Annotated in this window: 52 protein-coding genes (2 of these 52 running past the window's edge); 33 read left to right on the forward strand and 19 right to left on the reverse strand. The window is 72.3% G+C overall.

Annotated features, from left to right (window positions below; all coding sequences use genetic code 11):
• Nucleotides 1–18, reverse strand: partial view of an isocitrate lyase gene (gene aceA / locus QRN56_RS09375; protein WP_285102621.1) — the 5' end (the start) only. 1,341 nt of this gene lie to the left of the window's left edge; the window shows 18 of its 1,359 coding nt (coding positions 1–18); its start codon is at nucleotides 16–18; its stop codon lies beyond the left edge, outside the window.
• Between the two features lie 273 nt (nucleotides 19–291).
• Between aceA and QRN56_RS09380 the strand changes: the two genes are divergently transcribed.
• On the forward strand, nucleotides 292–1,785 hold the full coding sequence (locus tag QRN56_RS09380; protein WP_285102622.1) for a helix-turn-helix transcriptional regulator: 1,494 nt from the start codon (nucleotides 292–294) through the stop codon (nucleotides 1,783–1,785).
• 20 nt (nucleotides 1,786–1,805) lie between these two features.
• Here QRN56_RS09380 and QRN56_RS09385 read toward each other — a convergent pair whose 3' ends face one another.
• Nucleotides 1,806–3,101: an extracellular catalytic domain type 1 short-chain-length polyhydroxyalkanoate depolymerase gene (locus QRN56_RS09385; RefSeq protein WP_285102623.1), complete on the reverse strand. Its 1,296-nt coding sequence runs from the start codon at nucleotides 3,099–3,101 to the stop codon at nucleotides 1,806–1,808.
• 245 nt (nucleotides 3,102–3,346) lie between these two features.
• Between QRN56_RS09385 and QRN56_RS09390 the strand changes: the two genes are divergently transcribed.
• From QRN56_RS09390 to QRN56_RS09425, 8 genes are read left to right on the forward strand one after another with little or no spacing between them, the layout of a single operon-like run.
• Nucleotides 3,347–4,549 carry a substrate-binding domain-containing protein gene (locus QRN56_RS09390; protein ID WP_502928775.1) on the forward strand — a complete coding sequence of 401 codons (1,203 nt, stop codon included), beginning with the start codon at nucleotides 3,347–3,349 and terminating at the stop codon, nucleotides 4,547–4,549.
• The gene (locus tag QRN56_RS09395) at nucleotides 4,549–5,334 is read left to right on the forward strand and encodes an ABC transporter ATP-binding protein (RefSeq protein ID WP_285102625.1); all 786 of its coding nucleotides are present in this window, start codon (nucleotides 4,549–4,551) and stop codon (nucleotides 5,332–5,334) included. Before QRN56_RS09390 ends, QRN56_RS09395 begins: the two co-directional genes overlap by 1 nt.
• Complete coding sequence (locus QRN56_RS09400) at nucleotides 5,331–6,092, forward strand: ABC transporter ATP-binding protein (protein WP_285102626.1); 762 nt, start codon at nucleotides 5,331–5,333, stop codon at nucleotides 6,090–6,092. Before QRN56_RS09395 ends, QRN56_RS09400 begins: the two co-directional genes overlap by 4 nt.
• On the forward strand, nucleotides 6,089–6,964 hold the full coding sequence (locus QRN56_RS09405; RefSeq protein ID WP_285102627.1) for a branched-chain amino acid ABC transporter permease: 876 nt from the start codon (nucleotides 6,089–6,091) through the stop codon (nucleotides 6,962–6,964). The genes QRN56_RS09400 and QRN56_RS09405 overlap by 4 nt, the downstream gene beginning before the upstream one ends.
• A complete protein-coding gene (locus tag QRN56_RS09410; RefSeq protein WP_285102628.1) occupies nucleotides 6,961–8,052 on the forward strand; it encodes a branched-chain amino acid ABC transporter permease in 1,092 nt (363 codons plus the stop codon). Before QRN56_RS09405 ends, QRN56_RS09410 begins: the two co-directional genes overlap by 4 nt.
• Nucleotides 8,049–9,596: a class I adenylate-forming enzyme family protein gene (locus tag QRN56_RS09415; protein ID WP_285102629.1), complete on the forward strand. Its 1,548-nt coding sequence runs from the start codon at nucleotides 8,049–8,051 to the stop codon at nucleotides 9,594–9,596. The genes QRN56_RS09410 and QRN56_RS09415 overlap by 4 nt, the downstream gene beginning before the upstream one ends.
• 17 nt (nucleotides 9,597–9,613) lie before the next feature.
• On the forward strand, nucleotides 9,614–10,246 hold the full coding sequence (locus QRN56_RS09420; RefSeq protein ID WP_285103148.1) for a TetR/AcrR family transcriptional regulator: 633 nt from the start codon (nucleotides 9,614–9,616) through the stop codon (nucleotides 10,244–10,246).
• Nucleotides 10,243–11,235, forward strand: a complete 993-nt coding sequence (locus QRN56_RS09425; protein ID WP_285102630.1) for an alpha/beta fold hydrolase — start codon at nucleotides 10,243–10,245, stop codon at nucleotides 11,233–11,235. Before QRN56_RS09420 ends, QRN56_RS09425 begins: the two co-directional genes overlap by 4 nt.
• A gap of 276 nt (nucleotides 11,236–11,511) precedes the next feature.
• Here the strand turns inward: QRN56_RS09425 and QRN56_RS09430 are convergent, their stop codons facing one another.
• Nucleotides 11,512–12,441 (reverse strand): LysR family transcriptional regulator, encoded by a 930-nt coding sequence (locus QRN56_RS09430; protein WP_285102631.1) that lies wholly within the window; start codon nucleotides 12,439–12,441, stop codon nucleotides 11,512–11,514.
• A gap of 166 nt (nucleotides 12,442–12,607) precedes the next feature.
• Here QRN56_RS09430 and QRN56_RS09435 point away from each other — a divergent pair, with 166 nt between their 5' ends.
• From QRN56_RS09435 to QRN56_RS09455, 5 genes are all read left to right on the forward strand, one after another.
• On the forward strand, nucleotides 12,608–13,972 hold the full coding sequence (locus QRN56_RS09435) for an MFS transporter (protein WP_285102632.1): 1,365 nt from the start codon (nucleotides 12,608–12,610) through the stop codon (nucleotides 13,970–13,972).
• Nucleotides 13,969–14,718, forward strand: coding sequence for a 3-hydroxybutyrate dehydrogenase (locus tag QRN56_RS09440; protein ID WP_285102634.1), 750 nt, complete (start codon nucleotides 13,969–13,971; stop codon nucleotides 14,716–14,718). The genes QRN56_RS09435 and QRN56_RS09440 overlap by 4 nt, the downstream gene beginning before the upstream one ends.
• A 79-nt stretch (nucleotides 14,719–14,797) precedes the next feature.
• Complete coding sequence (locus tag QRN56_RS09445) at nucleotides 14,798–15,604, forward strand: CoA transferase subunit A (protein ID WP_285102636.1); 807 nt, start codon at nucleotides 14,798–14,800, stop codon at nucleotides 15,602–15,604.
• A gap of 3 nt (nucleotides 15,605–15,607) precedes the next feature.
• Complete coding sequence (locus QRN56_RS09450) at nucleotides 15,608–16,258, forward strand: CoA transferase subunit B (protein WP_285102638.1); 651 nt, start codon at nucleotides 15,608–15,610, stop codon at nucleotides 16,256–16,258.
• A gap of 72 nt (nucleotides 16,259–16,330) precedes the next feature.
• Nucleotides 16,331–17,590: an acetyl-CoA C-acyltransferase gene (locus QRN56_RS09455; protein WP_502928776.1), complete on the forward strand. Its 1,260-nt coding sequence runs from the start codon at nucleotides 16,331–16,333 to the stop codon at nucleotides 17,588–17,590.
• Between the two features lie 118 nt (nucleotides 17,591–17,708).
• Here QRN56_RS09455 and nhaA read toward each other — a convergent pair whose 3' ends face one another.
• Both nhaA and QRN56_RS09465 read right to left on the reverse strand, forming a co-directional pair.
• A complete protein-coding gene (gene nhaA / locus QRN56_RS09460) occupies nucleotides 17,709–19,001 on the reverse strand; it encodes a Na+/H+ antiporter NhaA (protein ID WP_285102640.1) in 1,293 nt (430 codons plus the stop codon).
• A 112-nt stretch (nucleotides 19,002–19,113) separates the two neighbouring features.
• Nucleotides 19,114–19,677, reverse strand: a complete 564-nt coding sequence (locus QRN56_RS09465; RefSeq protein ID WP_285102642.1) for a DUF1697 domain-containing protein — start codon at nucleotides 19,675–19,677, stop codon at nucleotides 19,114–19,116.
• A gap of 504 nt (nucleotides 19,678–20,181) precedes the next feature.
• Here QRN56_RS09465 and phoH2 point away from each other — a divergent pair.
• A complete protein-coding gene (phoH2, locus tag QRN56_RS09470) occupies nucleotides 20,182–21,441 on the forward strand; it encodes an RNA 5'-3' helicase PhoH2 (RefSeq protein WP_502928785.1) in 1,260 nt (419 codons plus the stop codon).
• A 272-nt stretch (nucleotides 21,442–21,713) separates the two neighbouring features.
• On the forward strand, nucleotides 21,714–22,481 hold the full coding sequence (locus tag QRN56_RS09475; protein ID WP_285102644.1) for a GOLPH3/VPS74 family protein: 768 nt from the start codon (nucleotides 21,714–21,716) through the stop codon (nucleotides 22,479–22,481).
• 74 nt (nucleotides 22,482–22,555) lie between these two features.
• On the opposite strand, the gene QRN56_RS09480 is transcribed toward QRN56_RS09475, so the two are convergent.
• The 4 genes from QRN56_RS09480 to QRN56_RS09495 all read right to left on the reverse strand — a co-directional run bounded on the left by QRN56_RS09480 (nucleotide 22,556) and on the right by QRN56_RS09495 (nucleotide 25,950).
• A complete protein-coding gene (locus tag QRN56_RS09480) occupies nucleotides 22,556–24,001 on the reverse strand; it encodes a class II fumarate hydratase (protein WP_285102646.1) in 1,446 nt (481 codons plus the stop codon).
• 94 nt (nucleotides 24,002–24,095) lie between these two features.
• Complete coding sequence (locus QRN56_RS09485; protein WP_285102647.1) at nucleotides 24,096–24,758, reverse strand: carbonic anhydrase; 663 nt, start codon at nucleotides 24,756–24,758, stop codon at nucleotides 24,096–24,098.
• Entirely contained in the window at nucleotides 24,755–25,681 is a 927-nt protein-coding gene (locus tag QRN56_RS09490; RefSeq protein WP_285102648.1) for a carbohydrate kinase family protein, read from the reverse strand. The genes QRN56_RS09485 and QRN56_RS09490 overlap by 4 nt, the downstream gene beginning before the upstream one ends.
• Entirely contained in the window at nucleotides 25,678–25,950 is a 273-nt protein-coding gene (locus tag QRN56_RS09495) for an exodeoxyribonuclease VII small subunit (protein ID WP_285102649.1), read from the reverse strand. The genes QRN56_RS09490 and QRN56_RS09495 overlap by 4 nt, the downstream gene beginning before the upstream one ends.
• A gap of 136 nt (nucleotides 25,951–26,086) precedes the next feature.
• Between QRN56_RS09495 and QRN56_RS09500 the strand changes: the two genes are divergently transcribed.
• Nucleotides 26,087–27,706 (forward strand): ABC-F family ATP-binding cassette domain-containing protein, encoded by a 1,620-nt coding sequence (locus QRN56_RS09500; RefSeq protein WP_285102650.1) that lies wholly within the window; start codon nucleotides 26,087–26,089, stop codon nucleotides 27,704–27,706.
• Here the strand turns inward: QRN56_RS09500 and QRN56_RS09505 are convergent.
• Entirely contained in the window at nucleotides 27,703–28,320 is a 618-nt protein-coding gene (locus QRN56_RS09505; protein ID WP_285102651.1) for an HAD family hydrolase, read from the reverse strand. The genes QRN56_RS09500 and QRN56_RS09505 overlap by 4 nt on opposite strands.
• Nucleotides 28,321–28,453: 133 nt before the next feature.
• Here QRN56_RS09505 and QRN56_RS09510 point away from each other — a divergent pair, with 133 nt between their 5' ends.
• Nucleotides 28,454–29,197 (forward strand): SDR family oxidoreductase, encoded by a 744-nt coding sequence (locus tag QRN56_RS09510; RefSeq protein WP_285102653.1) that lies wholly within the window; start codon nucleotides 28,454–28,456, stop codon nucleotides 29,195–29,197.
• On the opposite strand, the gene QRN56_RS09515 is transcribed toward QRN56_RS09510, so the two are convergent.
• A complete protein-coding gene (locus QRN56_RS09515) occupies nucleotides 29,163–30,119 on the reverse strand; it encodes an RNA polymerase sigma-70 factor (RefSeq protein ID WP_285102655.1) in 957 nt (318 codons plus the stop codon). The genes QRN56_RS09510 and QRN56_RS09515 overlap by 35 nt on opposite strands.
• 155 nt (nucleotides 30,120–30,274) lie before the next feature.
• Here QRN56_RS09515 and QRN56_RS09520 point away from each other — a divergent pair, with 155 nt between their 5' ends.
• Together QRN56_RS09520 and QRN56_RS09525 are read left to right on the forward strand one after the other, a co-directional pair.
• The gene (locus tag QRN56_RS09520; protein WP_285102657.1) at nucleotides 30,275–31,024 is read left to right on the forward strand and encodes a class I SAM-dependent methyltransferase; all 750 of its coding nucleotides are present in this window, start codon (nucleotides 30,275–30,277) and stop codon (nucleotides 31,022–31,024) included.
• Between the two features lie 47 nt (nucleotides 31,025–31,071).
• Nucleotides 31,072–31,725: a TetR/AcrR family transcriptional regulator gene (locus tag QRN56_RS09525; RefSeq protein WP_285102659.1), complete on the forward strand. Its 654-nt coding sequence runs from the start codon at nucleotides 31,072–31,074 to the stop codon at nucleotides 31,723–31,725.
• Here QRN56_RS09525 and QRN56_RS09530 read toward each other — a convergent pair.
• From QRN56_RS09530 to xseA, 3 genes are all read right to left on the reverse strand, one after another.
• The gene (locus tag QRN56_RS09530) at nucleotides 31,686–32,093 is read right to left on the reverse strand and encodes a RidA family protein (protein ID WP_285102661.1); all 408 of its coding nucleotides are present in this window, start codon (nucleotides 32,091–32,093) and stop codon (nucleotides 31,686–31,688) included. The genes QRN56_RS09525 and QRN56_RS09530 overlap by 40 nt on opposite strands.
• Nucleotides 32,094–32,227: 134 nt before the next feature.
• Nucleotides 32,228–33,370 carry an epoxide hydrolase family protein gene (locus QRN56_RS09535; protein WP_285102663.1) on the reverse strand — a complete coding sequence of 381 codons (1,143 nt, stop codon included), beginning with the start codon at nucleotides 33,368–33,370 and terminating at the stop codon, nucleotides 32,228–32,230.
• Between the two features lie 59 nt (nucleotides 33,371–33,429).
• Nucleotides 33,430–34,692: an exodeoxyribonuclease VII large subunit gene (gene xseA / locus QRN56_RS09540; protein WP_285102665.1), complete on the reverse strand. Its 1,263-nt coding sequence runs from the start codon at nucleotides 34,690–34,692 to the stop codon at nucleotides 33,430–33,432.
• A gap of 63 nt (nucleotides 34,693–34,755) precedes the next feature.
• Here xseA and QRN56_RS09545 point away from each other — a divergent pair, with 63 nt between their 5' ends.
• On the forward strand, nucleotides 34,756–35,793 hold the full coding sequence (locus QRN56_RS09545) for a 4-hydroxy-3-methylbut-2-enyl diphosphate reductase (protein ID WP_285102667.1): 1,038 nt from the start codon (nucleotides 34,756–34,758) through the stop codon (nucleotides 35,791–35,793).
• Nucleotides 35,794–35,821: 28 nt separating this feature from the next.
• Here the strand turns inward: QRN56_RS09545 and rmuC are convergent, their stop codons facing one another.
• Complete coding sequence (gene rmuC, locus QRN56_RS09550) at nucleotides 35,822–37,321, reverse strand: DNA recombination protein RmuC (protein WP_285102668.1); 1,500 nt, start codon at nucleotides 37,319–37,321, stop codon at nucleotides 35,822–35,824.
• 196 nt (nucleotides 37,322–37,517) lie between these two features.
• Here rmuC and QRN56_RS09555 point away from each other — a divergent pair, with 196 nt between their 5' ends.
• From QRN56_RS09555 to ychF, 4 genes are all read left to right on the forward strand, one after another.
• On the forward strand, nucleotides 37,518–38,348 hold the full coding sequence (locus QRN56_RS09555) for an ABC transporter ATP-binding protein (RefSeq protein WP_285102670.1): 831 nt from the start codon (nucleotides 37,518–37,520) through the stop codon (nucleotides 38,346–38,348).
• Nucleotides 38,330–39,943, forward strand: coding sequence for a hypothetical protein (locus QRN56_RS09560; protein WP_285102671.1), 1,614 nt, complete (start codon nucleotides 38,330–38,332; stop codon nucleotides 39,941–39,943). Before QRN56_RS09555 ends, QRN56_RS09560 begins: the two co-directional genes overlap by 19 nt.
• An 84-nt stretch (nucleotides 39,944–40,027) precedes the next feature.
• A complete protein-coding gene (locus QRN56_RS09565) occupies nucleotides 40,028–40,804 on the forward strand; it encodes a DinB family protein (protein WP_285102672.1) in 777 nt (258 codons plus the stop codon).
• A gap of 11 nt (nucleotides 40,805–40,815) precedes the next feature.
• A complete protein-coding gene (gene ychF / locus QRN56_RS09570; RefSeq protein ID WP_285102673.1) occupies nucleotides 40,816–41,901 on the forward strand; it encodes a redox-regulated ATPase YchF in 1,086 nt (361 codons plus the stop codon).
• A gap of 181 nt (nucleotides 41,902–42,082) precedes the next feature.
• Here ychF and QRN56_RS09575 read toward each other — a convergent pair whose 3' ends face one another.
• Nucleotides 42,083–42,448, reverse strand: a complete 366-nt coding sequence (locus tag QRN56_RS09575; RefSeq protein ID WP_285102674.1) for a nuclear transport factor 2 family protein — start codon at nucleotides 42,446–42,448, stop codon at nucleotides 42,083–42,085.
• A 59-nt stretch (nucleotides 42,449–42,507) separates the two neighbouring features.
• On the reverse strand, nucleotides 42,508–43,452 hold the full coding sequence (locus QRN56_RS09580; protein WP_285102675.1) for a helix-turn-helix domain-containing protein: 945 nt from the start codon (nucleotides 43,450–43,452) through the stop codon (nucleotides 42,508–42,510).
• Nucleotides 43,453–43,640: 188 nt separating this feature from the next.
• Between QRN56_RS09580 and QRN56_RS09585 the strand changes: the two genes are divergently transcribed.
• The 3 genes from QRN56_RS09585 to QRN56_RS09595 all read left to right on the forward strand — a co-directional run bounded on the left by QRN56_RS09585 (nucleotide 43,641) and on the right by QRN56_RS09595 (nucleotide 48,077).
• Nucleotides 43,641–46,379, forward strand: a complete 2,739-nt coding sequence (locus tag QRN56_RS09585; protein ID WP_285102676.1) for a helix-turn-helix transcriptional regulator — start codon at nucleotides 43,641–43,643, stop codon at nucleotides 46,377–46,379.
• 85 nt (nucleotides 46,380–46,464) lie between these two features.
• Nucleotides 46,465–47,286 carry an alpha/beta hydrolase gene (locus QRN56_RS09590; RefSeq protein WP_285102677.1) on the forward strand — a complete coding sequence of 274 codons (822 nt, stop codon included), beginning with the start codon at nucleotides 46,465–46,467 and terminating at the stop codon, nucleotides 47,284–47,286.
• A 2-nt stretch (nucleotides 47,287–47,288) separates the two neighbouring features.
• Complete coding sequence (locus tag QRN56_RS09595) at nucleotides 47,289–48,077, forward strand: MBL fold metallo-hydrolase (RefSeq protein WP_285102678.1); 789 nt, start codon at nucleotides 47,289–47,291, stop codon at nucleotides 48,075–48,077.
• A 36-nt stretch (nucleotides 48,078–48,113) separates the two neighbouring features.
• On the opposite strand, the gene QRN56_RS09600 is transcribed toward QRN56_RS09595, so the two are convergent.
• Nucleotides 48,114–49,403, reverse strand: a complete 1,290-nt coding sequence (locus tag QRN56_RS09600) for an endo-1,4-beta-xylanase (protein WP_285102679.1) — start codon at nucleotides 49,401–49,403, stop codon at nucleotides 48,114–48,116.
• Between the two features lie 51 nt (nucleotides 49,404–49,454).
• Nucleotides 49,455–50,570, reverse strand: coding sequence for a LacI family DNA-binding transcriptional regulator (locus QRN56_RS09605; protein ID WP_285102680.1), 1,116 nt, complete (start codon nucleotides 50,568–50,570; stop codon nucleotides 49,455–49,457).
• A gap of 93 nt (nucleotides 50,571–50,663) precedes the next feature.
• Here QRN56_RS09605 and QRN56_RS09610 point away from each other — a divergent pair, with 93 nt between their 5' ends.
• From QRN56_RS09610 to QRN56_RS09630, 5 genes are all read left to right on the forward strand, one after another.
• On the forward strand, nucleotides 50,664–52,055 hold the full coding sequence (locus tag QRN56_RS09610; protein ID WP_285102681.1) for an ABC transporter substrate-binding protein: 1,392 nt from the start codon (nucleotides 50,664–50,666) through the stop codon (nucleotides 52,053–52,055).
• 109 nt (nucleotides 52,056–52,164) lie between these two features.
• Nucleotides 52,165–53,112, forward strand: a complete 948-nt coding sequence (locus QRN56_RS09615; RefSeq protein WP_285102682.1) for a carbohydrate ABC transporter permease — start codon at nucleotides 52,165–52,167, stop codon at nucleotides 53,110–53,112.
• A 2-nt stretch (nucleotides 53,113–53,114) separates the two neighbouring features.
• Complete coding sequence (locus tag QRN56_RS09620) at nucleotides 53,115–53,903, forward strand: carbohydrate ABC transporter permease (protein WP_285102683.1); 789 nt, start codon at nucleotides 53,115–53,117, stop codon at nucleotides 53,901–53,903.
• A 32-nt stretch (nucleotides 53,904–53,935) separates the two neighbouring features.
• Entirely contained in the window at nucleotides 53,936–54,679 is a 744-nt protein-coding gene (locus tag QRN56_RS09625; RefSeq protein ID WP_285102684.1) for an SDR family oxidoreductase, read from the forward strand.
• A gap of 54 nt (nucleotides 54,680–54,733) precedes the next feature.
• Nucleotides 54,734–55,350: the 5' portion of a Gfo/Idh/MocA family protein gene (locus QRN56_RS09630; protein WP_285102685.1), read on the forward strand. 457 nt of this gene lie beyond the right edge of the window; only the first 617 of its 1,074 coding nucleotides appear in the window; the start codon lies at nucleotides 54,734–54,736; the stop codon falls past the right edge of the window.

Here is a 55,350-nt window from a genome sequence, read left to right on the forward strand (position 1 = left end):
GATCGTGGGTGCGCTCATGGCGGGTCTCCTTCTCGGGACGGAACGTTGTCACCGCGTCTGCCGGTGACGTGTTACGACCATCTGCCCTCCGCGACCCCCTGCTCAAGCAGATCCGCGCAGAAGTTTTCGTGTTCTTCTGTTGATCGGAAGCCTTTGCCTATGTCACCCTCTGGCATGGCAGGAAGCACCGAGAATCGCGGAACCGCCCGAAACGCGGCATCCTCGCGTTCCCCGCAGAGCGGGCAGAGCGGTCAGCCGCGCCGGCAGGCGGCGGGCGCCACGCGCCGTCCGGTGGCGCGCCCCGCGCCTGGCGCGGCGGCGGGTGCCGCAGGCGGCCCGACGGCGGACGGCGAGCCGGACGCGCTCACGATCGGCCGGCGCATCCGCTACCTGCGGACGAGCAAGGGCATGACGCTCGAAGACCTCGCCGGCGCGATCGACCGCGCCCCGTCGCAGGTCAGCACGCTGGAGAACGGGAAGCGGGAGCCCAAGTTCTCCCAGCTCCAGGCCATCGCCCGGGCGCTCGGCGCCGGGGTGGACGACCTCCTGTCGGCCGAGCCGCCGTCGGAGCGGGACGCGCTGGAGATCGAGCTGGAGCGGGTGCAGCGCGGCCCGCTGTTCGCGTCGCTCGGGATCGACGGTGTGCGGATCGGCAAGTCGCTGCCCACCGACGCGCTCGGCACCATCCTGGCGCTGCACCGGGAGCTGGAGCGCCTGCACACCGAGCGTGCGGCCACCCCCGAGGAGGCGCGCCGGGCCAACGGCGAGCTCCGCGACGACATGCGCGCCAAGGACAACTACCTGCCCGAGCTGGAGCAGGTCGCCAAGGAGCTGCTCGCCGACGTGGGGCACACCTCCGGGCCGCTGCCGCAGCGGATGGCCGCGGAGATCGCCGCGCACCTGGGCTTCACCCTGCACTACGTGAGCGACCTGCCGCACTCGACGCGGTCGGTGATCGACACCCGCAACCGCCGCGTCTACCTGCCGTCCAAGGGGTTCCGTGGCCGCTCGAACACCCGATCGGCGCTGCTCCAGGCGCTCGCCTCGCACGTGCTCGACCACACCGAGCCGGGCCACTACGGCGAGTTCCTGCGCCAGCGGGTCGAGGCCAACTACCTCGCGGCGGCCCTGATGGTGCCGGAGAAGCCGGGCGTGAAGTTCCTGCGCGACGCCAAGGACGAGCGCTCCATCGCGATCGAGGACCTGCGCGACGCGTTCGGGGTGTCGTTCGAGACCGCCGCGCACCGGTTCACGAACCTCGCCACGCGGCACCTCGGCATCCCGGTGCACTTCATGAAGGTCCACGAGTCGGGGATCCTGCACAAGGCGTACGAGAACGACGGCGTGCGGTTCCCCTCGGACGCCCTGGGCGCCGTCGAGGGCCAGCACGTGTGCAAGCAGTGGACGGCGCGCCAGGTGTTCGACGTCGAGGACCGGTTCAACCCGTACGCGCAGTACACGGACACGCCGTCGGGCACGTACTGGTGCACCTCGCGCGTGGAGAACACGTCGGACGGCGCCTTCTCGGTGTCGGTCGGCGTGCCGTTCGCGCACGTCAAGTGGTTCTCCGGCCGCGAGACGACGGTCCGGTCGGCCTCGCGGTGCCCCGACGAGTCGTGCTGCCGGCGTCCGCCCGCGGACCTGACCGAGAAGTGGGGCGACTTCGCCTGGCCCTCCGCCCGGCCGCACGCGTCGATGCTCGCCGCGATGCCCTCGGGCGCGTACCCGGGCGTGGAGACCACGGAGGTCTACACGTTCCTGGAAAGGCACGCCCCCGAGGGCTGAGCGGATTCGGCAGCGCTGCGTCAGCAGCCCGTGACCAGGTCGTACACCCCCTCCGACGTCTCCCGCAGGGTCGTCACGGTCGCGTTCCCCTGGCCGAGATAGTCCAGGGAGCCGACGGCGTAGAACGGGTTGTACGGGTTGATGCCGTACGACGTGGCCCGGCCCGCGGCCTGGTGCTGGGCGTTCGTGGCCGCGCCGCAGAACAGGCCCGGCGGGTCCGTGGGCGGGTCGGTGGGCGGGTCCGTCGGCGGGTCGGTGGGCTCGGCCGACCGGTCCACGCGCCGGTTGTTGTCGAAGAAGAAGTCCGTCACGTAGGCGGGGTAGTTCACCGAGCTCGTCGAGATGTACGAGCCGCCCGGCCCGCCGCCGGCCGGCCACGCGTGGCCCACGTTCGTGTTGGCGATGAGGGAGACGCGCGGCCCCGCGGCGTCGGACCACAGCGTTCCGCTGCCGGCGGTGTTCGTGCCGGGCAGCCCCGCCAGGGAGAACGACGACTGGCTGGACGCGCCGTAGATACCGGCCATGACCTGCGCGTTCAGCGTGTTGTAACCGGTCGCGACGGTCGTGTCGGACGACCCGTACACCACCGACGTCACCTGCGTGCCGAAGCCCGGCGACCCGGTCGAGGCGAAGTTGCGGCAGACGGTGGTGGCCTGCGCCTGCGTGGTCGCCACCGACCCGATCTGGCCGGACGTCGTGCCGACCGTGGGGCCGGCGTTGATGCCGATCCCCGCGAAGACGTCGGGCGCGAGGCAGCCCATGACCATGGTCTCGCCGCCGCCGGAGGAGAGCCCGGAGAGGTACACCTGGTTGGGGTCGATCCCGAGCGAGGCGTCCCCGAGCAGGTCGTCGACGAGCTGCAGCAGGTTGTCGTCGTGCCGCGCCGGGTTGGCCCGCGAGTGCGAGGTGTCGTAGTAGTCCCAGCAGCCGAGCAGCACGCCGCCGTTCGGCGCCGCGGGGACGGCCACGACCATGCCGTGCTCGTCGGCCGTCGTGGTCCAGTTGCCGCCGCTCCTGAGGTTGGCCGACGTCTGCACGCAGCCGTGCAGGTTGATCATCAGCGCCCGCCCGGCCGCCAGCGCGGGTTCCGAGGTCGGCACGTAGAGCTGCGTGGTCATCCCGCCCGCCGTGCGGGACGACCAGGCGCCGGCCGCGGCGACCTGCTCGACGGCGGTGGGCGCGCCGGGCTGGGCGGCCGCGGTCGTGCTCGCGACGGCGGCCGCCGCGGGCGGGACGAGCGCCACGGCGACGGCCGCGATCCAGACGAGCGCACGGCGGCCGGGTCGGCCGGGCGGGCGCGGGGACGGGTGTGTCATGCGAACCTCCACGTCGAGGTCGTGCTGCCCGAGGCGCTCCGATGCGCGGGGTCAGCCGGACATCTGCGGACATTAGGTGCGACCTGAATCACCTGTCAATAGTTCACCCGGCCGGTTCCGCGGGCGGATGGGTTGACACGAGATGCCCGTCTCGTCCACTATCTCCGCAACCTGAATCGCCTCTCAGGTTTGGGCGACGTAGCCCGCACCCCACGAGCGGCGACCACCCGAAGAAGGGCAGAGTCATGCGGACGAGGAAGTCCCTCATGGCCGTCGCCGCCGCGGCGGTGACGGGCCTGGCGCTCGCAGCGTGCGCGCCGACCGGCGCGACCACCGGCGGCAGCGGCGACGACGGCGCGGACGCGGTGCCGATCGACGTCGGCATCGTCTACTCGGAGTCCGGGCCGCTCGCCGCCTACGGCGCGGCCTACAAGCAGGGGTTCGAGGCGGGCATCGAGTACGCCACCGACGGCACCGGGACGGTGGCCGGCCACGAGCTCAACGTCACGTTCCACGACGACGCCGGCGACCCCGAGAAGGCGGTCTCGCAGGCGAAGGACCTGATCGGCAAGGGCTACCAGATCCTGGGCGGCACGGTCGTCTCGGGCGTGGCGCTGCCGCTCGCCGAGCAGGCCGAACAGAACAAGGTCCTGTACGTCTCCGGCCCCGCGGCCGTGGACACGCTCACCGGCATCAACCGCTACACGTTCCGCAGCGGCCGGCAGTCGCTGCAGGACGTCGCCGCGGCGGGCACGTTCGTGGACCCGGAAGGCGCGAAGGTCGTCGTCTTCGCCCAGGACAACGCGTTCGGGCAGGGCAACCTCGCCGCGGTCGAGGGCGTGCTGGGCGGCCAGGGCGCGGAGGTCTCCTCGGTGCTGGTGCCCGAGGACGCGACCGAGTTCACGCCCTTCGCCAAGAAGGTGCTCGACGCCGAGGCCGACATGGTCTTCGTGGCCTGGGCCGGCGCCACGACGGGCGCGATGTGGCAGGGCCTGGACCAGCAGGGCGTGCTCGACGAGACCACCGTCGTCACGGGCCTGGGCGACGTGGCCACCTACGGCGCCTACGGCGACGCTGCCCAGAAGGTCAGCTTCCTCAACCACTACTTTCCCGGCGCGGCGGGCACCGAGACCGAGACCGCGATGCTGGACACCGTCGAGGCGGCCGGCGGCACGCCGGACCTGTTCACGCCGGACGGCTTCGTGGCGGCGCAGCTCGTCGTGCACGCGATCGAGGAGGGCGCCGGCGACGTCGAGGCGATGGTCGACGCGCTGGAGGGTTATACGTTCGAGGGCCCCAAGGGCGAGACCACGGTCCGCGCCTCCGACCACGCGCTGATCCAGCCGATGTACCAGGCCAAGCTGGTCAAGGACGGCGACGCCTGGACGCCGGAGCTGGTCGAGGTCATCGACGGCGAGGCCGTCGCGCCCGCCGAGGCGACCGACTGATGGCAGCGGGTGGCGAGCCGGTCCTCGAGACGGCCGGGCTCGGGCTGACGATCGGCGGCGCGCGGATCCTCGACGGGGTGGACCTCCGGGTGGGGCGCGGCGAGCTGCTGGGCGTGATCGGTCCGAACGGCGCGGGCAAGACCACGCTGTTCAACCTGATCAGCGGGATCTACCGGGCCACGAGTGGCCGCGTGCTGCTCGGGGGCCGGGACGTGACCGCGGCGTCCGTCGCCGTCCGGGCCCGCGCCGGCCTGGGCCGGACGTTCCAGACGTCGAGCCTGTTCCCGCGGCTGTCCGTCGTGGAGAACGTCCGGCTCGCCACCCAGCGCCGCCTCGGCGGCAGCCTCTCGGTCCTGAGCTTTCCCCGGCGCGGCGACGTCGCGTCGGTGGAGGCCGCCGAGCACCTGGGCACGGTGGGTCTGACCCACCGGTCCGACGCCGCGGCCGGCGACCTGTCCCACGGCGACAAGCGCAAGCTGGAGATCGCCGTGCTGCTGGCCATGGACTCGTCGGTGGTGCTGCTGGACGAGCCGATGGCGGGCGTGGCGACGGGCGACGTCGCCGGGCTGGTCGAGGTGATCCGGTCCATCAACGACTCCGGCCGCACGGTGCTCATGGTGGAGCACCACATGGACGTGGTGCTAGGCCTGGCCGACCGGGTCGCCGTCATGCACCACGGCGAGCTGCTGACCTGCGACGTCCCGGAGAAGGTCATGGCGGACGAGACGGTGCAGTCCGCCTACCTGGGCACGACGGCCGGCTCGACCGCGGGGAGTGCCGCATGAGCGGGCCGAACGTGCTGGAGGTGCGCGGCCTGTCGGCGCGCATCGCCGGGCAGCAGGTGGTGCACGACGTGTCGTTCGAGGTCCCGGCCTCCGGCGTCACCGCGGTGCTCGGCCGCAACGGCGTCGGCAAGACGTCCAGCCTGCGGGCGATCCTCGGCCTGATCGAACGCTCGGGCGAGGTGCTGCTCGACGGCGTCCGCGTGGACGCCGAGCGCACGGACCGCATCGTCCGGCGCGGCGTGGGCTACGTGCCGGAGGACCGCGAGGTGTTCGCGGGCCTGACGGTGGCGGAGAACCTCCGGCTCGCGGAACGCGGCGGTTCCACGGCGGAGCACCGCGAGCTCGTCGACACCCTGTTCCCGGACCTGGTCAGGCGCGCCGGACAGCGTGCGGGCACGCTCTCGGGCGGGCAGCAGCAGATGGTCTCCCTGGCACGGGCGCTGCTCAACGAGAACCGGATCCTCCTCGTGGACGAGCCCACCAAGGGGCTCGCCCCGCGGATCGTGACCGAGGTGGCCGAGACCCTGGCCGCGGCCGCCCGGACCGTGCCCGTGCTGCTCGTGGAGCAGAACCTGCAGGTCGTCGAGCGGCTGGCCGAGCGCGTCGTGGTCATCGACGCCGGACGCGTGGTGCACACGGGCCCGGCGCGGGCCCTGCTCGACGACCCCGACCTGGTCCAGCGGCTGCTGGGAGTCTCGGCCGGCGAGCACGACCCGTCCGGCGAGGAAGCAGCGACCACCGCGGAGGCCGGCCGATGAGCACCCTGATCCTCCTGCTCGCCACGGGCCTCGGCCTGGGCGGACTGTACTTCCTCGTCGCCTCGGGCCTGTCCCTGATCTACGGCCTGATGGGCGTGCTGAACTTCGCGCACGGTTCGTTCCTCACGCTCGGCGCGTTCGTCGGGCTGGCGGCCGGCAACCTCGTCGGCGCGGGCACCTGGGGCGGGCTCCTGTTGGGCCTCGTGGTGGGCGCGCTGACCGGCGCGGCCGCGGCGACCGCCACCGAGCTGGGCCTCATCCGTCCGCTCTACGACCGGCACATCGAGCAGGTGCTCGTCACCGTGGGCCTCTCGCTCGCCACGGTCGCCCTGTTCGAGGGGATCTGGGGGCCGAACCCCCGGAACGTCACGCGCACCGAGTGGCTCGCCTCGACCACGGACGTGCTGGGCGCGCACGTGCCGAACACCGCGTTCCTCAACGTGCTCGCGGCGGCCGCCGTGCTCGGCGGCATCGTCGCGTTCCTGCGGTACACGCGGTACGGCCTGATCATCCGCGCCGGCGTCGAGAACCGGGCCATGGTCACGGCACTCGGCATCGACGTGCGCCGCGCGTTCACGCTCGTCTTCGCCGTGGGCGGGGCCGCGGCCGGCCTGGGTGGCGTGCTGGCCACGCAGTCGCTGAACTACGTCTCCCCGCACATGGGCGCGAGCCTGCTGATCTTCGCGTTCATCGTCACGGTGATCGGCGGCATGGGCTCGCTGACCGGGGCCGCGGTGGCGTCCGTCGTCGTCGCCGTGCTGCAGCAGCTCGCGAACTTCTACCTGAACAACACGGGCGACCTGATCGTCGTCCTGCTCCTGGCGCTCGTGCTGCTCGTGCGCCCGTCCGGACTGATGGGGAGGCCCGCATGACCCGCGCAAGCACCCGCCTCGGTGGCCTGGCGCTCCTGGTGCTGCTCGCCTGCCTGCCGCTGCTCGCGCTCCCGGTGCCGGGCGTGCTGCCCGGGTACACCTACGAGCCCGGCACGCTCCAGCTCCTCGCCCTGTGCTGGCTGACGGCGGCGCTCGCGCTGTCCTACCACCTGCTGTTCGGGGTGGCGGGCCTGATGAGCTTCGGGCACGCGCTCTACTTCGCGGCCGGGATCTACGGGCTGGCGATCGTGCTGGACCGCACCGACGTGCCGCTCCTGCCCGCCGCCGCACTGGTACTGGTGGGCGGCGTGGCCCTCGCGTTCGTCGTGGGCGCCATCTCCCTGCGCGTCACCGGCATCTCGTTCGCGATGGTCACGCTCGCGTTCGCCCAGGCGGGCAACGTGCTGGTGCGCCGCGACCAGGGCGACCTGACCGGCGGCGAGGAGGGCCTCGCGCTCGCGACCGACGGCGTGCCCGCCGCCCTGGTGGGCGTGGTCAACACCCGCAACCTGTACTGGCTGGCGCTCGCGGTGCTGCTGGTGGTCTACCTGGTGGTGCTGTGGATCGAGCGCAGCCGGGCGGGGCACATGGCCGCGGCCGTGCGCGAGAACGAGGTGCGCGTGCGGATCATCGGCGGCCGCCCGTACCTGACCAAGCTCGTGGTGTTCGTGCTGGCGGCATCGCTCGCGACCGTGGTCGGGATGGCGTACCTGCTGCTGCAGTCCGGCGCGTCGCCGGCGACGTCGACCGCGGACTTCACGCTCACGCTCCTGGTCATGGTGGTGCTGGGCGGCGTCGGGTCGCGGTGGGGCGCGGTCGTGGGGGCGGTGCTCTACACGCTGCTGGACCAGCGCCTCGCCGAGCTCGCGCACTCCGAGGCCGTGGCCGGGCTGCCGGCCGTGCTGCGGATCCCGCTGTCGGAGCCGATGTTCCTGCTGGGCACGTGCTTCGTGCTGGTCGTGATCTTCCTGCCGGGCGGGCTGGCGGGCGCGGCCGAGCGGCTGGCCGCGCGCCGTCGGCCCGGGAGCGACAGGGACGGGAGCGGCCCCGCGCCCGGAGTGCCCGCCCCCGAGGGGGCGGTCGCATGAGCGACCTGCACACGCTGGGCCGGTGGCCGCGCGACCGCGCGCTGGCCACGCCCGACCGGGTGGCCGTGGACGACCGCGGCGTCACCCTGACATATCGCGCCCTGGACGCGCGAGCCACGGCACTGGCGGCCCGGCTGCTCGACGCCGGGTACGTGGCGGGCGACCGGATCGCCACCGTCACCGGCAACAGCTCCGACCAGGTGGTGCTGTTCTTCGCCTGCGCCAAGGCCGGGCTCGTGCTCGCGCCGCTGTCGTGGCGGCTGTCCCCGCACGAGCTCGCGGCGCAGCTCGACCAGGCCGACCCCGCGCTCGTGCTCGTCGAGGAGGAGTGCGGCACCCTGGCGGACGCCGCGCTCGAACGGCTGCCGCTGCCGCCGTCGCGCACGGCGCTCGGGCCGCACGGCGTGGAGGCGCGCGTGCCCGCGCCCACGCGGCGGACGTCGCTCGCGGAGCCGTCCGCCGGAGCGCGGGGCCGGGTGGTGCGCGACGACGACCCGCTGCTGCTGGTGTTCACGTCCGGCACGGGCGGCGCCTCGCGGGGTGCGCTGCTCACCCACGCGAACTGCTTCTGGAACAACCTGTCGCTGTCCCGGACGGTCGAGCTGACCAGCACGGACGTGGTGCTCTCGGTGCTGCCCCAGTTCCACGTGGGCGGCTGGAACATCCAGCCGCTGCTGGCCTGGTGGACGGGCGCCACCGTGGTGCTGGAGCGCACCTTCGAGCCCGAGCGCGTGCTGCGCCTGGTCGCCGACCGGCGCGTCACCACGATGATGGGCGTGCCCACCAACTACCTGCTGCTTGCCGAGCACCCCGGCTTCGCGGCGGCCGACCTGAGCTCGCTGCGGCACGCGGTGGTGGGCGGCGCGCCCATGCCGGAGCCGCTGCTGCGCGCCTGGCACCGGCGCGGCGTCGCGCTCACCCAGGGTTACGGGCTCACCGAGGCGGGCCCCAACGTGCTCTGCCTGCCCGACGACGTGGCGCGCGACCGCGTCGGCTCCGCCGGCGTGCCGTACCCGCACGTCGAGGTGGCGGTGGCCGACCCGGTCACCGGCGAGCATCTCGTGGGCACCGCCACGGGCGAGCTGCTGGTGCGCGGCCCGAGCGTGTTCGCGGGCTACTTCCGGGAGCCGGAGGCGACGGCGGCGTCGTTCGCGGGCGGCTGGCTGCGCACCGGTGACCTGGTGGAACGCGACGCCGACGGGTACTACCGCGTGGTCGACCGGCTCAAGGACGTGTTCATCACGGGCGGCGAGAACGTCACCCCGGCCGAGGTGGAGGCGGCGCTGCGCCGGCACCCCGCCGTGGCGGACGCCGCCGTGGTGGGCGTGCCCGACGAGCGCTGGGGCGAGGTGGGCCACGCGTTCGTGGTGCCGCGCGGCGGGCTGCTCACCGACGCGGAGGATCTCGCGGCCTTCTGCCGGCGCGAGCTGGCCGGCTACAAGGTGCCGCGGCACTTCGACCTCGTCCCGGACCTGCCACGCTCGTCCCTGAACAAGGTGGTGCGCTCGGCGCTCCACGTACGCCCTGCCAAGGAGGCCCGGTGAGCACCATCTCCCAGCCCATGACCAAGGGGGAGCGCACCCGCGCGCGCATCCTCGTCGCCGCCGAGCGGGTGTTCGCCGAGCTCGGCTTCCACGACGCCTCGATCGTGAAGATCACGGAGGCGGCCGGGGTGGGGCAGGGCACGTTCTACCTGTACTTCACCTCGAAGATCGAGATCTTCGACGAGGTGGTCGAGGACCTGAACCGGCGCGTGCGGCACGCGATGATCGCGGCGTCCTCGCAGGCGTCGGGACGGATCGAGGCGGAGCGGGCGGGGTTCCGCGCCTTCTTCGAGTTCACGGCCGAGCATCCGGCGCTGTACCGGATCGTGCGGCAGGCGGAGTTCGTCTCGCCGGGCGCGCTGCGCCTGCACTACACGCGGATCGTCGAGGGGTACCGCGACGGGCTCGCCAAGGCGCAGGCCGCGGGCGAGGTCGGCGACATCGACCCCGAGGTGGCCGCGTGGGCGCTCATGGGCATCGGCGAGATCGTCGGCATGCGGTGGGTCCTGTGGGGCCCCGACGTCGAGCCCGGCGGCCCGACGTCGGCCGTCCCGCCCGAGGTGTTCGACCAGGCGATGAGGTTCATCGAGCGGGCGCTGGCGCCCGGCGGCACCGGCCCCGGCCGGAGCGAGGGGGAGAAGCGTCCATGAGCGTCGTCGACCAGGTGGAGGCCACCGGCTCGCACACCTACACCACCCACGACGTGGCGGTGGCGGGCGGCGCGCTGCGGGTGGGCGTCTGGGAGCCGACGGCGCCCGAGGCGACCGGCCCCGACGGCGCGCCCCTGCCCGCCGTCGTGCTGGTGCACGGCATCACCGCCTCGCACCGCGCCTGGCCCGCGGTCGTCTCCGCGTTGCCCGGGCGCCGCGTCGTCGCGCCCGACCTGCGCGGCCGCGGCCGCAGCAACACGCTGCCCGGCCCGTACGGCATGGCCGCGCACGCCGACGACGTCGCGGCCGTGATCGGGGCGCTCGCGGCCGGGCCGGCGGTCGTCGTCGGACACTCCATGGGCGGTTTCGTGTCGCTCGTGCTGACGCACCGGCACCCGGACCTCGTGGCCCGGCTCGTGCTCGTCGACGGCGGTCTGCCCATCCCGCTGCCGCCGGGGGTGCCGGACGGCGCGACGCCCGAGGAGCTGGTGCGGGCGCTGCTCGGCCCCGCGATCGAGCGGCTGACCCAGACCTTCCCGAGCGCCGAGGCGTACCGGGAGTTCTGGCGGGCGCACCCCGCCTTCGCCCGGTGGAACCCCGTCGTGGAGCAGTACGTGGACTACGACCTGGCGGAGTACCCGCCGGTGGGTGCTGCCGTTGCCGGGTCGCCGGGCGCGCCGGTGCTCCGGCCCGCGACGTCGCCCGACGCCGTCGCCGCGGACTCGGCCGACTCCGCACGGGGCGACGCCGTGCCCGCCGCGCTCGCCTGGGCCGCCGAGACCGGCCTGCCGATCACGTTCCTGCGGGCGCCGCGCGGCCTGCTCGACCAGCCCGGCGGCATGTACCCGGCCGACACCGTCGCGGAGTGGTTGGGCCGGCTCCCCGGGCTGACGGCGAGCGAGGTGCTCGGCGTGAACCACTACACGATCATCATGGCGGAGCCGGGCATCTCGGCGGTGAGGGCCGCGGTGACCACCGTCGAGGGCTGACCGACGCCCCGGCGAGCGGCCGCGGATCGAGATGCCGCGGGGGAGCGCCGCGGGGTGACCACCGCTTCTGCGGAGGTGGCCGGGTGGGCTGAATCCCGTTCGTTCCGGCTACGGACTTTCTGGCTCTGCCGGACTGTCTGGCAAGGCCGTATTCAACGGGTCCGGGGTGGACAAAGTTCAGCCCACCCGGCCACCTCTCCCGGTGTGTGCCTCACCCCGTCGAGCTCCGCGCCGCCCGCCGGGCCGCGCCTCTGGTCCGGCGATGGTCCAGCGCCGTCAGGCCTCCGGGCGCCGGCCCAGCATGCGGTCGCGCTGAAGGTTCATCTCGTCGGCCAGCACCTGGACGACAGCCGCCACGGCCGGCCGGCGCCAGGACTCGCTGCGGATCACGGCCCAGTAGGGCAGGCGTTCGGTGACCTCGTCGGGCAGGAGGCGCACCAGGTCGTCGTGCCGGTCGGCCATGAAGCAGGGCAGGAACCCGAGCCCCGCGCCCGCGCGCGTGGCCTCGACGTGCACGAACACGTTGGTCGAGGCCAACGCGTCCGGCATGCCCGGCACGAGGCGGCGCGGGGCGTCGAGGTCGTTCACCTGGAGCATCGAGTCGACGAAGTAGACCAGGCCGTGCCGCGACATCTCCTCGACCGTGGTGGGCGTGCCGTGCCGCGCCAGGTAGTCCCGCGAGCCGTACATGCCGAGCACGTACTCGCCCAGGCGCACGGCCTTGGCCCGCTGCACCTTCGGGTCCCCGACCACGACGTCGATGTCGACCCCCGAGCGGTGGTGGGTCGCCACGCGGGTGACCGTGACGAGCTCGACCGACAGCTCGGGGTGCGCGCCCCGCAGCCGGGCGATGGCGGGGGAGGCGACGTACGCGCTGAACCCGTCCGTGGCGGTCATGCGCACCACGCCGGTGACCGGGTCGGCCTCGGCGTCGCCCCCGACGAGCCGGTCCACGGCGTCCGACACGGCCTCGCCCGCCCGGGCCGCGCGCCGGCCGAGCGTCGTGAGCTCCCAGCCGTCCGCCCCGCGCACCAGGAGGCGCCCGCCGAGGGCGCGCTCCAGCGCCGTGATGTTGCGGGCGACGGTGGTGTGGTTGACGCCGAGCGCCTGCGCCGCCGTCGTGTACCGGCCGGTGCGCGCCACGGCGAGCAGCACCAGGAGCTGGTCGGCGACCTGGCCGGCCGGCGGGTCGTTGCGGGCTGACATGCCGTGACGTTACCAAGTGTGCATCCGTGCACATGCCGTCTGCCGACTTCGTCATTGCTGTGCACAGTGCTTCCCCGGAACACTCGGCGAGTCACAGGTGGCGGGCTGCGCGGATCGCGCGGGCCGGCCGCACACCGTGTCAGAGTCGACACCTAGGAGCAGCAGCATGTCCGCACAGCAGGGCACACAAGCACCGGACGACCGGTCGCTGATCAGGCGCATCGTCGCCGCCTCGATGGCCGGCACCGTCGTCGAGTGGTACGACTTCTTCCTCTACGCGACCGCCGCGGCGCTCGTGTTCAACAAGGTGCTCATGCCCGAGACGGGCAACGCCTACGACGCGATCATCGCCGCGTTCGTCACCTACGCCGTCGGCTTCCTCGCCCGCCCGCTGGGCGGCATCATCTTCGGCCACCTGGGCGACAAGCTCGGGCGCAAGTACACGCTGCAGTTCACGATCGTGCTGATCGGCGTGGCGACCGTGCTCATGGGCTGCCTGCCCACGTTCCAGCAGGTCGGCTTCCTCGCCCCGGCGCTCCTGGTGGTCCTGCGCTTCGTCCAGGGCGTCGCGCTCGGCGGCGAGTGGGGCGGCGCCGTGCTGCTCGTGGCCGAGCACAGCAAGGACTCCGAGCGGGCCCGCTGGACGGCGTGGCCGCAGGCCGGCGTCCCCGCGGGCAACCTGCTCGCGACCGTCGTGCTCTACACGATGTCGGCCACCCTGACGGACGAGGCGTTCCTCGCCTGGGGCTGGCGCGTGGCGTTCTGGCTGTCGGCGGTGGTCATCGTCGTGGGTTACTACGTGCGCACCCGGGTCTCCGACGCCCCCATCTACGAGGAGGCGAAGGCCGAGATCGACGAGGGCGCCAAGGGCTACGGCGTGCTCGAGGTGATCAAGCGTTACCCGCGCGGCGTGCTCACGGGCATGGGCCTGCGGTTCGCGGAGAACATCCTGTACTACCTCGTGGTCAGCTTCTCGATCGTCTACCTCGGTACCGCGCTCGGCATGGACACCACCCGCATCCTCGGTGTGGTCGCGGCCGCGCACGCCTTCCACTTCGTGGTGATCCTCGCCGTGGGCCGCCTCGCCGACAGCATCGGCCGCAAGCCGCTGTACATCGCGGGTGCCGTGCTCGGCGCGACCTGGTGCTGGTTCGCCTTCCCGGCGATGGACACCAAGAACGTCTGGGTCATCCTCGCCGTGCTCATGGCCGGGCTGCTGTTCCACGCCCTGATGTACGCGGTGCAGCCGGCCATCATGGCCGAGATGTTCCCGACCCGGATGCGGTACTCCGGCGTCTCGATCAGCTACCAGGTCACCTCCATCGTGGCCGGCTCGCTGGCCCCGATCCTCGCCACGACGTGGCTCAAGAACACCGGCTCCTGGTGGCCCACCGCCGTCTACATGGCCATCGCGGCGGTCATCACCCTGATCGCGGCGCTCGCGCTGCGCGAGACCAAGGGCGCGTCCCTGCACGCCCTGGACGCCGAGGACCAGGCCCGCGAGCGGGAGCTCGCGGAGGGCCGTTCGTGAGCCCGACCCTGGAGGGCCGCAGGGCGCTGGTGACGGGCGGCGCGAGCGGCATCGGCGCCGCGTGCGTGCGGGAGCTCGCCGCCCGCGGCGCGCACGTCACGGTGGCCGATCTCGACGGCGACGGCGCCAAGGCCGTCGCGGAGGAGGTGGGCGGCGAGGCCTGGGTGGTCGACCTGTCCGACACCCGGGCGCTCGACGACCTGAGCCTGGAGACCGACGTGCTGGTGAACAACGCCGGCATCCAGCGGGTCAGCCCCATCGAAGACTTCGTGCCGGACGACTTCCGGCTGGTCCAGCGGATCATGCTGGAGGCGCCGTTCCTGCTGGTGCGCGCGGTGCTGCCCGGCATGTACGCGCGGGGCTGGGGGCGGGTGGTCAACATCTCGTCGGTACACGGGCTGGTGGCCTCGCCGTTCAAGTCGGCGTACGTGGCGGCCAAGCACGGGCTGGAGGGCCTGTCCAAGGTGACGGCCCTGGAGGGCGGCGAGCACGGCGTCACCAGCGTGTGCGTCAACCCCGGCTACGTGCGCACGCCGCTGGTGGAGAAGCAGATCGCCGAGCAGGCGCGGGTGCACGGGATCGCGGAGTCCGAGGTGATGTCGCGGGTCATGCTCGCGGAGTCGGCGGTGAAGCGGCTGGTGGAACCGCACGAGGTCGCCGCCCTGGTGGGCTGGCTCACGGGGCCGGAGGCCGCGATGGTCTCCGGCGCCTCGTGGACCATCGACGGCGGCTGGAGCGCGCGATGAGTCGCCGCCCGGGCCGTGATGGGTGTGACACTGGCACATGGCATGACCTGCCGGTACTGACCTGATGAAGGAGTCAACGATGACTGTGGCACGCACCGGGTTCGACAAGGTGGTCGCGAGCGCGGCCGAGGCGGTGGCCGACATCCCCGACGGCGCCTCGCTCGCCGTGGGCGGGTTCGGGCTGTGCGGCAACCCGATCGCACTGATCGAGGCGCTGCTGGCGCAGGGCACCAGCGGCCTGTCCGTGGTGAGCAACAACTGCGGCGTCGACGACTGGGGCCTCGGCGTGCTGCTGAACGCCCAGCGGATCGCGAAGATGACCAGCTCGTACGTGGGGGAGAACAAGGAGTTCGAGCGGCAGTTCCTCTCGGGCGAGCTCGAGCTGGAGCTCACCCCGCAGGGCACGCTCGCCGAGAAGCTCCGCGCCGGCGGCGCGGGCATCGCGGCCTTCTTCACGCGTACGGGCGTGGGCACCCAGGTCGCCGACGGCGGCCTCCCGCGCAGGTACGACGGCTCCGGCGGCGTGGCGATCGCCTCCCCGCCCAAGGAGGTGCGCACGTTCGGTGCGGACGACGCCGAGTACGTGCTGGAGGAGTCGATCAGCACCGACTTCGCGCTGGTGCACGCCCTGCGCGGCGACCGGCACGGGAACCTCGTGTTCAACAAGTCGGCGCGCAACTTCTCGCCGCTCGCCGCGATGGCGGGGCGCATCTGCATCGCCCAGGTCGAGGAGCTCGTGGAGCCGGGGGAGATCGACCCGGACACCGTGCACCTGCCGGGCGTCTACGTGCACCGGGTGGTGCACGTCGGCACCGACATCGAGAAGCGCATCGAGCGCCGGACCGTGACGGAGCCCGCCGCGGCGTCGTCGGGCGAGGAGGGCTGAACCATGGCACTGACCCGACAGGAGATGGCCGCGCGCGCCGCGCGCGAGCTGCAGGACGGCATGTACGTGAACCTGGGCATCGGGCTGCCGACGCTCGTGCCCAACTACGTGCCGGACGACCGGCACCTGGTGCTCCAGTCCGAGAACGGCATCCTCGGCGTGGGGCCGTACCCCACGGAGGACGCCGTGGACCCGGACCTCATCAACGCGGGCAAGGAGACGGTGACGCTGCTGCCGGGCTCGTCGATCTTCGACTCGGCGACGTCGTTCGGCATGATCCGCGGCGGCAAGATCGACGCCGCGATCCTGGGCGGCATGCAGGTCTCGGCCACGGGGGACCTGGCCAACTGGATGATCCCCGGCAAGATGGTCAAGGGCATGGGCGGCGCCATGGACCTGGTGCACGGCGCGGGCCGCGTCATCGTGCTCATGGAGCACGTGGCGCGCGACGGGTCGCCCAAGATCCTGCGCGAGTGCTCGCTGCCGCTGACCGGCAAGGGCGTCGTCAACCGGATCATCACCGACCTGGCGGTGCTCGACGTGACGCCGTCCGGGCTGGTGCTCCGCGAGCTCGCGCCGGGGGTCACGGCCGAGGAGGTCGTGGAGAAGACGGAGCCGGAGCTCACGGTGGAGCTGGTGGGTTCGGCGGGCTGAGCTCGCGCGCGACCGCTGAGCTCGTCGGTGAATCCGGGGGATACGCTGGGAAGAACGGCCAAAGGAGGTCTCATGAGTGACGCATTTGCTGCTCCGACGGGTGCCACGAGCACCGGTCCGGGCGCCACGGGTCCGGGCGCGACACACAGCGCCGACGACGTGGTGATCGTCTCGGCGGCGCGGACGCCGCAGGGGCGGCTGAAGGGTTCGCTGTCCGCGCTGAGCGCGGTCGAGCTGGGCGCCGTGGCGGCGCGCAAGGCGCTGGAGGGCGCCGGCGCGCTCGCGGCCGACGTCGACAAGGTGGTCCTGGGCCAGGTGATCCAGGCGGGCGCGGGGCAGAACCCGGCCCGGCAGACGGCGGTGGCCGCCGGCGTGTCCTGGGACGTGCAGGCCGTGACGGTGAACAAGGTGTGCCTGTCGGGGCTGACGTCGATCATCGACGGCGCCCGGATGCTGCGCACGGGCGAGGCGTCCGTGGTGCTGGTGGGCGGCCAGGAGTCCATGACCAACGCCCCGCACCTGCTGGCCGGCGCGCGTTCCGGGTTCGGCTACGGGTCGGCGGAGCTGGTCGACTCCGTGGCGCACGACGCCCTGACGGATGCGTTCGACGACGTCTCGATGGGCATCTCGACGGAGGACCACAACTCCGGCGCGGTGTTCGTGTCGCGCGAGGAGCAGGACGCGATCGCGGCCGCCTCGCACCAGCGGGCCGCCGCGGCGGCCAAGGACGGCGTGTTCGAGGCCGAGCTGGCGCCGGTCTCAGTGCCGCAGCGGCGCGGTGAGCCGGTCGAGGTCCGCACCGACGAGGGCGTGCGCCCCGACACCACGCCGGAGTCGCTCGCGCGGCTTCGCCCCGCGTTCAAGAGCGACGGGACGCTGACGGCGGGCAACTCCTCGCAGATCTCCGACGGCGCGGCCGCGCTCGTGCTCACCACGCGTGGCCGGGCCGAGGCAGCCGGTGTGCCGGTGCTCGCGACGGTCCGCGCGCACGGTCAGGTGGCCGGGCCGGACAACTCGCTGCACTCCCAGCCTGCCCGGGCGATCGGCCAGGCGCTGGAGCGCGAGGGCTGGACGGCTGCCGACCTCGATCTCGTGGAGATCAACGAGGCGTTCGCCGTGGTGGTCGGGGTCTCGGCGCAGGCCCTGGGCGTATCGCTGGACATCGTCAACGTGCACGGCGGCGGCATCGCGCTGGGGCACCCCGTGGGGGCGTCCGGCGCGCGCATCGCGGTGCACGCGGCGCACGAGCTGGCCCGCCGTGGTGGTGGCCGCGCCGCCGTCGGCCTGTGCGGTGGCGGCGGGCAGGGCGAGGCGCTCCTGCTGGAGGTCTGACCGGCCGACCAACCCACTGACTCGGCGTACGCACCCTGCCGAGTCAGTGGGGTGGTCGGACCAGCCTGCTGACTCGGCGTATCCGCCCTGCCGAGTCAGTGGGGTGGTCGGGCAGGGGTCAGTGGGTCTCGCGGTCCTTCGCGTCGCCGATGTAGTCGTGCACGTCGTCCGGGCGGCCGTCGAGGTTCATGTCCGACGTCCTGGAGTGCCGGGCGTCCCGGCGCAGCGCGATCGCGCCGAGGATCGCCGCCAGCACCGACGAGCCCAGGATCGCGATCTTGGCGCCGTCGGTGTGCTCCGAGTCGCCGAACGACAGCTCGCTGATCAGCAGGGATACGGTAAAACCGATGCCGGCCAGGAGCCCCACCGGCAGCAGGTCGCGCACGCCGATCCCGTCGGGCAGGCGCAGCGGCGTGAGCCGGGTGACCAGCGCGGTGGTGCCCAGCACCCCCACGAGCTTGCCCACGACGAGGCCGGCGGCGATCGCCGCGACGACCGGCTGGCCGATCACGGCGCCGGGCCCCGCGCCGTCGACGAGCGAGACGCCCGCGGCGAAGAACGCGAACACGGGGAGGGCGAAGCCTGACGAGAACGGCCTGATCTGGTGCTCGTACCGCGTGGTGCGCGACGTCGCCTCGCCGTGCAGCGCGACCGCCGGGACGGTGAAGCCCAGCAGCACGCCGGCGATCGTCGCATGCACGCCGGACGCGTGCATGAGGGCCCAGGCCACCAGGGCGAGCGGCAGCAGCACGAACCACCGGGGCGTGCGGGAGCGCACGTGCCAGCCGAACAGCCCGGCGCAGACGAGCGTGCCGAGCAGCGGCAGCCAGTGGATCTCGCTCGTGTAGAAGATCGCGATGACCACGATCGCCAGGAGGTCGTCCACCACGGCCAGGGTGAGCAGGAAGGTCCGGATCGCCACGGGCAGGCCGCGGCCGAAGATCGCCAGCACGCCCACGGCGAACGCGATGTCGGTCGCAGTGGGGATGGCCCAGCCCCGCAGCGCCCCGGGCTCGTCGAGCAGCAGCAGGGTGCCGACGTAGATCAGCGCGGGCACGGCCATGCCGCCCACGGCGGCGATCATCGGGACGCCGGCCTCCCGGGGGTTGCGCAGGCTCCCGGCGACGAACTCCTGCTTGAGCTCCACGCCCACCACGAAGAAGAAGACCGCGAGCAGCCCGTCGGCGGCCCAGGTGGAGAGGGACAGGTCGAGGTGGACCGGGATCGGGCCGATCGCGGCGGGCCCCACGACGGCGTCGGACAGCGCCTGGTAGGACGCGCGCCAGGGGGAGTTGGCCCACAGCAGCGCGAGGAACGCGGCCCCGATCAGGAGCGCCCCGCCGGTCGTCTCGCGGGACAGCCAGGTGCGCAGGCGCTGGGCTCGGGTGGGGGCTGGGGCGGTACCGGTCAACGGTCGTCCTCTCGGGTGCGGGGTCGGCTGACACGGACCGGTCGACCCGGTCCACGCCGACCAGACTTCCCGGCACTCCCAGGGCCTCATCCTACCGGGCCGGGGCCGGGGACTACCTGGAGGCCAGCCCGGCGCAGGCGGCGCGCAGCTTGGTGATCGTGTTCCAGTTGCGGGCCGTGGTCGGTGCGCCGACCGCCCGGTCGATGACCTTCGGCGTGAGCTTGGACCGGCCGATCCCGTCCACGTAGTGCACGTACAGCACGCCCGCCGCCGTCGCGAGCATCTCCCGGCCGGGGCTGGCCAGGTCGAGCCTGGCGATGCCCGCCTCGTCGAGGTCGCCGAACGGGACGTGCACCTGCAGGTGGGACGGGTCGTCCCGGGCCGCGGCCGGGAACGGGTTGGCCGCGGCGATGGCGTCGAGCTGCTCCGCGCTCAGCCCGACGGCGGACACGTCCTGTCCCACGCGCTCCGCGAGCCGCTCCTCGACCAGCCGGGCGACGTCGGCGGCGCTCCCGGCCCCGGAGCTCCCGGGCGTCACCACGAGATTGCCGCTGTTCAGCAGCGTGCGGGCGTCGGCGAGGCCCGCGTCGTCGGCGGCTCCGCGCAGGTCCGCCGACGACACGCGCAGGCCGGGTCCGATGTTCACGGCTCGGAGCAGGACGGCGAAGGAAGCCATGTGACCATCCTGCCGCCTGGGCGCGCCTCTCTGCGAGTTTTGCTATTCCTTGGAGGAAAAATCAAGCTATTGCCACCATGTGAACAGTTCGTGACAACTTGCGACCCGCCGGGGCGAGGGTCTGGTCACGGGATGGCAGTGAGCGTAGTTTCCACCTCAGGGACGGCACCCAGTCGCCCCTTCGGGAGGCCAACCTATGGAGTGCTCGCTCCGTGGAGAAGGGCCGGCCCCGGCTCTGCGCCACGACGCGGCGCACCGAGTCGGTCGCTCGGCCCATCCACCAGCCCCGGTTCGACCGGGTCGGTTCCGCCGACAGGCGGTACCCGCCAGGTAGCGACGAGGCTGTCACGGCGTTTCGGCGCCGGAGGGAGAACCGCAGTGAGCCATTCCGCACACACCACCCGTCCGTCCGACCAGAGTGCCGACGCCGCTGCCGGCGCGGCAGGTGACGAACGCAGGACCTTCGTCATCGACACGTCAGTGCTGTTGAGTGACCCGAAGGCGATGTTGCGGTTCGCGGAGCACGACGTCGTACTCCCGATCGTCGTGGTCACGGAGCTGGAGGCCAAGCGCCACCACGCCGAGCTCGGGTACTTCGCCCGGAGCGCCCTGCGGATGCTGGACGAGCTGCGCGTGCAGCACGGCCGGCTCGACTCACCGGTTCCCGTGGGGGAGACGGGCGGCACGCTCCGGGTGGAGCTCAACCACATCGACCCCTCGGTCCTGCCCGCCGGCTTCCGGCTGGGCGACAACGACACGCGCATCCTGGCCGTGGCCGCCAACCTGGCGGCCGAGGGCAGCAGCGTCACCGTCGTCTCCAAGGACCTGCCCATGCGGGTCAAGGCGTCCGCCGTGGGCCTGCAGGCCGAGGAGTACCGGGCCGAGCTCGCGGTGGACTCCGGCTGGACCGGGATGCGCGAGATCGACCTCTCGGACGAGCAGATGGGCGCCCTCTGGGAGAACGACTCCGTCGAGATCGCGGCCCTGGACCCCGCGACGGTCGAGGCGGCCTCGCCGCTCCTGGTGCACACGGGCATGGTCGTGCACTCGCCGGGCGGTTCCGCGCTCGGCCGGGTGACGCCGGACAAGAAGGTGCGGCTGGTCCGCGGCGACCAGGAGGTGTTCGGCGTGCACGGTCGCTCGGCCGAGCAGCGCGTCGCCATCGACCTGCTCCTCGACGAGGAGATCGGCATCGTCTCGCTCGGCGGCCGGGCCGGTACGGGCAAGTCGGCGCTCGCCCTGTGCGCCGGCCTGGAGTCCGTGCTGGAGCGGCAGCAGCACCGCAAAGTGCTCGTCTTCCGGCCGCTGTACGCGGTGGGCGGGCAGGAGCTGGGCTACCTGCCCGGTTCCGAGTCCGAGAAGATGAACCCCTGGTCGCAGGCCGTGTACGACACGCTTGGCGCGCTGGTCTCGCCCGACGTCGTCGAGGAGGTCATCGCCCGCGACATGCTCGAGGTGCTGCCGCTCACGCACATCCGCGGGCGCTCGCTGCACGACTCGTTCGTGATCGTGGACGAGGCACAGTCCCTGGAGCGCAACGTGCTGCTCACGGTGCTGTCGCGCATCGGCCAGAGCTCGCGCGTGGTGCTCACCCACGACGTCGCGCAGCGCGACAACCTGCGGGTGGGGCGGCACGACGGCGTCGCGGCCGTGATCGAGGCGCTCAAGGGGCACCCGCTGTTCGCGCACGTGACCCTGACCCGGTCGGAGCGTTCGCCGGTGGCGGCGCTGGTGACCGACATGCTGGAGCGGCTGGAGGTCTGACGTCCCGCCGGACGCCCGTGCTCGGAGATGCCGGACGCCCAGGTCACCGCAAATGACCTGGGCGTCCGGTTCCTTCGGAACTTCTGGCACTGGAGAGGCGGGCCGGCCGGACGGAACCCCCCAGCCCCGCATGTCCGGTGGACCGCCTCTCCTGCGTGCTCTGCGAGGATAGCACCTTAGGTAAGGCTAACCATAGTCATGGATCAGGATGAGGTTCTCGGCCACTGGTTCAATCGGGGCGTGTCTCGCTTGTCGGATATAGCATCTGCCCCATGCTGATTGCCGAAGACTTCCTGCTGCTCGCCGTCGACGACGAGACGGGCAAGACCGCCAACGTCGACAACCTGGGTGTTCGCCTCGCCGGTGCGCTCCTGGCCGACCTCTCCGACGCGCGCAAGACCCTGCTGCGGGGTGCGCCCGAGGCCGGTGCCACCAAGGAGGAGCGCGAGAAGGCCGGTGACGCCACGATCATCGTCACTGACAACAGCCCCGTGGGCCACGTCGCCCTGGACGCCGCTCTGCAGTCCGTGCTCGCCACGCCCGACGCTCCCGCGCGGAAGGTCGTCGAGGCGATCTCCAAGGACGCCGAGGAGAACCTCCTGGCCGCGCTCGTCGAGCGGGGCATCCTGGAGAAGGAGGAGTCCAAGCTCTTCCGCATGCTCCCCGTGACCCGCTGGCCGGCCGCCGACTCGAGCCACGAGACCGCGCTGCGCGCCAACCTCACCAAGGTCCTCGTGGAGGGCGCGGAGCCCGACGAGCGCACCGCGACCCTGATCTCCCTGCTGCACGGCTCGGGCCTGATCTCCGGCCTGGTCGGCAAGGAGCAGCGCAAGGCCGCCCAGGACCGCGCCGAGGAGATCGCCGGCAGCGAGTGGGGCGTCGCCACGGTCGCCACGCAGGTCGCCATCGCGGCCTCGGTCGCGGCCGTCGCCACCGTCGGTGCCGCGGTCGCCGCCGCCGTCATCATCTCGGCCACCAAGGAGAACGCGGAGGCCGAGGCCGCCGCGATCCCGGCCGCCGAGGGCACCCCGGTCGCCTGACGACCCCGCCGTACTGACACGAAGAGGGCCGCTTCCGTCCTGGAAGCGGCCCTCCTTCGCGCGTACCGAACGGCTCAGGCCTGCGGCGGCCGCGTCATCGACAGCACGTCGAGGGCCGTGTCGAGCTGCTCCTCGGTGACCTCGCCGCGCTCGACGAAGCCGAGGTCGACCACGGCCTGGCGCACCGTGATGCCCTGCTTCACCGCGTGCTTGGCCACCTTGGCGGCGGCCTCGTAGCCGATCGCGCGGTTGAGCGGCGTGACGATCGACGGCGACGACTCGGCCAGCGCGCGGGCGCGCTCGACGTTGGCGGTGATGCCCACGATCGTCTTGTCCGCCAGCACGCGCGACGCGTTCGAGAGCAGGCGGATCGACTCCAGCACGCCCTGCGCGATCACCGGGATCTGCACGTTGAGCTCGAAGGAGCCGCTCGCACCGGCCCACGTCACGGTGGCGTCGTTGCCGATGACGCGCGCGCACACCATGAGCACGGCCTCGGGGATGACCGGGTTGACCTTGCCCGGCATGATCGAGGAGCCCGGCTGCAGGTCGGGCAGCGCGATCTCGCCCAGGCCGGTGTTGGGGCCGGAGCCCATCCAGCGGAGGTCGTTGCAGATCTTGGTCACGGAGACCGCGATGGTGCGCAGCGCGCCCGACAGCTCGACCAGGCCGTCCCGGGCGGACTGCGCCTCGAAGTGGTCGCGCGCCTCGGTCAGCGGCAGGCCCGTGTCCTGCGCGAGCAGCGCGATGACCCGCTGCGGGAACCCGGCGGGGGTGTTGATACCGGTGCCCACGGCGGTGCCGCCCAGCGGGACCTCCGCGGCGCGCGGCAGCGCGGACTGCAGGCGCTCCACGCCGTAGCGGATCGCGGCGGCGTACCCGCCGAACTCCTGGCCGAGGGTGACCGGGGTGGCGTCCATCAGGTGCGTGCGGCCGGACTTCACGACGGTGGCGTACTCGTCGGACTTGGTCCGCAGCGCGTCGGCCAGGTGGGTCAGCGCGGGGATCAGGTCGTTGACCACGCCCGACGTCGCGGCGACGTGCACCGACGTGGGGAACACATCGTTCGAGGACTGCGACGCGTTGACGTGGTCGTTCGGGTGCACGTCCTTGCCGAGCGAGGCCGTGGCGAGCGTCGCGAGCACCTCGTTGGTGTTCATGTTCGACGACGTGCCCGAGCCGGTCTGGTAGACGTCGACCGGGAAGTGGCCGTCGTGCTTGCCGGAGGCGACCTCGTCGGCCGCGGCGACGATGGCGTCGGCGATGTCCTGGTCGAGCACCCCGAGCTCCGCGTTGGCGGTGGCGGCGGCCTTCTTCACCCGGGCGAGCGCCTCGATGTGGGCGCGCTCCAGCGGGGTGCCGGAGATCGGGAAGTTCTCGACGGCACGCTGCGTCTGCGCTCGGTACAGGGCGTTCGCGGGGACGCGGACCTCGCCCATGGTGTCGTGCTCGATGCGGTATGCGGCGTTGGTGTCGCCGGGCTCGGTCGAGCCCGACGAGACGACGGTGTCAGCAGTCATGGGTCTATCGTGCCGCAGGCTCGGGCGGGTGACGCATCCCAGCGCGTGACTCGTGTCACCCCGGCCCGCCCGAGCCCTTCCGGTCGCCCGTCGGTCAGGGCCGTTCGCCGACCTCGCCGATCACGTCGACCATGCGCGCGCTGCCGACGGCGAGGTCGTACTCCAGGCCGACGACGGCGCACCGGCCCTCCTCGACCGCGCGGGCCAGCGCGGCCGAGTAGCCGTGCAGCATCCCGACCGTGTGCTTCACGTGCTCGCGGCGCAGCACGTCCTGGTCGGACAGTGCGGCCATGGCCTGGGCGGGGTCGCCCGACGTGATGCTCGCGATGGACGGGATCACCCGGTCCACGACGGCGCGTACGAACCCGGGCGGCTGCTCGCCGGTGGCGAGCGTGTGGGCGGCGGCGGCGACCGCGCCGCACGAGTCGTGCCCCAGCACCACCACGAGCGACGCGCCGAGCACCTCGACGCCGTACTCGATCGAGCCGACCACGGTGGTGTCCACGACGTGTCCCGCGGTGCGCACCACGAACACGTCGCCCAGGCCCTGGTCGAAGATGATCTCCGCGGCCACGCGCGAGTCCGAGCAGCCGAAGATCACGGTGTGCGGGTGCTGCGCGGCCTGCAGCTCACGCCGCCGGTCCGCGTTCTGCGAGGGGTGCGCGGGGGCGTCCGCGACGAACCGGTCGTTGCCCTCGCGCAGCCGCTTCCAGGCCTCGCTGGGGCTGAGCTGATCCGGGTTCTGGGTGGTGCTCACAGGCCGACCTCCTCGCGACGCGGCGGGTTGGCACCCGCCCGGGAGACGGTGATCGCGGCGACGGCGACGCAGCGGTCCAGGAGCCGCCGCACCGTGTCCGCGTCGACCGCGTTCAGGGCGTCCCGCCGGGCGGCACCCAGCAGGTCGTGCTCCCACAGGCCGTCGATCAGGGCGCCCATGAACGAGTCGCCGGCACCCACGGTGTCGACCACCTCGACGCTCGGCGCCACGGCCTCGACCTCCCCGGCGTCGGACACGGCCACGGCGCCCTTGCCGCCGAAGGTGACGACCACCAGCGCGGGCGTGCCGCGCTGCCAGTCCCGGGCGACGGCCACCGGGTCGGTGCCCGGGTAGAGCCAGGCCAGGTCCTCGTCGCTCACCTTGACCACGTCCGAGAGCTGCACGAGCGCCTCGACGCGCGGGCGCACCTCGTCGGCCGGGCCCATGATGGCGGGCCGGGCGTTCGGGTCGTAGGTCGTGGTCGACCTGGCCCGCGCGGCCTCCAGCACCTGCCGCACCTGTGCGGCGCCCGGCTCCAGCATCGCCGCGATCGAGCCGGTGTGGACGGCGAGCGCGTCGCCGGCCCCGGCGTCCTGCAGCGCTCTCGCGGGCACCTGCCAGGTGAGGTCGAAGTCGTAGCCGGCCGAGCCGCCGTCGTCCAGCGTGGCCACCGCGACGCTGGTGCGCTCCGCGCCGTCGCTGCCCTCGACGAGCCCCACCTGGGACTCCGCGAGCCAGCCGCGCACGAGGTCGCCTCGCGCGTCGGACCCGAGCCACGTCGCGAGCCGGACCTCCCGGCCCAGGCGACCCAGCGTGAGCGCCACGTTGGCGATGCTGCCGCCGGGGTGCTCGGCCGAGGTGCCGTCGGGCCGGCGCACCTCGTCCACCAGGGCCTCGCCCACGGCGAGCACGTGCGCGCTCACTCGGCGTCCTCCGGCGAGTCGGCCGCGGCCGTCGACGCGTTCTGCGCGGCGGCGAGGCGCTCCCGGGCGCCGTCGAGCCACTCCTGGCAGCGGGCGGCCAGGGCCTCACCGCGCTCCCAGAGCGCGAGGGACGCCTCCAGCGGCTCGCCGCCGGCCTCCAGCCGGCCGACGACCTGCACGAGCTCGTCGCGGGCCTGCTCGTAGCTGAGGGAGGCGACGTCGGGGGTCTTCACCGGCTCGCCTGCATCGGTCACAGCATCTGTACTCACGGGGAACAGTCAACAGCACACCGCCGACATCCGGGGTCCGCTGTCCACAGGTTCGACGGCCGACAGGTCCGACGTCCGACGGGCGGACCGGAATCAGTTTGGTCCCGGCCGGTCCGGCATCGGACCATGGTGACCCATGGGTCATCTTGAAGTCGCGCACGCCGAGTGCCACCTGCCGGACGGCCGGACCCTCCTGGGGGACGTCTCGTTCCGCGTGGGCGAGGGCAGCGCGACGGCGATCGTGGGCCCGAACGGCGCGGGCAAGACGACGCTCCTGCGTCTCATCACCGGTGAGCTGGAGCCGCACGGCGGCTCCGTGGTCGTCAGCGGCGGGCTCGGCGTGATGCGCCAGTTCGTCGGCTCGGTGCGCGACGAGACCACGGTGCGCGACCTGCTGGTCTCCGTGTCGGACGCGCGGCTGCAGCAGGCGGCGCGAGCGGTCGACGAGGCCGAGCACGCGATGCTCACCGTGGACGACGAGGACGCGCAGATGGCGTACGCACAGGCCCTGTCGGACTGGGCCGAGGTGCGCGGCTACGAGGCCGAGACGCTGTGGGACGTGTGCACCATGGCCGCGCTGGGCGTGCCCTACGACCGCGCCCAGTTCCGCGAGGTGCGGACCATGTCGGGCGGCGAGCAGAAGCGGCTCGTGCTGGAGGCGCTGCTGCGCGGCACCGACGAGGTGCTGCTGCTCGACGAGCCGGACAACTACCTGGACGTGCCGGGCAAGCGGTGGCTGGAGGAGCAGCTCAAGGCCACCCGCAAGACCGTCCTGTTCGTCTCGCACGACCGCGAGCTGCTCTCCACGGTGGCCGACCGCATCGTGTCGCTGGAGCCGGGTCCGGCCGGGGCCGACGCCTGGGTGCACGGCGGCGGGTTCGCCACGTTCCACGAGGCACGGCGCGAGCGGTTCGCGCGGTTCGAGGAGCTGCGCCGGCGCTGGGACGAGAAGCACGCGCAGCTCAAGAAGCTCGTGCTGACCCTGCGGAACCAGGCCGCGAGCAGCCCCGACATGGCCTCGCGCTACCGGGCGGCGCAGACCCGCCTGCGCAAGTTCGAGGAGGTCGGCCCGCCGCCCGAGCCGCCGCGCGAGCAGGACATCACGATGCACCTGCGCGGCGGGCGCACCGGCCTGCGGGCCGTGACCTGCGAGGGGCTGGAGCTCACCGGGCTCATGAAGCCCTTCGACCTGGAGATCTTCTACGGCGAGCGGGTCGCGGTGCTGGGCTCCAACGGGTCGGGCAAGTCCCACTTCCTGCGGCTGCTCGCGGGCGGCGACGTGGCCCACACGGGCTCGTGGAAGCTCGGGGCGCGGGTGGTCGCGGGCCACTTCGCGCAGACGCACGCCCACCCCGAGCTGTTCGGCCGCGCGCTGCTCGACATCCTGTGGGAGGACCACGCGCAGGACAAGGGCAAGGCGATGGCGCGGCTGCGGCGCTACGAGCTCACCGTGGCGGCCGACCGGCCGTTCGACCGGCTGTCGGGCGGCCAGCAGGCCCGGTTCCAGATCCTCCTGCTCGAGCTCGCGGGCTCGACCGCGCTGCTGCTCGACGAGCCCACCGACAACCTCGACCTGGAGTCGGCCGAGGCGCTGCAGGAGGGCCTGGAGTCCTTCGACGGGACGGTGCTGGCCGTGACCCACGACCGCTGGTTCGCGCGGTCGTTCGACCGGTACCTGGTCTTCGGTTCGGACGGCATGGTGCGCGAGACCCCGGAGCCCGTGTGGGACGAGCGGCGGGTCGAGCGGGAGCGCTAGTCCGCCGGGCGCACGCCGTGCTCGGCGAGCCGGTCCACGAGCACGGCGTGGCCCTCGTCCAGGCACCAGTGCACGGCGGCCATGCCCGTGGACCGCGCTCCCTCGACATTGGCCGGGTGGTCGTCGACGAACAGGATCTCGGCGGGCTCTGCCCCGATCCGGGTGGCGGCCTTCTCGAAGAAACCGGGGTCGGGCTTCGCGACGCCGAGGTCGCACGAGTACAGGCTGACGTCGAACAGCTCGTCGTACCCGAGCACGGCGCGCAGGTACTCGGCCCGCCGGCGCACCTGGTTGGTCCCGAGGTGCACCCCGTAGCCGGCCGCACGCAGGCGTCGCACCAGGTCGAACGACGACGCCGACGGCTCGGTGTTCTGCCACACCGCCGCGTACAGGTCGCTCGCGGCGACGTCGAGTCCCTGCTCCCGCAGCACCTGTGCGAGCACCGGCAGAAAGTCCTCGTCGCTGCCCAGGAGCGGTCGCTCGCGGTCGGACGCGGTGTCCAGGACGGCGCGCGCGTGGTCGCCCAGCAGCGCCTCCGCCGCGGTGTAGAAGCCGCCGCGGATCTGCTGGAGCACGCCGTCGGCGTCGAACAGGACGTGTCGGATGGTCGCCACGTGCGAACCGTAGCAACCGGGTCGGAGCGCCCTGCCGCGGCGCGTGTGTCACAGATCCGGGGTGCATCCGGTCGAACACGTGACGGGCCGTCCGGGCCCGTCGCGCGAACGACGCGAAACTGAGGAGCACACCATGAAGATCGTGGTCATCGGCGGCACGGGCCTCGTCGGCAGCCAGGTAGTGAACAATCTGCGGGCGCACGGGCACGAGGCGGTCGCCGCCGCGCCGCAGACCGGCGTGAACACCCTGACCGGTGAGGGTCTCGACGAGGTGCTCGAGGGCGCGCAGGTGGTGATCGACCTCAGCAACTCCCCGTCGTTCGCCGAGGAGGACGTCACCAACTTCTTCCGGACCTCGACGACGAACCTGCTCGAGGCGGAGAAGAAGGCCGGCGTGCAGCACCACGTGATCCTCTCGATCGTGGGCGCCGACGGCATCGACTCCGGCTACATGCGCGCCAAGATCGTGCAGGAGGACCTGGTCAAGGCCTCCGGCTCGGGCTGGTCGATCGTCCGGTCCACGCAGTTCTTCGAGTTCCTCGCCTCGATCGCCGACACGGCGACCGTCGACGGCGTCGTCCACATCGCGCCCGTCCGCTTCCAGCCGATCGCCTCGGCGGACGTCGCCAAGTTCGTCGGCCGGACCGCCGCGGGCACGCCGCTCGGCGCGACCATCGAGATCGCCGGCCCGGACACCTTCGGGTTCGACGAGATCGTGCGCAAGCACCTCGCCACCAAGGACGACCCCCGCGAGGTGCGCGCCGACCCGAGCGCCACCTACTTCGGGGCGGAGCTCAAGGACGCCGAGCTCGTCCCCGCCGGCGAGGCCCAGCTCGGCGAGGTCAGCTACGACCAGTGGCGGGCGGCTCAGGCGTAGTGTCCCCGGCGTCGGCCTCCGGCGTGGCCTGGTCTCCCCAGGCCCGCCGGAGCGGCGCCATCTTGTCGGGGTTCATCTGCCACATCAGATCCTGCACGCCCTCGTCGGACACCGTGACGGACAGGACGCCCACCAGTGCGCCGTCCCGCTCCATCGCGAAGCCCTCCGCGCCGTTGACCTCGATCGGCCGCGTGGTGATGCCCGCCCAGAAAGCCTCCGCGAACGACGACAGGACCCGGGCCACCTTGTTCCGGCCCTGGACCGCGACCCGGGCGACGTGCTTGGCCCGGCCGTTGCTGTCGGCACGCGTCACGACGTCCTCGGCGAACAGCTTCTCCAGCCGGGCGACGTCGCCCACCCGGGCCGCGGCGAGGAACGCGGCGAGCAGGTCACGCCGGGCCGTGTCGCTGACCGTGTTCCTGCGCTCCGAGGCGAGGTGCTTGCGGGCCCGGCTCACGAGCTGGCGGGTGGCGGTGGGGGAGACGCCCACGATCTGGGCGATCTCCGGGTATCCGTAGTCGAACGCCTCGCGCAGCACGTACGCGGCGCGCTCCGTGGGGGAGAGCTTCTCGAGCAGCACGAGCACGGCGACGTCCAGGGCCTCGGCGCGCTCCGCACCCAGCGTCGGGTCGTCGCTCGTGTCCACCGGCTCCGGCAGCCACGGACCGACGTACGTCTCGCGCCGCGACCGCGCGCTCTGCAGCACGTTGATCGCCAGCCGGGTCGCCGCGGTCGTCAGGAACGCCTGCGGGTTGACGACGACCGACCGGTCCGTCGTCTGCCACCGCACCCAGGTCTCCTGCACCACGTCCTCGGCCTCCGCGGCCGAGCCGAGCATGCGGTACGCGATGCCGAACAGCCGTCGCCGGGCCGACGCGAAGACCTCAGCGGCGTCATCGAGCGTGTCCACATCGCCTGTCATCGTGCTCTCCTGGGGTAGCGCAGATCTCCCCGGGGGAGACACCGGTCCTTCGCGCACGGCCGGTGTCTCGTCCGGTCGCGCGCCTCGATACCCTCCCGACCGTACGCGACCGAATGACCTTGGGCCGGGTCCGACGGTAGGTGAACATTGTTGCCATGACCACACCCGACCCGATCTTCGTGGACCCCCGCCTCGCGCGCCTCTACGACGCCTTCGACGACGACCGCAGCGACCTCGACCTGTACGCCGGCCTCGCCGAGCGGCTGGGCGCCCGCAGCGTGGTCGACGTCGGCTGCGGCACCGGCGTGCTCGCCCTGCTGCTGGCCGCGCGCGGCCTGGACGTGACGGGGGTCGACCCCGCCGCAGCGTCCCTGGAGGTCGCCCGCCGCAAGCCCGGCGCCGAGGACGTCACCTGGGTCGAGGGCGGGGCCGACGCCGTCGCGGGGCTGGGCCTCGCGGCCGACCTGGCGACGATGACCGGCAACGTGGCGCAGGTCTTCACCGGCGACGACGACTGGGCTCGGGCGCTCGCGGCGGTCCACGACGCGCTCCGGCCCGGTGGCGTGCTCGTGTTCGAGACCCGGGTCCCCGCGCGCCAGGCCTGGCTCGGCTGGACACGCGAGAACTGGTCGGCCCGCCGCACGATCCCCGGCGTCGGCGAGGTCGAGACCTGGACCGAGCTGCTGGAGGTCACGCTCCCGCTGGTCACCTTCCAGCACACCTACCGCTTCCCGCCCGGCCTGCTGCCCGACGGCGACGTGGTCGCCTCGGTCTCGACCCTGCGGTTCCGGGAGCGCGACGAGGTGGAGGCGTCGCTGGCCGCCGCAGGGTTCACGGTCGAGGAGGTGCTGGACGCGCCCGACCGGCCGGGTCTGGAGTGGGTGTTCGTGGCTCGCCGGGACTAGGGGCGCGGCGCTCTTTTTATGGCAGCGCCATGCCATAGAATCCCCGCATGGCGAGGCAGAAGGATCCGGCGGTGCGCACGCAGCTCCTGGAGCGCGCGGCGCGGATGCTGCGCGAGCGCGAACCCATCACGCTGCGGTCGCTCGTCGACGGGACCGGGGTCTCGACGATGGCGGTCTACACCTACTTCGGCGGGATGGACGGTGTGTGGCGCGCGCTGCGCCAGGAGGGCTTCACGCGGCTGGCGGCCCGGTTCGAGACCCTCGTCGTGCCCGACGACCCCGTCGAGGACCTCGTGGCGGGGGTGGCGGCCTATGTGGTCAACGCACTCGAGTTCCCCGACCTCTACCGGGTCATGTTCGACGCGACCGTCGAGCTCGAGGACGTCGAGGCGGCCGAGTCGACTCTCGGCTACCTCGTGCGTGCCGCGCGGCGCTGTCGCGACGAGGGCCGCATCGCCGAGGACGCCGACCCCGAGCGGCTCGCCAACGACGTCTGGACCGTCAGCCACGGGATCGTGTCGCTGGTTGTCAGTCGGGTCACCTCCCGGCGCACCCTCGCCTCGGGCGTCCCCCTGCTCACCGCGGTGATCGTCGCGGCCGGCGACGATCCCGCGGTGTGCCGGCGCTCGGTCGAGGCCGGCTGGGTCGCGCTGAGCCCGCCTCAGGGCAGCACGGCGATGGCGTCGACCTCGACCAGGTAGCCCGGCGCGGCCAGCGAGCTGACCCCGATCCAGGTGCTCGGCTGCTGGAGCTCGACGCCCAGCGCCGCCGCCGCTCGCTGACGCCCGATGACGAACTGCTCGGCCTTGGCCGCGTCGAGGTCGACGATGTAGACGGTCACCTTGGCCAGGTCGGCCGCCGTCGCCCCGACCGCGTCGAGCGCAGCCGCGATGTTGAGGTAGGCCTTCTCGGCCTGGGCGGCCACGTCGTCACGACCCACGAGGTTGCCCGCGGTGTCCCACGACACCTGCCCGGCCAGGTAGATGGTGCGCGAGCCCTGCGTGTCGGCCACCTGGTGGTGGACGTCGACCCGGTTGACGCCTTCGGGGTGCACCAGCTTGACGGTCATTGCCCTGCTCCTTCTTCTCCACGGTCTCCGCGAACTCCCGAAACATAACACAGCGATGCTATGTTATCTGCGAGGTGTGGTCAGGGTCACGCCCGGCTCTGCCGTGCGTGGGGCTGGCCCGGCCGGAGCCCGGGTCAGTCGAGGCTGCGGAAGAAGTCGCGGATGTCGTCCGCGAGCAGCTCGGGCTCCTCCATCGCGGGGAAGTGCCCGCCCTCGGCGTGCTCGCTCCAGTGGCTGACGGCGTTCCACGGGTCCAGCGCGCGGCGCATGAGCGGGTGCGTGTCGAACACGACCCAGCCGGCCGGTACGCCGGAGGGGGCGAGCCAGTCGAGGCCGGAGTGCTCGGACTCGTAGTAGAACTGCGCGCTGGAGGCGCCGCTGCGCGTGAACCAGTACAGGCTGACGTTGGTGAGGAGCAGGTCGCGGTCGACCGACTCGTCCGGCGTCGGGCGGGCGGGGTTGGTCCAGGTCTGGAACTTCTCCGCGATCCACGCGAGCTGGCCCACGGGGGAGTCAACCAGGGCCGCGCCGATCGTGTCGGGGCGGTGGTTCTGCATCTCGAAGTAGCCGCGCTCGGCCGCGTCCTTGGCGCGGACGGCGTCGATCTGCGCGATCTCGTCGTCGGACAGGCCCTCGGGGTACGGGAACTTGTCGCCGACCATCCCGAGCGACCGGCCGTCGCTGCCCACGTGGGTGCCGATGACGCGCTCCGGGTAGAGCGCCGCGAGGCGGCCCGTGATGCCCGCGCCGATGTCGGTGCCGTGCGCGGCGAACCGTTCGTAGCCGAGCCGCGTCATGATCTCGGCGTACGCCTCCGTGGTCCGGGCCAGCTCCCAGCCCGTCCCGGACAGGGGCGTCGAGAACCCGAAGCCGGGCAGCGACGGGATCACCACGTGGAACTCGTCGGTGAGCAGCGGGACCAGGCGCTGGTACTCGACGAACGAACCCGGCCAGCCGTGGTTCAGGATGATCGGGGTGGCGTCCGGGTTGGCCGAACGCGCGTGGACGACGTGGAACGTCTGGCCGTCGACGACCGTCGTGAACTGCTCGTAGGCGTTGAGCGCCGCCTCCTGCGCGCGCCAGTCGAACCCGTCGCGCCAGTACTCGGCGAGCTCCGTGAGGTATGCCTGCGGGATGCCGCGGCTGAAGTCCGCGCGGTCGTCGCGGCCAGGGACGGGGACCGGCCGCCGCGTGCGCGCGAGCCGGTCGTGCAGGTCGTCGAGATCGGCCTGGGGGATGTCGATGCGGAACGGGGTGAGTGCGGTGTTCTCGGTCATGACAGCTACCTTTCCAGGAGAGGCGGACAGGTCCTGTCCGCTTCTCCGACCGTTCGTGCCTAGGGAATTGTCGCGGTGACCTCCGCGTCGAGGGCGCCCTGCGCCAGGCGCACGTGCACGCCCGCACCGACCGTCACGTCGTCGGGACGCCGCACCACGTGGCCGTCCGCACGCTGCACGACGGCGTAGCCGCGCTCCAGCGTCGAGGCCGGCGACAGCGCCCTGACCTGGGCGCCGAGCCGGCCGATCTCGCCGCTCGCCCGCAGGAGCAGCGCGTCGAGGGCGTGCCGGCCGTGCCGGATCGCCTGGAGGACGTCGCGTTCGCGCGACTCCAGCATCGTCTGCGGCATCGCGAGGACGGGACGCGAGCGGACGCCGTCGAGCCCGCGCTGCTCGCGGTCCAGCATGGCGGCGACGGCGCCCCGCATCCGGGTGCGGGCCTGGTTCAGCCGGAGCCGCTCCTCCGAGACGTCGGGCACGATGCGCTTGGCGGCGTCGGTGGGGGTGGAGGCGCGGTAGTCGGCGACCAGGTCGAGCAGCGGTGCGTCGGTCTCGTGACCGATCGCGCTGACCAGGGGCGTGCGGACCTGGGACACCGCGCGCACCAGCGACTCGTTGCTGAACGGCAGGAGGTCCTCGACCGAGCCACCGCCGCGCGCCACCACGATGACGTCGACCCGGGGGTCCTGGTCGAGCTCGGTGATGGCGTTCGACACCTCGCGGACGGCGTTGACGCCCTGCACCGCGACCTCACGGATCTCGAACCGCACCTGGGGCCAGCGGGCCCGGGCGTTGACCACGACGTCGTGCTCTGCCTTGGACTCCCGCCCGCAGACCAGCCCGACGACGGCGGGCAGGAACGGGAGGGCTCGCTTGCGGGAGGCGTCGAACAGGCCCTCCGCGGCGAGGACCTTCTTCAGAGCCTCGATCCGGGCCAGCAGCTCGCCCACGCCGACGGCCTTGATCTCGTTCGCCTGCATCTGCAGCGTGCCGCGCTTGGTCCAGAAGACGGGCTTGGCGTGCACCACCACGTGGTCGCCCTCGGCCGGCGGCTGCGCCAGGGTGCTCAGGACGCGCGAGAAGATCGTCACGGGCAGGGACGCGTCGGCGTCCGTGTCGCGGAGCGTCAGCCACTGCATGCCGGAACCGGGCCGCAGGTTGAACTGCACCACCTGGCCCTCGACCCAGACCGGCGGCATCTTGTCGATGTAGCCCTTGATCTTCTCCGAGAGCACGCGCACCGGCCAGGGGCTGGTGGGCGTGGTGTCGAGCGCCTTGGCGGGGAGCTCGGTCGGGAGGATCTGCTGGGTGGGTTCCGTCACGTGTCCAACCCTGCCACCCACCACCGACACAAGCCCTCCGCACACCGCCCCTAGACTGAACCCGTGAGTGTCACGAGCCCTGAGCGTCCTGCCCGGACCAAGACGAAGCGCGTCCTGCTGGCTGCACCCCGTGGTTATTGCGCCGGCGTGGACCGCGCCGTGGTCGCCGTCGAGAAGGCCCTGGAGACGTACGGCGCACCGGTGTACGTCCGCAAGGAGATCGTGCACAACAAGCACGTGGTGGAGACCCTGCGCGAGCGCGGCGCGATCTTCGTCAACGAGACCGACGAGGTGCCCGAGGGCAGCCGGCTCGTGTTCTCCGCCCACGGCGTGTCGCCCGCCGTGCGCGCCTCGGCCGTGGCGCGGAGCCTCGACACCATCGACGCGACCTGCCCCCTGGTCACCAAGGTGCACAAGGAGGCCGTGCGGTTCGCCAAGGACGACTACGACATCCTGCTGATCGGGCACACCGGTCACGAGGAGGTCGAGGGCACGGCGGGCGAGGCGCCCGAGCACGTGCAGATCGTCAACTCGCCCGACGAGGTGGACCAGGTCGTGGTGCGCGATCCCGACAAGGTCGTGTGGATCTCGCAGACCACGCTCTCCGTGGACGAGACCATGGAGACCGTCCGTCGGCTGCGCGAGAAGTTCCCGTCCCTGCAGGACCCGCCCAGCGACGACATCTGCTACGCCACGCAGAACCGCCAGGTCGCGGTGAAGAAGCTGGCGCCCGAGTGCGACCTGGTCATCGTGGTCGGCTCGGCGAACTCGTCCAACTCGGTGCGGCTGGTCGAGGTGGCGCTCCAGTCGGGCGCCACCGCCTCCTACCGCGTGGACCGCAAGACCGAGATCAAGGACGAGTGGCTGGAGGGCGTCACGACCGTCGGCGTGACCTCCGGCGCGTCGGTGCCGGAGATCCTGGTGCAGGACGTCATCGCGCACCTCGCGGACCACGGCTTCGGCACCGTCGACGAGGTGCGGACGGCCACCGAGGACCTCATGTTCTCGCTGCCGCGCGAGCTGCGCGCCGGGCTCAAGGCGGCGGGCGAGGAGACCAAGCGCCCGCGCCGCGAGTCCCGCAAGGAGCTCCCGCAGGCCTGAGGGCCTGGCGCCGGGGCGGCGCGGCGGCTCAGCCCGCCGCGCTGCCCTTGGCGTCGTTCTTGGCGGCCTCCTCGACGGCTTCCAGCGCGCGCTTGTCGGTGACCGCGAGCTCGGTGACCTCGAGCGCCTGCACCAGGATCCCGTCGGCGGCGTCCTGGTCCTGTGCCCGGTCGATCGCGACGACGCCGCCCTCCTCGGCGGCCAGCAGCTCGGGCTTCGTGATCGGCCGAGGCACCTCCTCGATGCCCCGAATCTCCTCGATGCTGTCCTTCTGGTCGACCACGTCGAGCTCGACCATCCGGCGGGCCGAGGTGAGCACGTTGCGCTCCAGCGAACCGATCATCTGGTTGTAGCTCTTGGTCGCCGACTCCAGCGCGCGGCCCGTCCGGGTGACGTGGCCGGTCATGGTGACCAGGCGCGCGTACAGCTCCTTGCCGACGGTGAGCACCCGCTGCGCGTTCTCCGCGAGGGCCTCCTGCCGCCAGGCGTAGGCGACGGTGCGCAGCAGCGCGAGCATCGTGGTGGGCGTGGCGATGATGACGTTCTTCTGCGCCGCGTACTCCAGCAGCTCGGGGGCGCGCTCCAGGGACGCCGACAGGAACGCCTCGGCCGGCACGAACATCACGACGAACTCGGGCGCAGGCTCGAACTGGTTCCAGTACTTCTTGCCGGCCAGGTCGTCCACGTGCTTGCGCATGTGCCGCACGTGCGCGTCGAGGCGCTGCTCGCGGTACGCGGCGTCGTCCGACTGCTGAGCCTCCAGGAAGCCCAGGAACGCGACCTTGGAGTCCACGACGACGCGCTTGCCGCCGGCGAGGTTGATGACCATGTCCGGCCGGAGGATGCCGTCCTCCGTGGTGACCTGCGCCTGCTCGGTGAAGTCGACGCGGTTGATCATGCCCGCGGACTCGACGACCTTGCGGAGCTGCAGCTCGCCCCACGCGCCGCGGGTCTGCGACGAGCGCAGCGCCGTGACCAGGTCCGCCGTGCCGTTGCGCAGGTCGGTCGACACCTCGGCGACGTTGCGCATCTGCTCGACCAGGGCACCCTGCCCCTCGATGCGGGCCTTCTCCGCCTGGAGCACCTCGCTGCGCACCAGCTCGACGGCCTTGGTCAGCGGGTCCACCAGAGACTTCACGGCCTGCTCGCGCTGAGCGAGGGCCTGCTCCCCGGCCGACGCCGACCGCTTGAGCCGCTCCTCCGCGAGCTCCAGGAACCGCTTGCTGTTGGCGTCCAGCGCGTCACCGGCGAGCGCCTGGAACTGCCGCCGCGCGTGCTCCTGCTCGGTGCGGGCGGCAGCGATCTGCTCGGCGGCGCGCTCCCGGGCGTCGGCGATCTGCTCGTCCGCGCGGTCCCGCGCGGCCTCCACCTGCCGTTCGGCCGACTCGACCTGGGCGCGCAGACGCACGGCCTCCAGGTCCGACTCGCGTACGGCCGACGTGCTGCGCTGCGCGTGCCCGAGCCACCCCAGCAGCGCACCGACGACGAGGGCGCCGAGGGTCAGCAGGATCGTTGCGGCGATGTCCATGTGCGACAGGCTGCCACGACCCACCGACACTCCTGTACGCCGACACCCCGAGCGTCCCCGATCGTCCGGTATGCGCCGGACATCGTGTCCGTATCGCCGCAGGTGGCGTCGTCCGACCCGAGGCGGACCATCTATCACCCGTACTCATCCTCGCGTCGGATCCGGTGCGTCGGAGGTCCCGGCTAGGTTGGTTGCCATGACGACCCCAGTCGACCCGAGCCCGCCGGGAAGCGCCGGCCCGCAGGGCGCCCCGGAGCCGCCCCCGTACGACCCGTCGGCAGCGCTCAGCGTCCGCGGCCTCTGGAAGCGGTTCGGCCAGAAGATCGCCGTCTCCGGCGTCAGCCTCGACGTACCGCGCGGCTCGTTCTACGGCCTGGTCGGCCCCAACGGCGCGGGCAAGACCACCATGCTCTCGATGGCCACCGGACTGCTGCGCCCGGACTTCGGCACCGCCTGGGTGCACGGCGTGGACCTCTGGGCACGCCCCGACGAGGCCAAGGCCACCCTCGGCGTCCTGCCGGACGGCGTCCGCCTCTTCGACCGCCTGACCGGCCGCCAGCTCCTCACGTACGCCGGCATGCTGCGCGGCATGGACAAGGCCACCGTCGTCGAGCGCACGAACGACCTGCTCCAGGCGTTCGACCTCGGCGCCGACGCCGACACGTTCGTCGTCGACTACTCCGCGGGCATGACCAAGAAGATCGCGCTGGGCAGCGCCATGATCCACGCTCCGCGCACCCTCGTCCTGGACGAGCCGTTCGAGGCGGTGGACCCGGTGAGCGCGGCCAACATCCGCGACATCCTCAAGGACTACGTGTCGGGCGGCGGCACCGTGATCGTCTCCAGCCACGTGATGGACCTGGTGCAGCGCATGTGCGACCACGTCGCGGTGATGGCGGCGGGGCAGGTCCTGGCCGCGGGCACCGTCGACGAGGTGCGCGGCGAGCAGAGCCTGGAGGACCGGTTCGTCGACCTCGTCGGCGGTCGCCAGCACTCGGAGGGGCTCTCATGGTTGCGCGGTTCCTGACCCTCAAGCTGACGCTGATGGGCAACACGTTCCGCAAGAGCGTGTGGCAGACGATCGGGCTGGTCGTCGCCTCGCTGTACGCCCTCAGCATCGTCGCTCTGGTGGTCGTCGCCGTCGTGGGCCTCGGCGTGCTGCAGGACCCGGCCTGGGCCGGGCTGGCGATCACGCTCGGCGGGGCCCTCACCGTCCTGGGCTGGTGGATCATCCCGATCTTCGCGTTCGGCGTCGACGCCACGCTCGACCCGCACCGGTTCGCCACGTTCGCGATCCCCCGGCGCACCCTCGTGGCCGGGCTGGCCGTCGCCGGCCTGGTCTCGGTGCCCGGCATCGCGACCGTCCTGGTCGTCCTCGGCACCTCGTTCGCCTGGGTGCTGGAGCCGGGCACGCTCCTGGTGGCGCTCGCCGGCGGGACGCTCGGCGTCGCGACCTGCGTCATCGGCTCCCGCGCCATCACCACGCTGCTGGCGCCCGTGCTCGAGTCCCGGCGCTACCGCGAGGTCGTCACGCTCGTGGCACTCGTGCTGGTGGTGTCGATCGGCCCGCTGATCGGCTGGCTCGCCAACGGCGTCGAGGTGTCCATGGAGGCGGAGCCCGAGAGCAGCACCGGCATGCAGCTCCTGCCCGTCTTCGAGCAGGCGGCCGGCTTCGTGGGGTGGACGCCGTTCGGCGCGGCCTGGGCGCTCGCGGGCAGCGCGCACGACGGCGACTGGGCCGGTCTGGCAGGACGGCTCGCCGTCGCGCTCGGGACGATCGTGCTGGGCTGGCTGGTCTGGGACCGCGCCCTCGCCCGCGCGCTGGAGCGCCCGCCCGTCGGTGACGGCGGCGGTGGCCGGGCGAAGGGTCTCGGCGCGTTCGGGCGGGTCCCGTTCTCGCCCACCTGGGCCGTGACCGCCAGGACCGCCACGTACTGGCTGCGCGACCCGCGCTACTCGGGGTCCCTCGCGATCGTGCCGCTGCTGCCCGTGATCATGTACTTCTCCGGCCAGAGCACGGGCAACTACTTCCTGCTGCTCGCGACGGGGCCGTTCGTGGCCTGGATCCTCGGCTTCAGCATCTCCAACGACATCGCCTACGACAACACGGCGTTCGCGCTGCACGTCGCCTCCGGCGTCGACGGGCGGGCCGACCGGTGGGGCCGGGCCATCCCGATGCTCACCGTGGGACCCGTGGTCAGCGCGGCCACCGTGATCGCGTCGGTCTGGGTGGCCGATTCCTGGCACCTCACGCTGCCGCTGCTGGGACTGGCCTTCGGCTCCCTGCTGGTGAGCACCGCCGTGGCGTGCGCGGTCTCCGCCCGGCTCGTGTACCCGGTGGCGAAGCCGGGGGAGAGCCCGCTCAAGTCCCCGCAGGGCGCGGCCGTGGCCACGATGGTGTCGCAGGGCATCGGCTTCGTGGTCACCATGGGGCTGTCGGTTCCCGTGTTCGCGGTGGGGATCGCGGCCCTGGTGCTGGGCGGGGTGCTCTGGGGTGTCGCCACCCTCGTGGTCGGCGTCCTGTACGGCGTGCTGGTCCTGGTGCTGGCGGTGCGGTTCGGCGCCCGCGTGTACGACCGGCGGCTTCCGGAGCTGCTGCAGCAGGTGCAGTCGTTCCCGTGAGTTCCGGGCCCGGCCCGTGCGACCTGGGCCTGAGGCCTGGGGCGCGCGGGCCGGATGTCAGAGGCTCGGCGTAGCGTCGCCCGCATGAACCAGATCACAGGACGCGTCGACGGCATCGAGGGCGCCGACCTCCGCGGGGCCGTCGTGCGCGACGCCGACATGAGCGGCGCCTCGTTCCGCGAGGTCGCCCTGAACGGTGTGCGGATGCGCGGGGTGGAGCTGGCCGGTGCCGACATCGACGGCGAGATCTACGACCTGCGCATCAACGGCGTCGAGGTGGAGCCGCTGGTCGAGGCGGAGCTGAACCGGCGGTACCCGGAGCGCGCCCTGCTCCAGGACCGCACGCTCGCCGGTCTTCGCACGGCCCTGGACGCGTACGAGCGCATGTGGGAGGCCACGGTCGAGCGGGTCGCGTCGATGCCCCCGGGCACGGTGGACGTCTCGGTCGACGACGAGTGGTCGTTCGCCCAGACCCTGCGGCACCTCGTGTTCTGCACCGACGGCTGGCTGCGCTGGGGCGCGCAGGGCCGTCGCGACGACGTGTTCTGGCCGGCCGGCGTGCCCCACTCCGGGTTCGCCGCCGGGGCGCCGGGCCTCGGGATCGACCCGGCCGCCACGCCGTCGTACGAGGAGGTGCTGGAGGTGCGCCGGAGCCGGCTGCGTGAGGTGCGGGACTATCTCGCGACCGTCACGCCCGACCAGGCCGGCAGCCCGGCGGAGCCGCCGCCGTGGATGGACCAGTCCGAGGCGTTCCTCGCGGCCCAGTGCGTGTGGGTGGTGCTCACCGAGGAGTGGCACCACCACCGGTACGCGACCCGGGACCTGGACCTGATCGACGCGGGCGCCGCTCCGTCCACGTAAACTTGCGCGACGTGGCTCTCACTATCGGCATCGTCGGCCTGCCCAACGTCGGCAAGTCCACCCTCTTCAACGCTCTGACCCGCAACCAGGTGCTCGCGGCGAACTACCCGTTCGCCACGATCGAGCCCAACGTCGGCGTGGTCTCGCTGCCCGACGAGCGGCTGGCCAAGCTGGCTGAGATCTTCGAGAGCCAGCGGATCCTGCCGGCCACGGTGTCGTTCGTGGACATCGCGGGCATCGTCAAGGGCGCCTCGGAGGGCGAGGGCCTGGGCAACAAGTTCCTCGCGAACATCCGCGAGGCCGACGCGATCTGCCAGGTCACGCGCGCCTTCGACGACCCGGACGTGGTGCGCGTCGACGGCTCGCTCGACGCCCCCGGCGACATCGAGACGATCTCCACCGAGCTCATCCTCGCCGACCTCCAGACCCTCGAGAAGGCCCTGCCGAGGATGGAGAAGGAGGTCAAGATCAAGCGTGGCGACCCCGTGCTGTACGCGGCCGCCAAGAAGGCGCAGGAGATCCTCGACAGCGGCGTGACGCTCTACCAGGGCGCCGCGGACGCCGGCCTGGACCTCGCCGAGATCGCGAGCCTGCAGCTCATGACGGCCAAGCCGTTCATCTACGTCTTCAACACGGACGACGCCGGCCTGGCCGACACCGCCTCCCAGGAGGCGCTGCGCAAGGTGGTCGCGCCCGCGCAGGCGATCTTCCTGGACGCCAAGTTCGAGTCGGAGCTCGTCGAGCTCGAGCCCGACGAGGCAGCCGAGATGCTCGCGGAGACCGGCCAGGAGGAGTCGGGCCTCGACCAGCTCGCCCGCGTCGGCTTCGACACGCTCGGCCTGCAGACCTACCTCACCGCGGGTCCCAAGGAGTCGCGCGCCTGGACCATCCACCGGGGCTGGACGGCACCGCAGGCCGCCGGCGTGATCCACACCGACTTCGAGCGCGGGTTCATCAAGGCCGAGGTCATCTCGTTCGAGGACCTCGTCGAGACCGGCTCCGTGGCCGGCGCGAAGGCGGCGGGCAAGGCCCGCATCGAGGGCAAGGACTACGTGATGCAGGACGGCGACGTGGTGGAGTTCCGCTTCAACGTCTGAGCATCGCCCCGGTATCGGCTTGGTCGCCCGACCAGGCCGGATACCGGTTGACCTGCGGTAACGCTTCTGAGCCTGCGGGACAGCGGTGGACGGAAGTGGCCTCCAGGGGCCATCCCCCGTGGTTCCCCTACGGGAATCGGGGCGCTGTCGCAGGTGGGTGCTAACAGCTGAGAGGGTCCGGTCAGGCAGGTTCGGCGGCGGGTGCGAGCGTGGCAGCCAGAACCAGCCAACCCTCATCCGAACGCACCCAGAGGCGCGTGTAGATCAGCCGCGCAGAAACTGCGGTGCCGCCCTGGATCGCATCCACAGCGGCGACGAGCCTGGTCACCCCGCTCAAGTCGTCCTCCTGGACGTCGAGCGATTCCTCCTCCAGGCGGGTGATCTGCAGCGAACCCGAGCGGTAGCTCTCCAGGTCGTCCTCCTTGGAGAACACAGACCCGTCCGGGCCGGTCCCGACGCAACCAGGATGCAGCAGTGCCTCCAGTGCGGTGACGTCGCCGGCACGCTGGGCGGCTTGGAGCGCGCGCTCTGCAGCAAGAAGACTCATCGCGCGAGTCTACGCACCGGGACCGGACGATTGCGGGCATATCTCCCGCAACCGGGTCCTCACCGGTGGTGCAGCGCCTGCCACTCCCGAGGCGTGACCTCGTACGCCGCCCGGAAGCGGGTCGTGAAGTGGGAGGGACTGGTGAAGCCCCAGCGGCGTGCGACCGCCGTGATGGTTCCGCGTGCCGGGGCGGTGCGGGCGAGCTCGTCCGCCGCGCGGGCGAGGCGTTCCCGGATGATCCACTGTTCGAGCCGGAGGCCTGCTCGGGCACACTCCTTGTAGAGGTGCCTGACCGAGACGTGATGCGCGACGGCGATCGACGCGGCGTCCAGATCCGGGTCGCCGAGATGGCGTCGGACGAAGGCCTGGACGCGGAGGAGCAATGTGTCCTCGAGCGCCTCGCGCCCGAGCCGGTCGTCGTCGGTGATGCTGGCGACGAGGGCGCGCGCGAGCGACAGGGTCGCGGTCCCGAGCGCGGCCGAGGCGGGCCCGTCGAGGAGGTGGGCAACCCGTCGGGTCTCGGTCAGATGGTTGACGAACAGGGGTGCCAGCGGACTCTCGCCGATGTGCACCAGGGTCTGGCGCACGAGGTCGTGCGGGATGCCGAGCGTCGCGAGCGCGACCTTGGCCGTGAGCGTGTGGGTGTCCTCGATGTGGTGGACGTAGGGCGCGGTGAGGTCGGTCGCCCAGAGCTGCGACGGCCCGACGGGCAGGTCGCGCCCCAGGTGGCTGTGGACGCCGGTCCCACGCAGTCCGTAGGTCAGGATCAGGGACGGCGGCTCGTCGTCGGACGTCGCACGTGCACCCCGGCGCAACGTGTGCGCCGAGCACGCGGCGTCGAAGACGTCGACGGCGCCGAGCTGCCAGGCGGTCATCGTGAGCCGGACCCGGTGGTCCGGGCCCTCGGGGGTGAAGGCGGTGGCGCGCGCAGCACTGGCCATGGACTCCACGACCATGTCGAGCCGGTCCCTGGGCGGCACCCCTTGGCTGTCGAGGACTTGCACGGGACACCTCACGGATCTGGCTGAAGCGGCGGTGATCTCTCCCCGAACGACAATGGCGCGCGCACCGTCGAAGCGCAAGGTTGAAAGCGTCGTGCACACACACGCAACGGGTGTGCAGGCAGGGGGAACACGCGCGCGCCGGTCCGTGCGAGCCTGCTTCCAGCGGGGGCGTGACCTGGAGGCTGAGCATGACCACCACTTCGTCGGGCCTGCTCGGCCGCGAGGACGAGCAGGACCGTCTCGCAGCGCTCGTCGGCGGCGCGCGCAACGGCCGCTCCGGGACGCTCGTCATCCTCGGCGAGCCGGGCATGGGCAAGACCTCGCTGCTCGGCGAGGTGGCGACGCGGGCAGAACACGCCCGGGTGCTGCGGATCGACGGCTACGAGTCGGAAGCCACCATTCCCTACGCCGGCCTGCACCGGCTCACGCTGTCGCTGCGCGAGTTCATGGCAGAGCTGCCCCCACACCATCGGGACGCGCTGGACGTCGCGGTGGGACGGACCGCGGGCGCGCCGCCCGACCGGTTCCTCGTCGGCCTCGGGGCACTGGAGCTGCTCGGCGCGGCCGCGACGGACCGGCCGACGCTCTGCGTGGTCGACGACGCGCACCTCGTGGACGCCGAGAGCCTCGACGTGCTGGCGTTCGTCGCCCGGCGGCTCATGGTTGAACGGCTCACCCTGCTGTGCGCCGGCAGGGACGAGGGCGACCTCGTCACCCGCATGCGAGGCATCGACCTCTTCACCCTGAGCGGCCTCGCCACGGACTCGGCGGTGAACCTGTTCACCCGCGCCGTACGCGGGACGATCGACCCCGTGGTCGCGACCCAGGTCGCGCACGCGACCGGAGGCAATCCTCTCGCGCTGATCGAGCTCGCTCGTAGCCTCTCCCCGGCGCAGCTGACCGACCTCGGCCTCAGTGCCACGCCCGTTCCCGTGGGCCAGCGCCTGGAGCGTCACTACATCGGACGGGTCGACGAGCTCGACGACCACGCTCGCACGTGGCTGCTCCTCGCGGCGGCGGACTCCACCCGGAAGACCGGTCTGGTCATGGCGGCCGCGGACACGTGGGGTCTGGACCCGGGCGCACCCGACCGCGCCGAAGCGGCCGGTCTGGTCGAGATAGGGGACGTGGTCCGGTTCCGCCACCCCCTGATCGGCTCGGCCGTCTACCGTTCGGTCGACGGCGCCGCCCGGCGCAGGGCACACCGGTCGCTCGCCCGGGCGGCGGCCGCGCTGCAGATCACCGAGCTGGAGGCGTGGCACGCGTCGCGGGCGACCGTCGGCATCGACGACGCCGTCGCCGCGCAGCTCGAACGAGTCGCCGACATGGCCGCTCGCCGCGGTGGCATGGCCTCGCGAGCACGGATGCTCGGCCGCGCCGCCGAGCTCACGAGCCCGGGCCCGCTCCGTGACGCGCGCCAGGTCAGCGCGGCGGAGGCCGCGCTCGCCGTCGGCGCCGGAAACGCCGCGGCGACCGCACTCGACGCCGTCGACGTCGCCGAAGCGGAACCGGTGACGCAGGGCCGCGTGACCATGGCGCGGGCCACCCTGGCCGCCTTCACCGGCAGCGGTCCTGACTACGTGCGGGCGAGTGCGGACCTCGTGCGGGCCGCCGACCTGTTCCACGGCCGCGACGCGGTGCTGGAGCAGCGCGCCCTGGTCAGCGCGGCCGAGCTGTGCATGAACGCCGACCGGCTCATGGAGGGCATCACGACGACCGATCTCGGGCACCGGCTCCACCGGGGCACCGCCGTCGCCGACGGCCCGGCGGCCGTCGTCCTGGCGGGACTGGGAGCGCTGATCCGGCTCCCGTACGCCGAGGCCGTCCCGCACGCGCGGACGGCGCTCGACACGATCCGGGCACTTCCCGACGCCGAGCTGATGCACTCCGGCATCTCTGTCGCCGCCCTCAGCACGTTCCTCTGGGACACCTCCGGCCGCGAGCTTCTCCTGCGTGCGATGCGGGCGGCCCGGGACGCGGGCGCGCTGCAGGTCGTCGACCTGCTGCTCAAGGTCATGTCGCTGAACGAGCTGAGCTGCGGCACCGTCCGGCTGGCGACCCGCTATGCGGAGCTGCTCCGCGAGGTGCGTCTGGCCATGGGCTACGACACGGCGCCCGTGCTCAATCCCGTCGTCCTGGCATGGACCGGGTCGCCCCGCGGCGAGGTGCTCGCGCTGGCCGCCGCCGCACAGGCCGCCGGCCGGGGTGGCGTCAGCGCGCTGACCGAGGCGGCCGTCGCCGTGCGCGACCTCGCCGGCGGGAGCTACCACGACGCCTACGACCGGCTCCGGCCCCTGGTCACGTCATCGTTCCTGCAGGTGACGCCGACGCAGTGGGCCGACTACGTCGAGGCCGCCGCCAGGTCCGGACATCCGGACGAGGCGTCGTCGTACGCGGCCGCGCTCCGCGAACGTGCGGTCGTGAACGGTTCACCGTGGTGCCGCGGCGTCGCCGACCGTGCGACGGGCCTGGCGGCCTCCGGTCCGGAGGCGGAGAAGTACTTCCGCTCGGCTCTCGACGCGCTCGAACCGACCGCCGTCCTCACCGACCGTGCCCGCGCCCACCTCGTCTACGGCGAGTGGCTGCGCCGCTCGCGCCGTCGTGCGGACGCCGTGGTGCAGCTGCGGGAGGCCATCCGGCTCTTCGAGGAGGCCGGTGCCCAGATCTTCGTCCCGCGTGCCACGGCCGAGCTCGAGGCTGCCGGATCGCGCGCGGAGACGACGCCGGCCTCGCCGCGTCAGCCGCTCACGACGCAGGAGCTGACGATCGCGGAGAAGGCGGCCGCCGGGCGCACCAACGCCGAGATCGCGTCGAACATGTTCATCAGCGCCAACACGGTGGACTACCACCTCCGCAAGGTGTTCCAGAAGCTCGGCATCTCCTCGCGCCGACAGCTCGCCGACCGTCTCGGCGCAACCCGCTCCTGAACGGCTACGTGGTTCACGTGGTCCGTCACGCCGGAGCACGGGACAAGGTTGGTCATCAACGCCTGAGCACCCGAGAGGAACCACCATGAGCACCCCGGACACCATCGTCCTGATCCACGGCTTCTGGGTCACCCCCCGATCGTGGGAGCACTGGAAGACCCGGTACGAGGCCAAGGGCTACACGGTCCACACCCCGTCCTACCCGGGTTTCGAGGGCGAGGTCGAAGCCCTGCGGGCCGACCCGACGCCGATCGCCGACCTCACCATCGAGTCGATCGTCGGCCACCTCGAAGCATTCCTCGACACCTTGGACACCAAGCCGATCCTCATGGGCCACTCGGCCGGCGGATCGTTCATGCAGGTCCTCCTGGACCACGGGTACGGATGCGCCGGCGTCGCGCTGAACTCGGCACCCACCGAGGGGATCCGGACCACGCCCTGGACCCAGCTCCACTCGGTCTTTCCCGCACTCAAGAACCCGCTGAACCACCACCGCGCCGTCGGTCTCACCCCGCAGCAGTGGAAGTACGCGTTCACCAACACCTACACGGACGAGGAGTCGCTCGCGTTCTACGACCGGTACCACATCCCGGCGTCGGGCCGCGTCCTGTTCGACTCCGTGCTGGCGAACTATCAGCCCGGTCACCAGGGAGCCTGGGTCGACTTCGCCAACCCCGACCGGCCACCGCTGCTGTTCCTGTCCGGGTCGGAGGACCACATCATGCCCGAGGCCGTCCAGGCGTCCAACGCCAAGCACTACAAGGGCGCGGGAACGATCACCGAGCACGAGACGTACGACGGGCGTCCGCACCTCATGGTCGCCGGCCCGGGCTGGGAGGAGATCGCCGACCGCGCGCTCGACTGGGCGCTGGCCCGCGCATCCTGGACCGCGACGACGGGTCACTGAGCATGTCGGCCCTCACCCTCACCCACATCGGTGGGCCGACCACCCTCCTGGAGGTGGAGGGCTGGCGGATCCTCACCGACCCGACCTTCGACGCCCCCGGCCGGACCTACCGGTTCGGCTGGGGGACGTCGTCCCGCAAGACGACGGGACCGGCGATCCCCGCGGCGGAGATCGGGCCGGTCGACGCCGTGCTGCTCACCCACGACCAGCACGCCGACAACCTCGACGTCACCGGGCGCGGCCTCCTGCCCACCGTCGGCAGCGTGATCACCACGGCCTCGGGCGCGACCCGGCTGGGAGGCCACGCCCGTGGACTCCAGCCGTGGGACACGACCCTCCTGGTCGCGCCCGGCAGGCCGGCGATCACGGTCACGGCGACACCGGCGAGGCACGGCCCGGCCGGCAGCCGGCCGATCGTGGGCGACGTCGTCGGCTTCGACCTGGCCTGGGAGGGACAGGAGCACGGGTCGTTGTGGATCACGGGTGACACGGTCCTGTACGACGGCGTCCGGAGCGTCACCCGGCGGCTCGCGGTCGGCACCGCCGTCCTGCACCTCGGACGGGTCGGGTTCCCGATCACGGGCCCGCTCGCCTACACGATGGGTGCCGGGGACGCCGTCGAGCTCGTCCGGCTGCTCCGGCCCGCCTCGGTCGTGCCCGTGCACTACGAGGGGTGGTCCCACTTCCGGCAGGGCCGCGACGACCTCGTGACGGCGCTCGGGGACGCGCCGGACGTCGCCGGGAAGGTCCGGTGGGCGACGCTCGGCGAGCCGCTCGGCCTCACCGTCTAGCGACGACGCCGTTCGCCGGCCGGTGACCCGGCTCCGTCACAGGACGATCGACCTCTCCTGGTCACCGGCCGGCAGCGTGAGGTCCGCCGTGCCGCCACGCGCGCCGAGCCGGAAGTCCCCCGCGAAGGCGTCGATCTCGAGCCGGCCGTGCTCGTCGGTGCGCGTCGTCGTCGGCGGGAGCCACCACGCGCCCTTGATCAGTCCCCTCAAGGCCTCGTACGCGGGCTTGGGCGTGTGGTCGGCGCGTACGAGTCCGCACGGCGCGCCCAGCCAGGCGCCCTCGTCGGTGAGCCCCCAGTAGTTGACGGCCTGGACGGCGGGGTGCGCGACGAGCTGGGTGTAGTGGCGGACGATCTCCTCGGCCTGCCGGGCCTCGCCCTCGGGGGTCGACGGCCAGCGGTCGACGACGTAGTCGTTGAGATCGGTGATCTCGGCCGGCATGAGGTCTCCGGACAGCAGCGTGTTCTCGGTGAGGTGCAGCGGCAGCCCGAAGCGGCTGAACCGGTCGAGCACGTCGGCGAAGTACTCCTCGCCGCGGTACCCCTGGTGCATGTGCGACTGCAGCCCGAGCGCGTCGATCCGGATCCCGGCCGCCAGCACCTCCTCGACGAGCCGCTCGTAGTCGGCCGAGAGGTTGAAGTCGTTGAGCACGAGCGAGACCGGCCGCCCCGCGTCCCGGCCGGCCTCCTGGGCGGCGTCGACCGCGAGCCGCACCATGCCGACCCGGCCGAGCCGCTGTGCCAGGCGTGTGACCGCGTTGTCCTCGCGGTCGAACACCGGCATGATCACCGCCTCGTTGATGGCGTCCCACGTGGGTACGACGTCGCCGAGCGTCGACACCTCGCGGGTGATCCGGAGCCGGATCTCGTGCTCGACCTCCTCGTCGGAGAGGCCGAGGAGCCAGGTGGGCGCCAGCGTGTGCCACAGCAGGGGGTGGCCCTTGACGGCGACGCCACGCTCGGCGAACCACACCGCGGTGCGGCGCAGCCGGTCGGTCTCGGGTACACCGCGCAGCGGCTCGAACCCGCGCCAGTAGAACGGCAGCGTCACCTGGTTGAACAGGTCGAACCAGAGCGGCTCGACCGTGCGCGCGGCCTCGACCGACGCCCCGCCGAACGGGGAGGACGGCGGCGTCGTGCCGAGGTCGTTGGCCAGACCGACGAAGTCGAAGCCGATGTTGCCGAACAGGAAGGCGTGCCCCGTCTGCTCGACACGAACCTCCTGCCCCGCCAGGGGCCGGCCCGCACCGTCGGTGACCGTGACGGTGGCCCGGGTGTGCCGGTGGGAGAACTGCGGATCGGGGGAGAGGGCGACGCGATGACTCATGGAAAGTTTCCTTGACGGGAGTTCAGGGCTGCGGGCGGGTTTCGCGCGGCGTCACTGCCGCGGGGCGGCCGTCGAGCGGCGCTCGACGAGCGACGTGGCCAGCTCGGTGCGCAGCGACGGACGCAGCTCGTTGCGGGACATCTCGATGACGATGCGCGTCGCCTCGCGTCCCATCTCGAGGAGGGGCTGGCGCACGGTGGTCAGGTGCGGCGTGACCCACTGGCACAGCTCGACGTCGTCGAACCCGATGACGGACACGTCCGCCGGCACCGAGAGCCCGAGCTCCTCGGCGGCGAGGTAGACGCCGTAGGCCTGCTCGTCCGAGCCGGAGACGACGGCGGTCGGGCGGTCCGGGAGCGACAGCAGCTCGTGGCCGTGCTCGCGGCCACCGCCGACCAGCGAGTCGCCGTGGCGGACCAGCAGCTCGTCCACGGGCAGGCCGTGCCGCTGCAGTGCGCTGCGGTACCCGTCGAGACGGTCGCGGTGCGCCTCCTCGTCCATCGGTCCGGTGATCACCGCGATGCGGGTGTGGCCCAGCGCGATGAGGTGCTCCGTCGCGTCGCGCCCGCCGGCCCAGTTCGTGGCGGCGACCGTCGGGAGCGACGGGGGAGCGGCGCCGATCGGGTCCACCAGCACCACGGGCATGCGGAGGCGGGACAGCTCGGTCTCGACCGACTCCTGGACGTGCGCCGCCACCAGGACGACCCCCTCCGAGCCGCGCTCGGCGAGGTGGTCGACCCACGCCGCGGTGCCGAACGAGTCGCCGCTGGCGGTGGTGAGCACCAGGTCGAGGCCGAGCCGGGCGGCCTCCGTCTGGGCGCCGCGCAGCAGCGTCGTGGCCCACTGGGTGTCGAGGGTCTCGATCACGAAGTCGACGAGCCCGCTCCCGGCGCCCGGGTGCGGGCGGCGCTGCTCGTAGCCTCGCTCGGCGAGCACCTCCTCCACCTGGCGGCGCGTGGCCGCGGAGACTCCCGGCCGGCCGTTGAGGACCTTCGAGACCGTCGGGGCCGAGACCCCGGCGGCCTCGGCGACCTCGGCGATCGTGACACCGCCGCGGCGCTCCCTCTTTCCCGCGCCGGCCTCGGGCCTCGTGGCCGTCCCTGTCATCTCGCGCCCCTCCTCGGTGTCGAACAGCGTGCACGACGGGTGTTGACGCCGTCGTGGCACGGACTCTATCGTACCGGCAAGCGAAAGTCTTAAAGAAACTTTCGCGCCTCGCTGGGACCGCAGCGGTCGCGAGGACGAGGAAAGGATGCAGAGATGCAGACGTCGAAGAAGACGTTGTCCGGCCGTCGTGTCGGTGCTGTCGCGGCGGTGGCCACGGCGAGCCTCCTCCTGGCGGCGTGCACCCCGAGCGCGATGGGCGGCCAGAGCGGAGCCGTGAGCGGTGACGCGACCAAGGGCAGCATCACCTGGTGGGGCTGGACGCCGGACGCGAACAACGCGGAGAAGCTGATCGCGGCCTTCAACGAGGAGTACCCCGACATCGAGGTCGAGTTCGTCTCGAAGCCGATCGACAGCTACGACTCGGTGCTGTCGCCGGCGATCACCTCGTCGGACGGGCCGGACGTGTTCAACGTCGCGCCGGGCTCGGCGAACGGCGGCGTCGACACCTTCGGGCCCGGGGCGATCGACCTCACCCCCGCGGTCGAGAAGGCGCTCGGTCCCGACTGGGCGAGCAAGGTCTCCGAGCTCGGTGTCAGCGGCCTGACCGTCGACGACAAGCTGGTCGGGCTTTCGGCCGGCGCCGTCTACTCGGGCAACCTGTGGATCAACCAGGGGATCTTCGACGAGTACGGCCTCGAACCCCCGACCGACCTCGCCTCCTGGAAGCAGGTCTGCGACACGCTCGAGGCGGCCGGCGAGGGCTGCTTCGTCCAGGGCGCCGGACAGTGGGCGTTCGACATGGACACCTTCGAGGCCATCGTCGAGAACATCGAGCCCGGGCTGTACCAGAAGGCCTCGCTCGGCGAGGCGTCGTACACCGAGGGCGACTCCGGCCAGAAGTTCACGCAGGCGATGGAGACCTGGAAGTCGCTGTTCGACGAGGGGATCATGCAGGACGGTGCCGTCGGCCTGCAGCAGTACCCCGACGCGAACAACGAGTTCATGCAGGGCAAGTACGCCATGATCATGATGGGTTCCTGGTACACCCAGTACGCGGTGAAGGACTCGATGGTCACGGCCATGGAGGCCGCCGGCGTGTCGGACCCGGAGCCGATCACCATCGTCCCCGTGGACTTCCCGGACCTCGCCGGCACCGGCCAGGTGGGCAACATGTTCGGTGACGCGGACTATGGCCTGGCCGTTTCCGGCCGCTCGGACAACCAGGCGGCGGCCACCACGTTCGTCACCTGGCTGTCGACGTCGCAGGCCGGCCAGCAGTCCGTGGCGAACACGCTGAACAACATCCCCGCGCTGCACGGCGTCACCCCCGACTGGGACCAGATCGACCTGGTGGACCCGGCCGCGCAGGCAGACGTGCTGTCCGCCTACAGCGAGCAGGCCGCGGCGGCCACGCAGCCGCGCTTCGCGTCCGTCAGCTCCGAGCTCAACACGGCCTTCCGCGACGCGCTGGTCGGCGTCGCCGGCGGGGACGTGTCGATCCCGGACGCGCTCCAGACCCTCCAGGGCGTCGTCGACGCGGAGTGAACGACCGGGGTGGGCCGGCCGATCCCTTGCGGGCGGCCCACCCCTTCCTCCCGGCACGAGCCGCCCGTCGCGGCGTCGTCCGACCCTCAACCCACCCGAAGGACAAGCAATGAGCCTCAGCGCAACGCTGCCTGACGCCGCGACACCCACCGGAGGCGCGCCGGCGGCGCGGCCCCGCCGCCACGGGCTGAAGCCGACGGCCAACGGTCTGCCGTGGATCCTGCCCGCGGTCGTCGTAGTGGTCGGGCTGATCTACTTCTCGATCGGCTACACCGGCTACGTCTCCACCCTCGACTGGAACGGCTTCATCCTCACGGAGCCCACGTTCCTGGGGCTCGCGAACTTCTCCGAGATGTTCGGCGACCCCGTCTTCTGGAAGGCGCTGGAGCACACGGCCGTCTTCTACGTCGTCACGTTCACCGTGCAGACGGCGCTCGGCTTCACGTTCGCGGCGCTCATGCACTCCCAGGTCTTCCTGCGCGGGGTGTACAAGGTCGTGGTCTTCGTGCCGACCGTGCTCGCCCCCGCCACGATGGCGCCCGTCTTCCGCCAGATCTTCGACGCCGACGGTCAGCTCAACACGTTCCTGAGGGCCGTCGGGCTCGACGGTCTCGCGCAGACCTGGCTGGCCGGCGGCACCACGGCGATGGCCGTGGTCATGCTCGCCACGATCTGGCAGTGGACCGGTCTGACCTTCATCCTCTTCTACGCCGCCATGAGCCAGATCGACACCGAGGTGCTCGAGGCGGCCCGTGTGGACGGCGCCGGCAACCTGCGGACCCTGTGGTCGATCGTGTGGCCGATGTGCAGGGGTACCACGGTCGCCCTCGCGACGCTGGGCCTGATCGGGGCCCTGAAGACGTTCGACTGGCCGTACCTCATCACCAAGGGCGGCCCCAACTACGCGACCGAGTTCCTGGGCACGTACATCTACCACACGATGCTGTCGGAGAAGCGGTTCGGCTACGCCGCCGCGATCTCGGTCGCCCTCCTGGTTCTCGCGCTCGCCTGCGGCGTCCTCATGTCGCTGCGCAACCGCCGTGAGGGAAGGGCCTGACCATGCTCGTGACACGTTCGCGCACCTCGAGGGTCGTCATCCAGGTCGTCGTGACCCTGCTGGCGCTGCCGTTCCTCGTGCCGCTGGTGGCGATGGTCCAGGGATCGCTCGGCGGCCGGGGCCTCGGCAACTACGTCAAGGTCTGGGAGACGGGCGTCCTGCCCACCTACCTGCTCAACTCCGTGCTGATCTCCGTCTTCGCGATCCTCATCGTCTACGCCTGCACCATGCTCGCCGCGTTCGGGTTCTCCAAGCTGCGCATCGCGGGCAAGGAGGTCTGGTTCTGGGCGCTGCTCCTGGCGCTGACCATGCCCGAGGCGGTGCTGCTGACGCCGCTGTTCGTCACCGCGTCGGCCTTCGACATGTACAACCAGCTCGTCGCCGTGATCCTGCCGGTCGCCGCGCTGCAGATCCCGTTCACGGTGCTGCTGGCCCGCAACTTCTACGACGGCATCCCCACGGAGATCATGGAGGCCGCCCGCGTCGACGGCGCGAACATCTGGCAGGTCTTCTGGCAGGTCGTCCTGCCGCTCACCCGCCCGATCGCCGCCGCGATCGTCGTGCTCACGCTCATCTCCGCGTGGAACGCGTACCTGCTGCCGATGCTCATGCTCAACGACCCCGGCCGGCAGGTCCTGACCCTGCTCCCGTCGTACTTCGTCAGCCAGTACACGAACGACCAGACCGGGGTGCTCGCCGCGGCGGTCATCGCCGCCGTCCCCATGCTCGTCGCCTACCTCGCGCTCCAGAAGTACTTCGAGCGCGGCCTCGCGGCGGGCGCGCTCAAGTGAACACGACTCACGCGAACACGGAGGGAACCCGCATGGGCCTGCTCGAAGGACGGCTCGCCGTCGTCACCGCGGGGACGGCCGGCATCGGCCTGGCCGTCGCGACCCGCTTCGTCGCGGAGGGGGCGACGGTCGTGGTGACCTCGCCGTCCGCGGCCTCGGTCGACGCGGCGGTCGCCCGGCTCGGTCCGCGGGCGGTCGGCGTCGTCGGCGACGCGTCCAGCGTCGCGGACCTGGAGCGGCTGGCGGACGCCGTCGGCCGGCTCGGCCGGAAGGTCGACGTGCTGCACGTCAACGCGGGCCGCGACGTCGAGCCAACGCCGGTGTCCGAGCTGACGCCGGAGAAGTTCGACGCCGTCGCGGACCTGACCTTCCGGGGCGCGCTCTTCACGGTGCGGGCCCTGGCCGGGCACCTGGCCGACGGCGCGTCGATCGTGCTGACGTCGTCGATCGCGGGCACCAACGGCGGCCCCGGCCACGCCGTCTACAACGCGAGCAAGGCGGCCGTGCGGTCCCTGGCCCGCACGCTGACGGCCGAGCTCGGCCACCGCGGGATCCGCGCGAACGCGGTGAGCCCGGGACCGACCCGCACCGCTGGCTTCGACGCGTTCACCGGAGGGTCGGCCGACGTCGAGGCGGCGGTCGTCGCGCAGATCCCGCTGCGCCGCGTCGGCCGTCCCGAGGAGGTAGCGGCCGCCGTGTGCTTCCTCGCGAGCGACGAGTCGAGCTTCGTCGCGGGCACGGAGCTGACCGTCGACGGAGGCATGAGCCAGGTCTGACCCCGGACCCGGACCGATGGACACACCAGACGTACCAACGAAAGGACAGCACGGATGAGCAACCCCGCACGTTTCGCCGTCATCGGGAGCGGGTGGCGCGCGCAGTTCCACCTGCGCGTGGCCGCCGCCGACCCCGCCCGGCTCGAGGCGGTGGCCGTGATGGCGCGCGACCAGGCCAAGGCCGACGCGATCCGGTCTCGCTACGGCGTGCCCGGCGTCACCTCGATCGACGACCTCCTCGCCCACGAGCCGGAGTTCGTGGTCGCCGACGTCTCGTGGCCCGCCATGCCCGGCATCCTCAAGGAGCTGAGCGCGCGCGGCGTCCGGGTGCTGGCCGAGACCCCGCCCGCCCCGGACCTCGCCGGCCTGCGCGACCTGTGGACGACCATCAAGGACGAGACCCTCGTCCAGGTGGCCGAGCAGTACGTGCTGATGCCCGGCCACGCCGCCCGGCTGGCGGTGATCGCCGGCGGCGCCATCGGTACGCCCCAGGCCGTCGAGGTCGCCTCGACACACCTGTACCACGCGACCTCCCTGATCCGCGCGTTCCTCGCGGTGGGGACGGACCGGGCGGTCGTGTCCGGGCGCTCCTTCGAGACCCGGATGGCCCTGCCGCTCGGGTTCGACGGCTGGAACACCGACCCGCAGCCCGAGGTGCAGACCTCCACCTA

This window comes from Promicromonospora sp. MEB111 (assembly GCF_030209445.1).
Lineage (GTDB): Bacteria > Actinomycetota > Actinomycetes > Actinomycetales > Cellulomonadaceae > Promicromonospora.

Excerpts from the sequence above, each read along its gene's own strand:
- QRN56_RS09385 (WP_285102623.1), bottom strand. The coding sequence starts at position 3,101 with ATGACACACCCGTCCCCGCGCCCGCCCGGCCGACCCGGCCGCCGTGCG.
- QRN56_RS09390 (WP_502928775.1), top strand. The coding sequence starts at position 3,347 with ATGCGGACGAGGAAGTCCCTCATGGCCGTCGCCGCCGCGGCGGTGACG.
- QRN56_RS09395 (WP_285102625.1), top strand. The coding sequence starts at position 4,549 with ATGGCAGCGGGTGGCGAGCCGGTCCTCGAGACGGCCGGGCTCGGGCTG.
- QRN56_RS09400 (WP_285102626.1), top strand. The coding sequence starts at position 5,331 with ATGAGCGGGCCGAACGTGCTGGAGGTGCGCGGCCTGTCGGCGCGCATC.
- QRN56_RS09405 (WP_285102627.1), top strand. The coding sequence starts at position 6,089 with ATGAGCACCCTGATCCTCCTGCTCGCCACGGGCCTCGGCCTGGGCGGA.
- QRN56_RS09410 (WP_285102628.1), top strand. The coding sequence starts at position 6,961 with ATGACCCGCGCAAGCACCCGCCTCGGTGGCCTGGCGCTCCTGGTGCTG.
- QRN56_RS09415 (WP_285102629.1), top strand. The coding sequence starts at position 8,049 with ATGAGCGACCTGCACACGCTGGGCCGGTGGCCGCGCGACCGCGCGCTG.
- QRN56_RS09420 (WP_285103148.1), top strand. The coding sequence starts at position 9,614 with ATGACCAAGGGGGAGCGCACCCGCGCGCGCATCCTCGTCGCCGCCGAG.
- QRN56_RS09425 (WP_285102630.1), top strand. The coding sequence starts at position 10,243 with ATGAGCGTCGTCGACCAGGTGGAGGCCACCGGCTCGCACACCTACACC.
- QRN56_RS09430 (WP_285102631.1), bottom strand. The coding sequence starts at position 12,441 with ATGTCAGCCCGCAACGACCCGCCGGCCGGCCAGGTCGCCGACCAGCTC.
- QRN56_RS09435 (WP_285102632.1), top strand. The coding sequence starts at position 12,608 with ATGTCCGCACAGCAGGGCACACAAGCACCGGACGACCGGTCGCTGATC.
- QRN56_RS09445 (WP_285102636.1), top strand. The coding sequence starts at position 14,798 with ATGACTGTGGCACGCACCGGGTTCGACAAGGTGGTCGCGAGCGCGGCC.
- QRN56_RS09450 (WP_285102638.1), top strand. The coding sequence starts at position 15,608 with ATGGCACTGACCCGACAGGAGATGGCCGCGCGCGCCGCGCGCGAGCTG.
- QRN56_RS09455 (WP_502928776.1), top strand. The coding sequence starts at position 16,331 with ATGAGTGACGCATTTGCTGCTCCGACGGGTGCCACGAGCACCGGTCCG.
- QRN56_RS09465 (WP_285102642.1), bottom strand. The coding sequence starts at position 19,677 with ATGGCTTCCTTCGCCGTCCTGCTCCGAGCCGTGAACATCGGACCCGGC.
- phoH2 (WP_502928785.1), top strand. The coding sequence starts at position 20,182 with ATGTTGCGGTTCGCGGAGCACGACGTCGTACTCCCGATCGTCGTGGTC.
- QRN56_RS09475 (WP_285102644.1), top strand. The coding sequence starts at position 21,714 with ATGCTGATTGCCGAAGACTTCCTGCTGCTCGCCGTCGACGACGAGACG.
- QRN56_RS09480 (WP_285102646.1), bottom strand. The coding sequence starts at position 24,001 with ATGACTGCTGACACCGTCGTCTCGTCGGGCTCGACCGAGCCCGGCGAC.
- QRN56_RS09500 (WP_285102650.1), top strand. The coding sequence starts at position 26,087 with ATGGGTCATCTTGAAGTCGCGCACGCCGAGTGCCACCTGCCGGACGGC.
- QRN56_RS09510 (WP_285102653.1), top strand. The coding sequence starts at position 28,454 with ATGAAGATCGTGGTCATCGGCGGCACGGGCCTCGTCGGCAGCCAGGTA.
- QRN56_RS09515 (WP_285102655.1), bottom strand. The coding sequence starts at position 30,119 with ATGACAGGCGATGTGGACACGCTCGATGACGCCGCTGAGGTCTTCGCG.
- QRN56_RS09520 (WP_285102657.1), top strand. The coding sequence starts at position 30,275 with ATGACCACACCCGACCCGATCTTCGTGGACCCCCGCCTCGCGCGCCTC.
- QRN56_RS09525 (WP_285102659.1), top strand. The coding sequence starts at position 31,072 with ATGGCGAGGCAGAAGGATCCGGCGGTGCGCACGCAGCTCCTGGAGCGC.
- QRN56_RS09530 (WP_285102661.1), bottom strand. The coding sequence starts at position 32,093 with ATGACCGTCAAGCTGGTGCACCCCGAAGGCGTCAACCGGGTCGACGTC.
- QRN56_RS09535 (WP_285102663.1), bottom strand. The coding sequence starts at position 33,370 with ATGACCGAGAACACCGCACTCACCCCGTTCCGCATCGACATCCCCCAG.
- rmuC (WP_285102668.1), bottom strand. The coding sequence starts at position 37,321 with ATGGACATCGCCGCAACGATCCTGCTGACCCTCGGCGCCCTCGTCGTC.
- QRN56_RS09555 (WP_285102670.1), top strand. The coding sequence starts at position 37,518 with ATGACGACCCCAGTCGACCCGAGCCCGCCGGGAAGCGCCGGCCCGCAG.
- QRN56_RS09560 (WP_285102671.1), top strand. The coding sequence starts at position 38,330 with ATGGTTGCGCGGTTCCTGACCCTCAAGCTGACGCTGATGGGCAACACG.
- QRN56_RS09565 (WP_285102672.1), top strand. The coding sequence starts at position 40,028 with ATGAACCAGATCACAGGACGCGTCGACGGCATCGAGGGCGCCGACCTC.
- QRN56_RS09575 (WP_285102674.1), bottom strand. The coding sequence starts at position 42,448 with ATGAGTCTTCTTGCTGCAGAGCGCGCGCTCCAAGCCGCCCAGCGTGCC.
- QRN56_RS09585 (WP_285102676.1), top strand. The coding sequence starts at position 43,641 with ATGACCACCACTTCGTCGGGCCTGCTCGGCCGCGAGGACGAGCAGGAC.
- QRN56_RS09590 (WP_285102677.1), top strand. The coding sequence starts at position 46,465 with ATGAGCACCCCGGACACCATCGTCCTGATCCACGGCTTCTGGGTCACC.
- QRN56_RS09595 (WP_285102678.1), top strand. The coding sequence starts at position 47,289 with ATGTCGGCCCTCACCCTCACCCACATCGGTGGGCCGACCACCCTCCTG.
- QRN56_RS09600 (WP_285102679.1), bottom strand. The coding sequence starts at position 49,403 with ATGAGTCATCGCGTCGCCCTCTCCCCCGATCCGCAGTTCTCCCACCGG.
- QRN56_RS09610 (WP_285102681.1), top strand. The coding sequence starts at position 50,664 with ATGCAGACGTCGAAGAAGACGTTGTCCGGCCGTCGTGTCGGTGCTGTC.
- QRN56_RS09615 (WP_285102682.1), top strand. The coding sequence starts at position 52,165 with ATGAGCCTCAGCGCAACGCTGCCTGACGCCGCGACACCCACCGGAGGC.
- QRN56_RS09620 (WP_285102683.1), top strand. The coding sequence starts at position 53,115 with ATGCTCGTGACACGTTCGCGCACCTCGAGGGTCGTCATCCAGGTCGTC.
- QRN56_RS09625 (WP_285102684.1), top strand. The coding sequence starts at position 53,936 with ATGGGCCTGCTCGAAGGACGGCTCGCCGTCGTCACCGCGGGGACGGCC.